48 protein-coding genes, 1 tRNA gene, 1 rRNA gene and 2 pseudogenes (1 of these 52 only partly in view) are annotated in these 55039 nt (G+C 70.3%); 20 read left to right on the plus strand and 32 right to left on the minus strand.

The genetic code is table 11. The annotated features are described in order from the left end of the window. The 4 genes from ACZ3TS_RS13020 to miaA all read right to left on the minus strand — a co-directional run. Nucleotides 1-139 carry the 5' end (the start) of a RelA/SpoT family protein gene (locus ACZ3TS_RS13020; protein WP_467616831.1) on the minus strand. 2060 nt of this gene lie to the left of the window's left edge, so 139 of the gene's 2199 nt are visible here — the first part of the coding sequence; its start codon is at nt 137-139; its stop codon lies off the left edge, out of view. Nucleotides 140-568: 429 nt separating this feature from the next. Beyond that, nucleotides 569-1462: a diaminopimelate epimerase gene (dapF, locus tag ACZ3TS_RS13025; protein WP_467616833.1), complete on the minus strand. Its 894-nt coding sequence runs from the start codon at nt 1460-1462 to the stop codon at nt 569-571. A gap of 175 nt (nt 1463-1637) precedes the next feature. Continuing rightward, entirely contained in the window at nt 1638-2126 is a 489-nt protein-coding gene (locus ACZ3TS_RS13030) for a hypothetical protein (RefSeq protein WP_467616943.1), read from the minus strand. A 107-nt stretch (nt 2127-2233) separates the two neighbouring features. Beyond that, entirely contained in the window at nt 2234-3172 is a 939-nt protein-coding gene (gene miaA / locus ACZ3TS_RS13035) for a tRNA (adenosine(37)-N6)-dimethylallyltransferase MiaA (protein WP_467616836.1), read from the minus strand. A gap of 181 nt (nt 3173-3353) precedes the next feature. Here miaA and ACZ3TS_RS13040 point away from each other — a divergent pair, with 181 nt between their 5' ends. After that, on the plus strand, nt 3354-3620 hold the full coding sequence (locus ACZ3TS_RS13040) for a hypothetical protein (protein ID WP_467616838.1): 267 nt from the start codon (nt 3354-3356) through the stop codon (nt 3618-3620). Between the two features lie 25 nt (nt 3621-3645). Further along, nucleotides 3646-3900, plus strand: a complete 255-nt coding sequence (locus ACZ3TS_RS13045; protein WP_467616841.1) for an antitoxin — start codon at nt 3646-3648, stop codon at nt 3898-3900. Between the two features lie 126 nt (nt 3901-4026). On the opposite strand, the gene ACZ3TS_RS13050 is transcribed toward ACZ3TS_RS13045, so the two are convergent. The 4 genes and pseudogenes from ACZ3TS_RS13050 to ACZ3TS_RS13065 all read right to left on the minus strand — a co-directional run. Next, complete coding sequence (locus ACZ3TS_RS13050) at nt 4027-4746, minus strand: class III extradiol dioxygenase subunit B-like domain-containing protein (protein WP_467616843.1); 720 nt, start codon at nt 4744-4746, stop codon at nt 4027-4029. A 129-nt stretch (nt 4747-4875) separates the two neighbouring features. Then, nucleotides 4876-6405 (minus strand): tRNA (N6-isopentenyl adenosine(37)-C2)-methylthiotransferase MiaB, encoded by a 1530-nt coding sequence (gene miaB, locus ACZ3TS_RS13055; protein WP_467616845.1) that lies wholly within the window; start codon nt 6403-6405, stop codon nt 4876-4878. Between the two features lie 129 nt (nt 6406-6534). Next, a pseudogene (locus tag ACZ3TS_RS13060) lies at nt 6535-6858 on the minus strand (4-hydroxy-2-oxovalerate aldolase); the annotation flags it as partial. Between the two features lie 2 nt (nt 6859-6860). Further along, nucleotides 6861-7301 (minus strand): annotated as a pseudogene (locus ACZ3TS_RS13065) (acetaldehyde dehydrogenase (acetylating)); the annotation flags it as partial. Here ACZ3TS_RS13065 and ACZ3TS_RS13070 point away from each other — a divergent pair. Together ACZ3TS_RS13070 and ACZ3TS_RS13075 are read left to right on the plus strand one after the other, a co-directional pair. Next, nucleotides 7186-7956, plus strand: coding sequence for a LysR substrate-binding domain-containing protein (locus ACZ3TS_RS13070; protein WP_467616847.1), 771 nt, complete (start codon nt 7186-7188; stop codon nt 7954-7956). The pseudogene ACZ3TS_RS13065 and the gene ACZ3TS_RS13070 overlap by 116 nt on opposite strands. 78 nt (nt 7957-8034) lie before the next feature. After that, nucleotides 8035-8265 carry a hypothetical protein gene (locus tag ACZ3TS_RS13075; protein ID WP_467616850.1) on the plus strand — a complete coding sequence of 77 codons (231 nt, stop codon included), beginning with the start codon at nt 8035-8037 and terminating at the stop codon, nt 8263-8265. Nucleotides 8266-8289: 24 nt separating this feature from the next. Here the strand turns inward: ACZ3TS_RS13075 and tatA are convergent, their stop codons facing one another. The 3 genes from tatA to ACZ3TS_RS13090 all read right to left on the minus strand — a co-directional run bounded on the left by tatA (nt 8290) and on the right by ACZ3TS_RS13090 (nt 9582). After that, entirely contained in the window at nt 8290-8532 is a 243-nt protein-coding gene (gene tatA, locus ACZ3TS_RS13080; RefSeq protein WP_467616851.1) for a Sec-independent protein translocase subunit TatA, read from the minus strand. A gap of 135 nt (nt 8533-8667) precedes the next feature. After that, nucleotides 8668-9024, minus strand: coding sequence for an ArsR/SmtB family transcription factor (locus tag ACZ3TS_RS13085; RefSeq protein ID WP_467616854.1), 357 nt, complete (start codon nt 9022-9024; stop codon nt 8668-8670). Nucleotides 9025-9177: 153 nt separating this feature from the next. Beyond that, nucleotides 9178-9582 carry a pyrophosphohydrolase domain-containing protein gene (locus ACZ3TS_RS13090; protein WP_467616855.1) on the minus strand — a complete coding sequence of 135 codons (405 nt, stop codon included), beginning with the start codon at nt 9580-9582 and terminating at the stop codon, nt 9178-9180. A gap of 90 nt (nt 9583-9672) precedes the next feature. Between ACZ3TS_RS13090 and ACZ3TS_RS13095 the strand changes: the two genes are divergently transcribed. After that, complete coding sequence (locus tag ACZ3TS_RS13095; protein WP_467616857.1) at nt 9673-10671, plus strand: TAXI family TRAP transporter solute-binding subunit; 999 nt, start codon at nt 9673-9675, stop codon at nt 10669-10671. 34 nt (nt 10672-10705) lie between these two features. Here ACZ3TS_RS13095 and ACZ3TS_RS13100 read toward each other — a convergent pair whose 3' ends face one another. Both ACZ3TS_RS13100 and ACZ3TS_RS13105 read right to left on the minus strand, forming a co-directional pair. Beyond that, entirely contained in the window at nt 10706-12136 is a 1431-nt protein-coding gene (locus ACZ3TS_RS13100; RefSeq protein ID WP_467616860.1) for a sensor histidine kinase, read from the minus strand. A gap of 9 nt (nt 12137-12145) precedes the next feature. Then, nucleotides 12146-12832, minus strand: coding sequence for a response regulator transcription factor (locus ACZ3TS_RS13105; RefSeq protein WP_467616863.1), 687 nt, complete (start codon nt 12830-12832; stop codon nt 12146-12148). Nucleotides 12833-13172: 340 nt separating this feature from the next. Between ACZ3TS_RS13105 and ACZ3TS_RS13110 the strand changes: the two genes are divergently transcribed. The 9 genes from ACZ3TS_RS13110 to ACZ3TS_RS13150 all read left to right on the plus strand — a co-directional run bounded on the left by ACZ3TS_RS13110 (nt 13173) and on the right by ACZ3TS_RS13150 (nt 20077). Next, nucleotides 13173-13949 (plus strand): amino acid ABC transporter ATP-binding protein, encoded by a 777-nt coding sequence (locus ACZ3TS_RS13110; protein WP_467616864.1) that lies wholly within the window; start codon nt 13173-13175, stop codon nt 13947-13949. Between the two features lie 107 nt (nt 13950-14056). Then, nucleotides 14057-14902 carry a glutamate ABC transporter substrate-binding protein gene (locus tag ACZ3TS_RS13115; RefSeq protein WP_467616867.1) on the plus strand — a complete coding sequence of 282 codons (846 nt, stop codon included), beginning with the start codon at nt 14057-14059 and terminating at the stop codon, nt 14900-14902. A gap of 111 nt (nt 14903-15013) precedes the next feature. Next, nucleotides 15014-15682 carry an amino acid ABC transporter permease gene (locus ACZ3TS_RS13120; protein WP_467616870.1) on the plus strand — a complete coding sequence of 223 codons (669 nt, stop codon included), beginning with the start codon at nt 15014-15016 and terminating at the stop codon, nt 15680-15682. Continuing rightward, the gene (locus tag ACZ3TS_RS13125; RefSeq protein ID WP_467616872.1) at nt 15679-16581 is read left to right on the plus strand and encodes an amino acid ABC transporter permease; all 903 of its coding nucleotides are present in this window, start codon (nt 15679-15681) and stop codon (nt 16579-16581) included. The genes ACZ3TS_RS13120 and ACZ3TS_RS13125 overlap by 4 nt, the downstream gene beginning before the upstream one ends. A gap of 215 nt (nt 16582-16796) precedes the next feature. Next, entirely contained in the window at nt 16797-17006 is a 210-nt protein-coding gene (locus ACZ3TS_RS13130) for a hypothetical protein (RefSeq protein WP_467616875.1), read from the plus strand. Between the two features lie 176 nt (nt 17007-17182). Beyond that, entirely contained in the window at nt 17183-18859 is a 1677-nt protein-coding gene (locus ACZ3TS_RS13135; protein ID WP_467616877.1) for an FAD-dependent monooxygenase, read from the plus strand. A gap of 141 nt (nt 18860-19000) precedes the next feature. Further along, entirely contained in the window at nt 19001-19072 is a 72-nt protein-coding gene (locus tag ACZ3TS_RS13140; protein WP_309544753.1) for a putative leader peptide, read from the plus strand. Between the two features lie 73 nt (nt 19073-19145). After that, nucleotides 19146-19679, plus strand: coding sequence for a cupin domain-containing protein (locus tag ACZ3TS_RS13145; protein ID WP_467616880.1), 534 nt, complete (start codon nt 19146-19148; stop codon nt 19677-19679). Continuing rightward, complete coding sequence (locus ACZ3TS_RS13150) at nt 19676-20077, plus strand: rhodanese-like domain-containing protein (RefSeq protein ID WP_467616882.1); 402 nt, start codon at nt 19676-19678, stop codon at nt 20075-20077. Before ACZ3TS_RS13145 ends, ACZ3TS_RS13150 begins: the two co-directional genes overlap by 4 nt. A 102-nt stretch (nt 20078-20179) precedes the next feature. On the opposite strand, the gene recX is transcribed toward ACZ3TS_RS13150, so the two are convergent. Next, complete coding sequence (recX, locus tag ACZ3TS_RS13155; protein WP_467616885.1) at nt 20180-20959, minus strand: recombination regulator RecX; 780 nt, start codon at nt 20957-20959, stop codon at nt 20180-20182. 3 nt (nt 20960-20962) lie between these two features. Then, on the minus strand, nt 20963-22090 hold the full coding sequence (gene recA / locus ACZ3TS_RS13160; RefSeq protein WP_467616887.1) for a recombinase RecA: 1128 nt from the start codon (nt 22088-22090) through the stop codon (nt 20963-20965). 465 nt (nt 22091-22555) lie between these two features. Between recA and ACZ3TS_RS13165 the strand changes: the two genes are divergently transcribed. Next, nucleotides 22556-23272 (plus strand): hypothetical protein, encoded by a 717-nt coding sequence (locus ACZ3TS_RS13165; protein ID WP_467616944.1) that lies wholly within the window; start codon nt 22556-22558, stop codon nt 23270-23272. Nucleotides 23273-23293: 21 nt separating this feature from the next. Here the strand turns inward: ACZ3TS_RS13165 and ACZ3TS_RS13170 are convergent, their stop codons facing one another. Together ACZ3TS_RS13170 and ACZ3TS_RS13175 are read right to left on the minus strand one after the other, a co-directional pair. Then, a complete protein-coding gene (locus tag ACZ3TS_RS13170) occupies nt 23294-24517 on the minus strand; it encodes an AI-2E family transporter (protein ID WP_467616890.1) in 1224 nt (407 codons plus the stop codon). A 60-nt stretch (nt 24518-24577) separates the two neighbouring features. Then, the gene (locus tag ACZ3TS_RS13175; protein WP_467616892.1) at nt 24578-24772 is read right to left on the minus strand and encodes a DUF3046 domain-containing protein; all 195 of its coding nucleotides are present in this window, start codon (nt 24770-24772) and stop codon (nt 24578-24580) included. Between the two features lie 80 nt (nt 24773-24852). Here ACZ3TS_RS13175 and ACZ3TS_RS13180 point away from each other — a divergent pair, with 80 nt between their 5' ends. Then, entirely contained in the window at nt 24853-25839 is a 987-nt protein-coding gene (locus tag ACZ3TS_RS13180) for a hypothetical protein (RefSeq protein ID WP_467616895.1), read from the plus strand. Here ACZ3TS_RS13180 and ACZ3TS_RS13185 read toward each other — a convergent pair. Then, a complete protein-coding gene (locus ACZ3TS_RS13185) occupies nt 25812-27704 on the minus strand; it encodes a TIR domain-containing protein (RefSeq protein WP_467616897.1) in 1893 nt (630 codons plus the stop codon). The two genes, ACZ3TS_RS13180 and ACZ3TS_RS13185, sit on opposite strands and share 28 nt — an antisense overlap. Before the next feature lie 93 nt (nt 27705-27797). After that, nucleotides 27798-28709: a DUF4231 domain-containing protein gene (locus ACZ3TS_RS13190; RefSeq protein ID WP_467616899.1), complete on the minus strand. Its 912-nt coding sequence runs from the start codon at nt 28707-28709 to the stop codon at nt 27798-27800. 161 nt (nt 28710-28870) lie between these two features. Between ACZ3TS_RS13190 and ACZ3TS_RS13195 the strand changes: the two genes are divergently transcribed. The 3 genes from ACZ3TS_RS13195 to ACZ3TS_RS13205 all read left to right on the plus strand — a co-directional run bounded on the left by ACZ3TS_RS13195 (nt 28871) and on the right by ACZ3TS_RS13205 (nt 35617). Then, complete coding sequence (locus ACZ3TS_RS13195) at nt 28871-33859, plus strand: ATP-dependent helicase (protein ID WP_467616902.1); 4989 nt, start codon at nt 28871-28873, stop codon at nt 33857-33859. A gap of 123 nt (nt 33860-33982) precedes the next feature. Beyond that, nucleotides 33983-34822 (plus strand): Fpg/Nei family DNA glycosylase, encoded by an 840-nt coding sequence (locus tag ACZ3TS_RS13200; RefSeq protein WP_467616904.1) that lies wholly within the window; start codon nt 33983-33985, stop codon nt 34820-34822. Nucleotides 34823-34855: 33 nt separating this feature from the next. Then, nucleotides 34856-35617, plus strand: a complete 762-nt coding sequence (locus tag ACZ3TS_RS13205) for an SDR family NAD(P)-dependent oxidoreductase (protein WP_467616906.1) — start codon at nt 34856-34858, stop codon at nt 35615-35617. Between the two features lie 115 nt (nt 35618-35732). Here the strand turns inward: ACZ3TS_RS13205 and ACZ3TS_RS13210 are convergent, their stop codons facing one another. The 10 genes from ACZ3TS_RS13210 to ACZ3TS_RS13255 form a co-directional block, all read right to left on the minus strand. Next, on the minus strand, nt 35733-35996 hold the full coding sequence (locus ACZ3TS_RS13210; protein ID WP_467616908.1) for a hypothetical protein: 264 nt from the start codon (nt 35994-35996) through the stop codon (nt 35733-35735). 189 nt (nt 35997-36185) lie between these two features. Further along, on the minus strand, nt 36186-36656 hold the full coding sequence (locus ACZ3TS_RS13215) for a Dps family protein (RefSeq protein ID WP_467616945.1): 471 nt from the start codon (nt 36654-36656) through the stop codon (nt 36186-36188). Nucleotides 36657-36899: 243 nt separating this feature from the next. After that, nucleotides 36900-37277 (minus strand): helix-turn-helix domain-containing protein, encoded by a 378-nt coding sequence (locus tag ACZ3TS_RS13220; RefSeq protein WP_467616911.1) that lies wholly within the window; start codon nt 37275-37277, stop codon nt 36900-36902. A gap of 109 nt (nt 37278-37386) precedes the next feature. Continuing rightward, on the minus strand, nt 37387-37932 hold the full coding sequence (locus tag ACZ3TS_RS13225; RefSeq protein WP_467616913.1) for a CinA family protein: 546 nt from the start codon (nt 37930-37932) through the stop codon (nt 37387-37389). Then, nucleotides 37929-38741: a CDP-diacylglycerol--glycerol-3-phosphate 3-phosphatidyltransferase gene (gene pgsA / locus ACZ3TS_RS13230; protein WP_467616915.1), complete on the minus strand. Its 813-nt coding sequence runs from the start codon at nt 38739-38741 to the stop codon at nt 37929-37931. Before pgsA ends, ACZ3TS_RS13225 begins: the two co-directional genes overlap by 4 nt. Then, nucleotides 38738-40210 (minus strand): 30S ribosomal protein S12 methylthiotransferase RimO, encoded by a 1473-nt coding sequence (gene rimO / locus ACZ3TS_RS13235; RefSeq protein WP_467616917.1) that lies wholly within the window; start codon nt 40208-40210, stop codon nt 38738-38740. The genes pgsA and rimO overlap by 4 nt, the downstream gene beginning before the upstream one ends. A 120-nt stretch (nt 40211-40330) precedes the next feature. Further along, entirely contained in the window at nt 40331-41200 is an 870-nt protein-coding gene (locus ACZ3TS_RS13240; protein ID WP_467616919.1) for a helix-turn-helix domain-containing protein, read from the minus strand. 291 nt (nt 41201-41491) lie between these two features. Further along, nucleotides 41492-44224: a DNA translocase FtsK gene (locus tag ACZ3TS_RS13245; protein ID WP_467616922.1), complete on the minus strand. Its 2733-nt coding sequence runs from the start codon at nt 44222-44224 to the stop codon at nt 41492-41494. Nucleotides 44225-44380: 156 nt separating this feature from the next. Next, the gene (locus ACZ3TS_RS13250) at nt 44381-45064 is read right to left on the minus strand and encodes a response regulator (protein ID WP_467616924.1); all 684 of its coding nucleotides are present in this window, start codon (nt 45062-45064) and stop codon (nt 44381-44383) included. 277 nt (nt 45065-45341) lie between these two features. Beyond that, nucleotides 45342-50807, minus strand: coding sequence for a HAMP domain-containing protein (locus tag ACZ3TS_RS13255; RefSeq protein WP_467616926.1), 5466 nt, complete (start codon nt 50805-50807; stop codon nt 45342-45344). A 375-nt stretch (nt 50808-51182) separates the two neighbouring features. Between ACZ3TS_RS13255 and ACZ3TS_RS13260 the strand changes: the two genes are divergently transcribed. Further along, nucleotides 51183-53930 carry a SpoIIE family protein phosphatase gene (locus tag ACZ3TS_RS13260; protein WP_467616928.1) on the plus strand — a complete coding sequence of 916 codons (2748 nt, stop codon included), beginning with the start codon at nt 51183-51185 and terminating at the stop codon, nt 53928-53930. Between the two features lie 84 nt (nt 53931-54014). Here ACZ3TS_RS13260 and ACZ3TS_RS13265 read toward each other — a convergent pair. From ACZ3TS_RS13265 to rrf, 3 genes are all read right to left on the minus strand, one after another. Beyond that, nucleotides 54015-54087, minus strand: a tRNA-Thr gene (locus ACZ3TS_RS13265). 84 nt (nt 54088-54171) lie between these two features. After that, nucleotides 54172-54834 carry a DegT/DnrJ/EryC1/StrS family aminotransferase gene (locus ACZ3TS_RS13270; protein ID WP_467616947.1) on the minus strand — a complete coding sequence of 221 codons (663 nt, stop codon included), beginning with the start codon at nt 54832-54834 and terminating at the stop codon, nt 54172-54174. Between the two features lie 112 nt (nt 54835-54946). Continuing rightward, nucleotides 54947-55039: ribosomal RNA gene (rrf, locus tag ACZ3TS_RS13275) — 5S ribosomal RNA — on the minus strand; the annotation flags it as partial.

Consider the following 55039-nt stretch of genomic DNA (forward strand, 5'->3'; position numbering starts at 1 on the left):
GCAGCCGGTCGCGGATGGCGGGGCCGAGCAGCGCGGCCCGACCCAGGCGGCGCAGATCGATCCGGGGGCGGCTCTTCCTGCGGGGCGCCCCGGGCGTGGTGGGGGCGGGGGTGGCAGGGTTCGTTGCCTCCGCACTCATTGGGCACCTCCGGCTGCGTGGACCGGCGGACGGGGTGCCCCATGGCGTACGCGGCACAGGGGATGGCGACGATCCCCCGTCCGGGCCGGTGCTTGATGCTACCGAGCCCATCACGCCCGCCCGACCGGCTCTCGCCGAGCGTGAAACGGATCACCCATTCGAGCGATAGCTCGTGGGTTTACGCAAATGAGCCGCGGGCACCGGCAGCGACCATGGATTCGAACACCCTCACGCCCGTCGGACCATGATCCGGATGCTGGAGGGCGCCCCGAGCTGCGATGTCGAGCCGCACGGCAGCGGGAGCAGCCGCTGTTTTTGGCCACTTCGCGGTGCGGAGCGTCACCGTCCGCGTGCCACGCCGTGCTTCAGCGCGCCGCCCGTTCACCCCGAGAGGCAGCTGAGCGAAGCCCACTGACGGGCCGTCGGAGGTCAGTGGGCCGCGCTCTCCAGCCAGTCCGCGTCGATCTCGCCCTCGGCGACGATCACCGCCGGTCCGGTCATCTCGATCTCGCCGTCCGGGTGCTCGGTGATCACCAGGGTGCCACCGGGGACGTCCACGGTGTACGTCGCCGGGAGGCCCGTCACGGCCGGGTCCGCACCGTCGCGGCGGGCCGTGGCGACGGCCACCGCACACGCGCCCGTGCCGCACGAGCGGGTCTCGCCGGAGCCGCGCTCATGGACGCGCATCGCGACGTGCCGGGGTGCTCGGTCGGCCACGAACTCGACGTTCACCCCGTCCGGGTAGGCCGATGCCGGGCTGAAGGGGGGCGGGGTGTACAGGTTGCCCGCGTGGGCGAGGTCGTCGACGAAGGCGACCGCGTGCGGGTTGCCCATGTTCACGTTGCGTGCGGGCCAGCTGCGCTCGCCGACGCTCACCGTGACGACTCCTTCGGGCAGGAGCGCCCTGCCCATACCGACGGTGATGTCACCCTCGCCGGAGCCACTGCCGGCCCCCGTCTTGGCGATGTGCACGGTCTTCACGCCCCCGCGCGTGGCGATGGAAAGGTCCCCCTCGGCCGCGTACCCGGCGCGCTGGAGGTACCGCGCGAAGACCCGCACGCCGTTGCCGCACATCTCCGCGATCGAGCCGTCCGCGTTGCGGTAGTCCATGAACCACTCCGCCTCGCCGGCCATTTCGCGGGCCTCGGGGTGCCCGGCGGATCGCACGACGTGCAGCAGACCGTCGCCGCCGATGCCCGCGCGGCGGTCGCAGAGGGCGGCGACGGCGGCCGGAGGCAGGTCGATGACGTTCTCGGGGTCCGGGACGATCACGAAGTCGTTCTCGGTGCCGTGACCCTTGAGGAAGGCGATCCGCGTGCTCATTCCTCGATCGTACGGGTTCGGTACGACACTCCGGCTCGTACGGGGCCGGAAGGGCACTCCGGACGACCGGTCCGAACAGCGGCACCGCGACCCCAGGACCCCGGACGACCGGTCCGAACAGCGGCACCGCGACCCAGGACCCCGGACGACCGGTCCGAACAGCGGATCGCGGGCCTCAGCGCAGCCGGGCCACGCGCCACACGGCCAGCACCACGACCACGGCGACCACCACGGCGTACGTGAGGACCACACGCCAGTCCGAGCGCCGCCCGGAGCCGCGCTGCGGCAGGCCGGGCCATGTGTGACCGACCCGGCGCGCCGCCATCATGCCCCAGCCTGCCGCGCACGAGCAGATCAGCAGACCGAGCATGGCCACCACGGCGCCTCCGTCGCCGAACTCGAAGGCCAGCGGGAAGGCGAACATCAGGGAGCCGATCGCCGCCAGCGCCACGATGGGGGCGAGCTGCCAGATCCGCAGCCGGCGCTGCGGGCGCAGCTCGACCTCGACCTCGGGCCCCGCGGTCAGCTCGTCGGCCTCCGGCCCGTCGGCGGTCACACCGCCGGGGGGCTGATCGTCGGGACCGTCGGAGCTGAGCCCCTGGTCCCCGCCCTCGTCGGTGTCGTACTCCGCGCCTTGTGCGGTGTCGCGAGGGCCGGCCTCCATCGCCACGCGCCCTCCCAACTCGGACTCACTTGGTCGATCGAAGCTCGATGATGGCATGCCGCCGGAGGCCCGGATGACGGCCGGAGCGTCCCGATGCCATCACGTGATCAGGCTGTAACCGGTCGTTCGACCAACGCCAGCGCGAGGTCCGGAAGTTCCCTTCGATCCGCGGCGGCACCACTGAGCCAGTGCACACGCGGGTCACGACGGAACCAGGAATCCTGACGGCGGGCGAAGCGCTTGGTGGCGCGCACGGTCTCGGCGCGCGCCTCTTCCAGGGTGCACTCCTCCGCGAGCGCCGCGAGCACCTGCTGATACCCGAGCGCCCGAGACGCCGTGCGCCCCTCCCGCAGGCCCTGCGCCTCCAGCGCGCGCACCTCGTCCACCAGTCCTGCCTCCCACATCCGGTCCACCCGGCGCGCGATGCGCTCGTCCAGCTCGGGGCGCGCGACGTCGACGCCGATCTGGACGGTGTCGTAGACCGAGTCATGGCCCGGGAGGTTCGCCGTAAAGGGTCGGCCGGTGAGCTCGATGACCTCAAGGGCCCGCACGATACGGCGCCCGTTGCTCGGCAGGATCGCCTGTGCCGCCTCCGGGTCGGCGGCGGCCAGGCGCGCGTGCAGCGCTCCCGATCCGCGCAGCGCGAGCTCCTCCTCGAGCCGGGCGCGCACCTCCGGGTCGGTGCCGGGGAACTCCAGGTGGTCGACCGCGCCGCGCACATACAGACCGGAACCGCCCACCAGGACGGGCCAGCGGCCCTCGGCGAGCAGCGCGTCGATCCGGGCTCGGGCGAGGCGCTGGTACTCGGCGACGGACGCCGTCACCGTCACGTCCCAGATGTCCAGCAGGTGGTGCGGGACGCCGCCGCGCTCCTCGGGCGTCAGCTTGGCGGTGCCGATGTCCATCCCGCGGTAGAGCTGCATGGAATCGGCGTTGACGACCTCGCCACCGAGGCGCTGGGCCAGGAACACACCCAGATCGGACTTTCCGGCCGCGGTCGGTCCGACGACGGCGATGACCCGCGGCGCGGGAGCTGCACTACTCACCGCAACAGTCTCGCAAACCGCCGGACACCTTCTCGAACGAGCTACGTGACGCCCTCGATGCGGGTTCGTTGCCTGTTGCGAGGTTCCGGTCGCCGGTTCGAGAACGGGTGAGCCGGGCGACGCAAACGGACGCACCGGGCTACGCGGTATTTCGCCCGCACGAGTAACGTATGGAGTTGATATGGGCGTTTTTGCACGGCTTCTCCGGAGGTCGAGGACGACGGAGGAGGCACAGCCCGCCGAGGCGGAGGCCACGCAGCCGACGGCTCCGGCCGAGGCGGAGGCGACGGACGAGCCGAAGGACGCGACCGCGTCCGGGACCGAGGCCGGGCCGCAGGCCAGGGCGGAGTCCGCACGGGTCGGCGCCGACGAGGGCGTCGGTATCCCCAGGCAGCAGTCCGCCGAGAAGGCCGCCGACAGCGAGGCCGACGAGGGCGCCCGCACGTAACTGCCCCCGCAAGGGAAGGTGGATCATGGGTCTCGTGGACAATCTGAAAGCCAAGGTCTCGGAGTTCGCGCAGCATCACGAGGGAAAGGTCGATCGTGGCCTCGAGAAGGCCGCGAAGGTGATCGACGAGAAGACCAAGGGCAAGTACAGCGACAAGATCCACACCGGTACGGACAAGGCGAAGGGCGCGATGGAGCGCATCGCACACCGGGACACCGGACCGGCGGGCGGAGCAGGGACGCCGCCACCGGAGGCACCACAGCCACCGTCGGCCTCCTGAGCACGCCCCTGGACAAGAGAAGACATCTCGGCGGACGGCCGTGGGGCGCACAGCCTCCCGGCCGTCCGCCGTGTCGGGGATCGGCGGGCGAAGTGATCGGCAAGGCCATCGCCGACTTCTCCCCCACTACGACCAGGACGCCACGAGGTAACCCACCCCGTACGGCGCGTCGTCGTACAGGAGCGCGCCCGACAGGTCCGCGCCCTCGGCCGCGCCCGCGAGGATCTGCCAGGGGGACCGGCCGCAGGCCTTCAGCTCCTGGGCCAGGTCCGCGTCCAGCGCCTGCAGGGCCGCCACATCGGCCGCACCCAGCGCACGGGCGACCTCCGCGTCGAAGCCGGCCGCGCGCTCGTCCAGATACCCCGGTGCCTTGAGCGTGCGACACGTGCTGGCGTCGCCCATGACGAGCAGGGCGACCCGCTGGTCCGTCCCCGCGAGCTCCGCTCCGAGCTCGTTGCACCGCTCGGGAGCGAGAGATTCCGCCACGCCGAGCCCTTCGACGGGCGCGACCGCCCAGTCCGTGCGCTCCAGGAGCCACGCGGCGACGGCGAGCGAGGGCGGAAGCTCGCGTCCGGACGGCGCCGGGCACGTGGCGCCGGCGCCCAGCCGGACGTCGACGTCCACACCGAACCCGCGGAACGACCCTCGTGTGCCCTCCGGGTGCGGGCCGCGCCCGCTCTCCTCGGCGGGGCCGACGATCACCAGACGGTCGGGGCGCGCCGCGGCGAGCACACCCAGCGCGTCCCCGCACGCGGCACGGGCACCGTCCAGTTCGGGAGCGGCGCCCGCGGCGACCTCGGGAACGAGCAGCGGCGGACAGGGACAGACGGCGGCGGCGACAAGCATGATCCGCAGCGTAACGCCGGCGGACGGCGGCACGGCACCCGTTGCCTGCCGAGGAGGTGGCGTGCAGGCGCCTGCGACGGGGGCGGCGACGAGCATCGCAGGACCGCACGTGGTGCCGTGACGGAGGCGTCAGTCGCAGCCGCACGCGCCGGCGGTGGCTACGGGCAGGGGCTCGGGCAGGCCGATCTTCGGCAGCCCCAGCATCACCCCGGCCGGTTTGGCGGCCTCCGCGGCGTTCCGCTTGGCCCACGCGTCGCCCGCGTGCGTGCGGCGCACGCTCAGGACGGGACCCTCGGCGAGGAGGTGGTGCGGCGCGGCGTAGGTGACCTCGACGGTCACCACGTCGCCGGGGCGGACCTCCTCGTCCGGCCTGGTGAAGTGGACCAGGCGGTTGTCGGGGGCGCGGCCGGAGAGGCGGTGGGTCGCGCCGTCCTTGCGGCCCTCGCCCTCGGCGACCATCAGCTCCAGGGTGCGGCCGACCTGCTTCTTGTTCTCCTCCCAGGAGATCTCCTCCTGGAGGGCGACGAGACGCTCGTAGCGCGCCTGGACGACCTCCTTCGGAATCTGGTTCTCCATGGTGGCGGCGGGGGTGCCGGGCCGCTTGGAGTACTGGAAGGTGAAGGCCTGCGCGAAACGTGCCTCCCGCACCACGTGAAGCGTCTGCTCGAAGTCCTCCTCGGTCTCGCCGGGGAAGCCGACGATGATGTCGGTGGTGATCGCGGCGTGCGGGATCGCGGCCCGCACCTTCTCGATGATCCCCAGGTAGCGCTCCTGACGGTACGAGCGGCGCATCGCCTTCAGGACCGTGTCCGAGCCGGACTGCAGCGGCATGTGCAGCTGAGGCATCACGTTCGGCGTCTCGGCCATGGCCGAGATGACGTCGTCGGTGAAGTCGCGCGGGTGCGGCGAGGTGAAGCGGACGCGCTCCAGCCCGTCGATCTTCCCGCAGGCGCGCAGCAGCTTGCTGAAGGCCTCGCGGTCGCCGATGTCGGAGCCGTACGCGTTCACGTTCTGCCCGAGCAGGGTGATCTCGGAGACACCCTCGGCGACGAGGGCCTCGACCTCGGCGAGGATGTCGCCGGGACGGCGGTCCTTCTCCTTGCCGCGCAGGGCCGGGACGATGCAGAAGGTGCAGGTGTTGTTGCAGCCGACGGAGATCGACACCCAGGCCGCGTACGCGCTCTCGCGCCGTGTCGGCAGCGTCGACGGGAACGCCTCCAGCGACTCGGCGATCTCGACCTGGGCCTCTTCCTGGACGCGGGCACGCTCGAGCAGGACGGGAAGCTTGCCGATGTTGTGCGTACCGAAGACGACGTCCACCCAGGGCGCCTTCTTCACGATGGTGTCGCGGTCCTTCTGCGCGAGACAGCCGCCTACCGCGATCTGCATGCCGGGGCGCTCGGCCTTCTTCGGCGCGAGGCGGCCGAGGTTGCCGTAGAGCCGGTTGTCGGCGTTCTCACGGACGGCGCAGGTGTTGAAGACGACGACGTCCGCATCGCCGTCCGACCCCTCGGGCGCGCGCACGTACCCCGCCTCTTCGAGCAGCCCGGACAATCGCTCGGAATCGTGGACGTTCATCTGGCACCCGTAAGTGCGAACCTCGTACGTCTTCGATGATCGAACGTCCACTGCCGGGCTCCGGTCGCTGCTCCTGGTCATGGCTCAAGGGTAGGCGGTCACAGGAACGCCCTGTATCGGTGCCTGGCAGCAGCCAAACAGGACGAGCTCCTGCACCTGATCTCCCGCGCCTGATCTCCGGCGCCGCAGACCGGACCCACGGCGTGTGTGTCAGGCCGCGGTGCGCCCCGCGGCGAGGTCGAGGGCGATGTCGGTGATCATGTCCTCCTGACCGCCGACCATCTTGCGCCGGCCGACCTCGACCAGGATCGCGCGAGTGTCGAGGCCGTAGCGGCGGGCGGCGGCCTCGGCATGGCGCAGGAAGCTGGAGTACACCCCGGCGTAGCCCAGGGTGAGCGTCTCGCGGTCCACCCGCACCTCGCGGTCCTGCAACGGACGTACGACGTCGTCCGCCGTGTCCATCAAGGGGAACAGGTCGCAGCCGTGCTCCCAGCCCATCAGGTCGGCGACCGCGACGAAGGCTTCAAGGGGACAGTACCGGCCGAGCGCGAGGAGATCGAGGCGACGATCTCGCCGTAGTGCACGGGAGTCACGGCGTTGACCGCGGCGACCATCGGGATGGTGGCCTGTCCGCCGCAGGTGACCATGTTGACGTTCGCGGCGCCCAGATGCGCGTCGCCGTTGACGGGCGGCACGACGTAGGGGCCGATCGCGGCGGGAGTGAGGTCGACGACCTTGCGGCCCAGCGGGCGCAGCACCCCGTCGTTGTAGCGGTGGGCGCCGGCCGAGGTGGCGTCGAAGACGATCTCCACGTCCGCGAACTGGTCCATCTTGACCAGGCCGTCCACGCCCTCGTGGGGGGTGTTCGAGCGCTCCCCGCAACGCGTCGCGCTCACCTCGGCGGGCGCCGCGCTGCTGCCCGAGGCCCGCAACACCCTCGACGCGGCACGAGCCGCACGCGAGGCGGCGCGGCTCAGCGTGGGCCGGTTGCAGGGCACGCTGCACATCGGGACCTTGAACTCGGTCGTCCGGCCCGATCTGCCGGGGCTCCTTGGACACTTCCACCGACTGCACCCGGCGGTGGCGCTCAGGCTCGCGGTCCCCCCCGGCGGATCGGCGGGACTGGTCGAGAGGCTGCTGGCCGGACGTCTGGACCTGGCCTTCGTCTCGCTGCCCGCCGGAGCGCCGGCCGGGCTGCGCGTGCGTGATCTGTGCACCACGCCGATGGCGCTCCTCGTCCCGGCCGACCACCCGCTGGCCCGCTCGGAGGGGCCACACGCGCTGACGGAACTCGTCGGCGAGCCGTTCGTCGACACACCGGCCGGCTTCGGCAACCGGGAGGTGACGGACCGCGCTTTCGCCCGTGCGGGACTGTCCCGGCAGGTGGTGCTGGAGGCGACCGACGTCGGCACGGTCGCCTCGTACGTGCGCGCCGGGCTGGGCATCGCCTTCCTGCACGACAGCACGGCCGACGTGGACAGTTCGGGGCTGGCCGTCCTGCCCCTGGCGGACCCGAGCCTGCGGTGGACACTGTCCGTGGCCATATCCGCGACCCGCCGCGCGAGCGCGCCGCTCCGGGCGATGCTGGACCTGCTCGACGACGCCGTACCGTCCGAGCCGTCCCAGCCGTAGGGCGGCGGCGCGCCAGGTCCACGGGCACGTGGCACAGCTCACAACACTTCAGCGATTGCGCAACTCTAAAGTACAGACATGGATCTTCACGTCGCGACGAAGTGGGAGACAGCGGTACTCGCGGGAGGGCCGGCCGACGGCCTGCGCATGCGGGTCGCCGGCCGGCCCTCGGTGCTGCAGGTGACCTACCCCTGCCTGGTCGACGCCACGGAGGACGGCGTACGGGTCGAGGCGCTGTACGTCTACCGGCGCCAACTCGGCGTGCACAGCGAACCGTTGACGTACGGCTACGACAGCGCCAGCCCGTGACGGACGCGCGTCAGCGGTGGCCGCCTACGGCTGCGTGACCCCGCCCTCCGCGGAGGTCCGGATGGCCGAAGGCGTCACGGGAGCGGACTCCGGGGCGGCGGGCGCGGGCGCGTTGCCCTCCTTCATCGCCTTCGCCTCGCTCTTGAGGATGCGGATCGACCTGCCCAGCGCGCGGGCGGTGTCGGGCAGCTTCTTCGAGCCGAACAGCACGATGACGACGATCGCCACGATCAGCAGGTGCCAGGGTTCCAGTCCGTTGCGGAGCATGAGAGCGCCCGCCTTTCCTCGCCTCGGCCGAGGACGCCGTCCGCCACTCGCCCGTCCAGTGATGGTTGCTGTATTGCGCAACTTACAACCCCCATGTCGCCGGCGACCGGCGGGGCCGCCGACGGCGCGGCGGCCTCAAAGGCCACGGAGCCGGGGCGCCGGGGCGCCGGTCTGCGCGGCGCGGTCGGTGAGCTGGCCCACCATGAGCCGCACCACGGTCACGATGTCCGCGTCGTCGACGAAGTACACCTGGCGGCGGCCCTCGCGGCGGGAGCGGACGAGACCGGCGAGCTTGAGCTTGGTCAAGTGCTGGCTCACGGCGGGCAATGCACCGCCGACGCGCTCGGCGAGCCCGGTGACATCACTCTCGCCCTGCGCGAGCGCCCACACGATGTGCAGTCGAGCGGGCGAGGCCAGCAGCCCGAAGGCGGCGGCCGCCTCCGCCAGCACGTCGGCGGACGGGTCCTCGAAACCACCGCCAGCTGCCGCCACCGTCTCCTCCTGTGCCGTCCGGTCATGTGGTACGAGTCGCCCAGTCTAGGCGGCGGTGGAGGACGGGCCGACGGGCCGACGGGCCGAACGGGCGCCCGCGCACACCGGTCCGCTTCGCCCTCGTCCGCGGGGATGCCGGGCGGGCGCCGACTCCTACGCCGGTGAGGGCGTCCAGCCCTGGCGGCACAGGATCGCCGAGACATCCGGAGCACGATAGTGATCGCCCTTGAGGACCTTGCCGTCGGACCGGCGGGAGACCGTTCCGTCCGGGCCGATCTTGGTCATGTTGGCGCGGTGGATCTCGGCGATCACGGCGTCGAGGTCGATGCCGTGCACGAGGGCGGTGCCGTACGCGACGTACACGACGTCGGCCAGTTCGTGCGCCAGCCGGTCGAGCGGGCCGGTGACGGACACCTCGGCGACCTCGGCGGCCTCCTCGGCGAGCAGTTCTCCGCGGTGCGCGGCCAGCTCCGGGGAGACCTCCGTCGGCACGGTACGGGCGTCGAGACCGAAGGCTCGGTGGAACTCACGGACGAGGGAGGCGGGCGAAGGGTGCATCCGTCGACCCTACCGGTGGTCGCCGTTCCTCCTGTGTGCCCTCGTCCCCGACCTGGTCAGGGGCGCCCCAAGCCTGGCAGGATCGCGCGCATGTTCCAGGCACTCCCCCGCATCGGAAGACGCCGTGCGCTGCTGGGCTCAGCGGCCTCCTTCGCCGTCTTCGGGCTGCTGCTGTGGTGGCTGTTGCCGATCGGCGAGGAGTCCCCGAGCGGAACGGTCACCTTCAGCACGGGCACTCCGACCGGTGTCTATCAGAAGTACGGCACCCTGCTGCAGCAGGCGATCGCCAAGGAGATGCCGGAGCTGGACGTCCGCCTGCTGAACAGCGACGGGTCGCAGGAGAATGTGCGGCGGGTGGCCACTGGGAAGGCGGACTTCACGATCGCGGCGGCCGACGCGGTGGAGACGTACAAGCTGGGGAGCAAGTCGGGTGCCGGCCGGCTGCGCGGCTGCGCGCGGCTGTACGACGACTATGTGCACCTGGTGGTGCCACGCTCGTCGGCCGTGCGGTCCGTGGCGGACCTCAAGGGCCGCAGGGTCGCCGTCGGACCGGGCGGGTCCGGGGTACGACTGATCGCGGAGCACGTGCTCGAGGCGGCCGGCCTGGACCCGAAGAAGGACATCCGGCCCCTGCCCGACGGCATAGGGACCATGCCCGACCTGCTGAAGCGGCACAGGATCGACGCGTTCTTCTGGTCGGGCGGGCTGCCCACCAGCGCGGTCACGGACCTGTCGAAGCACTTCGCGATCCGTCTGGTGCCGATCGACAGCGAGCTGGTGGCCAAGCTGCACGCGCAGGGCGGCGCGTCCAGCTACTACCGGGCCGCGGTGATGCCCGCCGACGCCTACCCGGAGGCCCAGCAGGGCTCCTCCGTGCAGACCGTGGCCGTCGCGAACCTCCTGATCACCCGGAAGGACATGAACGCGGACCTCACCGACAAGCTCACCCGTGCGGTGATCGACAGCAGGGACCGGATCGGTGCGCAGGTCCACGCGGCCCAGCTGGTCGACCTCCGCTCGGCGATCTACACGGATCCGCTGGAGCTGCACGAGGGCGCGCGCCGGTACTACCGGTCGGTGAAGCCGTAGCCGCGGGTGCCGCTCGCCTGGAGGTTTCTCGTCCTCACCCGGCGGACGGGGCGGCGGATCCCACCGTCCGCGGAACGGACACCGTCACCTTCAGACCGCGCGGCTCATGGTGCTCGTACGCGATGGAGCCGCCGCCCGCCGCCAGCAGCGCGCGCGATATCGACAGGCCGAGTCCCGAACCCTTGATGTTCTGGTGCGCCGCGCTGCGCCAGAAGCGGTCGCCGACGCGGGCGAGTTCCTCGTCGCTGAGTCCCGGGCCGCCGTCGGTGACCACGACCGTCGCGGTCTCGCCGCCCGCCGCGACCTCCACCGCGACGCACTCCCCCTCGGGCGTGAACTTCACCGCGTTGTCGATGACCGCGTCCAGCGCGCTGGACAGGGTGACGGGGTCCGCCCAGGCGGTGGTGGGCGGGCAGTTCCCGGTGAGCCGTACGCCCTTGGACTGCGCGGCCGGACCCCAGGCCGCTACGCGCTCCGCGGCCAGCGCGCCGATGTCGGTGAGCCTGAGGTCCGCCTCGGCGTGCTCGGCGAGCGCCAGGTCGAGCAGGTCGTCCAGGACCTGCGCGAGGCGTTTGCCCTCCGTGCGGACCGAGGCGATCTCCTCGTTGTCCTCGGGCAGTTCGAGGGCGAGCAGTTCGATGCGCAGCAGCAGCGCGGAGAGCGGATTGCGCAACTGGTGGGAGGCGTCGGCGACGAAGGCGCGCTGCTGCTCCAGGACTTCCTCGACGTTGTCCGCCATCTCGTTGAACGACCGGGCCAGGCGCCTGAGTTCCGGCGGCCCGCCCGCGGCCGCGACACGGGACTTGAGGCGTCCGGTCGCGATGTCGTGGGTGGTCGCGTCCAGGACCCGTACGGGCCTGAGCACCCAGCCGGTCAGCCGCAGCGCCGCGCCGACGGCGAGCAGCATCGCGGCGACCTCGCCGGCGCCGATGAGCAGCCAGCCGTGCAGGGTGTTCGAACGCATCAGCCCGGTGGGCGAGTCGGTGACGACGACCGCGACGACGTCACCGTCGCGGATGACCGGCGAGGCGACCACGAGCCGGGTGCGCTGCCAGGGCCAGACCTGCTCGGGGTCGTGACTGCGGCGCCCGAGGAGGGCCTCGTTGAAGGCGTCGCGGCCCTCGCCCGTATTGGGCAGGTACCAGTTGTCCGGCGCGTTGGCCATGGGCACGTCGTCGCGGTAGAAGACGCCTGCGCGAATGCCGTACACGCTGTAGTACATGGCGAGTTCCTTGCGCAGGGTCTCGCCGCGCTCGTCCTTGTCGGTGTCGTCCACGCGGGAGCCGCTGCCGGGCCGGTCGGTGACGAACTGCGCGAGGGCCGCGAAGCGCGCGGTGTCGTCGATGCGGTCGACGACGACCCGTTGCTGCTGCGCGGCCGCGAGGCTCGCCGCGAGCGGGACGCCGAGCGCGAGCAGTACAGCCGCCATCAGGATGATCAGCAGCGGAAGCAGGCGTGTGCGCACCCGTCCCCGCTACGCGGCCGGGGCGACGAGCCGGTACCCGACGCCGCGCACGGTCTCGATCAGCGCGGGCATGCGTAGTTTGGAGCGCAGGGAGGCGACGTGCACCTCCAGGGTGCGCCCGGTCCCCTCCCAGCTGGTCTGCCACACCTCGCTGATGATCTGCTCGCGGCGGAACACCACGCCGGGGCGCTGGGCCAGCAGGGCGAGCAGGTCGAACTCCTTGCGGGTCAGCTGGACCACGGAACCGTCCACGCTGACCTGGCGTGTGGGCAGTTCGATGTGCACGGGGCCGAGGCGCAGCGCCGTCTCGGTGGCGCCGGTGTCGTCCAGGTGCGGGGTGCGCCGACTGACCGCGTGGATACGCGCCAGCAGTTCCCCGGTGTCGTACGGCTTGACCACGTAGTCGTCGGCGCCGAGGTTGAGACCGTGGATCCGCGAGCGCACGTCGGAGCGCGCGGTGACCATGATCACCGGAGTGCTGGTGCGCTTGCGGATCTTGCCGCAGACCTCGTAGCCGTCCTGGTCGGGCAGGCCGAGGTCGAGCAGGACGACGCCGAAGCCGGCACCCTCGGGCACCAGCGCCTGAAGTGCCTCCTCGCCGCTGCGGGCGTGCGTGACATCGAAGCCGTGCCTGGCCAGCACCGCGGACAGCGCGGCGGCGACGTGGTTGTCGTCCTCGACGAGGAGCAGTCTCATGCCGGCCCCCTCCGGTTCCTCGGCTGTACGGTCCCTTCGCTCTCGTCCTGTACAAGAACGTTCTCTCGCCTTGTACTGGAAAGCGTCACCCACGCGAACGCGTGCACCCGCGCGCGTGCACCATGGCAGTCACGCCGATGAACAAGGACGGCGTCAAGAGGGTTCGAGTTGCGGGCGGCTTCCGTTACCCAGCCGGTACGCGCCCGGCGCACGGGTACTACAGATCGTGCCCGGCCGCTACCGGATTGTGATGCTCAGATCTCCCTCAGATGTAATGACGCTGGTCGTACGGCGTTACTACTGTCCTCCGAAACCGAGCGAGGACGGAGCGAGTCAGCAAATGACCGAAGTACCGGTGGCCAAGGACTCGGTGGCCGCGACCGACGAACTCGTCGTCCTGAGGAGCGTCAACAAGCACTTCGGCGCGTTGCACGTGCTCCAGGACATCGACCTGACCATCGCCCGTGGTGAGGTCGTCGTGGTCATCGGCCCCTCGGGGTCGGGGAAGTCCACTCTGTGCCGCACCATCAACCGCTTGGAAACCATCGACTCGGGCGACATCCTGATCGACGGCAAGCCGCTGCCCCAGGAGGGCAAGGAGCTCGCCCGGCTGCGCGCCGACGTCGGGATGGTCTTCCAGTCCTTCAACCTCTTCGCCCACAAGACGGTGCTCGAGAACGTGACGCTGGGCCAGGTCAAGGTCCGCAGAGCGGACAAGCGGAAGGCCGAGGAGAAGGCGCGCGGCCTGCTCGACCGGGTCGGTGTCGGCACCCAGGCGGACAAGTACCCCGCGCAGCTCTCCGGCGGCCAGCAGCAGCGCGTCGCGATCGCCCGTGCCCTCGCGATGGACCCCAAGGTCATGCTCTTCGACGAGCCGACCTCGGCCCTGGACCCCGAGATGATCAACGAGGTCCTGGAGGTCATGCAGCAGCTCGCCCGGGACGGCATGACCATGGTCGTCGTCACCCACGAGATGGGCTTCGCCCGCTCGGCCGCCAACCGGGTGGTCTTCATGGCCGACGGTCGCATCGTCGAAGAGGCTGTGCCGGATCAGTTCTTCAGCAACCCGCGCAGCGACCGGGCGAAGGACTTCCTGTCCAAGATCCTGCACCACTGACGTCCCCGGACGTCCCCAGCGCCCTCCACCTCAGGCCTCCGCCCCCGACGGTGCGTCTTCCCCGGGCCCTCGGCCCGCATCTCTTCACCACTCAAAGGATGTTCACCATGAAGCTCCGCAAGGTCACCGCAGCCTCGGCCACCGTCCTCGCCCTCGCTCTGACCGCCACCGCGTGCGGCGGCGACGACAACAAGAACGACTCCAGCGGCGGCTCGGGCGGCGGTAAGACGATCAAGATCGGCATCAAGTACGACCAGCCGGGCCTCGGCCTGAAGAAGCCGGACGGTTCGTTCTCGGGCTTCGACGTGGACGTCGCGACCTACGTCGCCAAGCAACTCGGCTACCAGCCGAACCAGATCGAGTGGGTCGAGACCAAGAGCGCCGACCGTGAGAACGCGCTCGCCCGCGGCGACGTCAAGTTCATCGCGGCCACCTACTCGATCACCGACGAGCGCAAGCAGAAGGTCGACTTCGCCGGCCCCTACCTGCTCGCCCACCAGGACCTGCTGGTCAAGAAGGACTCCGACATCTCCCAGGGCACGGACCTCAACGGCAAGAAGCTGTGCTCCGTGACCGGTTCCACCTCGGCACAGAACGTCCAGAAGACGATCGCCCCGAAGGCCCAGCTGAAGCAGTACAGCGGCTACTCGGAGTGCATCGCCGGCCTGCAGAGCGGTGCCGTGGACGCGGTGACCACGGACGACTCGATCCTCGCGGGCTTCGCCGCGCAGGACAAGTACAAGGATCAGTTCAAGCTCGCCGGCCTGAAGCTGAGCAACGAGAACTACGGCATCGGTGTGAAGAAGGGCGACACCGAGACCGTGAACAAGATCAACGACGCCGTGGAGAAGATGGTCGGCGACGGCTCCTGGCAGAAGGCGGTCGACGCGAACTTCGGTCCGGCCAGCTACAAGAACGAGCCCGCCCCGAAGATCGGCCAGATCGTCAAGTAACCCAGGGGATCCGCAGGTAACGCCGGGGCTCGCGGGCGCGCCGCGGCCGCTTCCCCGGCGGCGGCGCGCCGCGTCCCCTCGTACGCCACTCACCCGGAAGCGCGGGAGATCGTGTTCGACTTTCTTGAAGGTTACGACGTCCTAGGGGCGTTCTGGATGACGGTGAAGCTCACCGTCTTCTCAGCCGTCGGCTCCCTGATCTGGGGCACTCTGCTGGCCTCGATGCGGGTCAGCCCCGTCCCGCTGATGCGCGGGTTCGGCACCGCCTACGTCAACATCGTCCGGAACATCCCGCTGACGGTCATCATCGTCTTCACCTCGCTCGGACTCGCCGACATCTTCGGCGTGACGATGGGGGCGTCCGACGACTTCGACCTCCAGGGCTTCCGCCTCGCCGTGCTCGGCCTGGTCGCCTATACCGCGGCCTTCGTTTGCGAGGCGATCCGCTCCGGCATGAACACCGTGCCCCTCGGTCAGGCCGAGGCGGCCCGCGCGATCGGGCTGACCTTCACCCAGACCCTGCGGATCGTCGTGCTGCCGCAGGCCTTCCGCTCGGTCATCGGCCCGCTGGCCAACGTCCTGATCGCCCTGACCAAGAACACGACCGTGGCGGCCTCCATCGGTGTGGCCGAGGCCGCCCTCCTGATGAAGAAAATGATCGAGAACGAGGCCCAGACGCTGGCCATCGGTGCCGTCTTCGCCTTCGGGTTCGTGGTCCTGACCCTGCCCACCGGCCTCATCCTCGGCTGGCTGAGCAAGCGACTGGCGGTGAAGCGATGACCTCCGTCCTCTACGACGCCCCTGGCCCCCGCGCCAAGCGGCGCAACGTGCTGCTCTCCATCGTCTTCTTCGCCCTCCTCGCCCTCGTGCTGTGGTGGATCTGGCGGGCGATGGACGACAAGGGCCAGCTGAAGTGGGCCCTGTGGGAGCCGTTCACCACGTCCGAGGCCTGGACGACGTACCTGCTGCCGGGCCTGGGCGACACCCTGAAGGCCGCGGCGCTGTCCATGGTGATCGCCCTCCCGCTGGGCGCGGTCTTCGGCATCGCACGCATGTCCGACCACCGCTGGGTGCGCATCCCGGCCGGCGTGGTGGTCGAGTTCTTCCGCGCGATCCCGGTGCTGCTGCTGATGCTGTTCGCCAACGAACTGTACGTCCGCTCCACGGACATAAGCAGCGAGGACCGGCCCCTCTACGCGGTCGTCACCGGCCTGGTGCTCTACAACGCGTCAGTCCTCGCCGAGGTCGTACGGGCCGGCATTCTCGCCCTGCCCAAGGGGCAGACTGAGGCGGCCTTCGCGATAGGCCTGCGCAAGGGTCAGACGATGACCAGCATTCTGCTGCCGCAGGCTGTCACTGCCATGCTGCCGGCCATCGTCAGCCAACTGGTCGTCATCGTGAAGGACACCGCGCTGGGCGGCGTGATGCTCGGCTTCACCGAGCTCCTCAACGCGCGCAGCACACTCGCGGCCAACTACGCCAACGTCATCCCCAGCTTCATCGTGGTGGCGGTCGTGTTCATCGTGGTGAACTTCGCCCTCACCAGCTTCGCCTCCTGGTTGGAGGGAAGACTGCGCCGCAGCAAGCGCGGCACGGGCGCCGTCCTCGGCGCCGAAGAGGTCGACGAGTTCAACGCCGCCGAGGTCGGGGGCACCTTCGGGACCGGCGCCGCGGCTTGATCCGACGGGCAGCGTCGAGCCCGCGCTTCCATCGGCCGGACTGTCCGGCTGGTGATCACGTCCGTGGAAAAGTGCCTCCGACAGCGAAAACGAGGATCACTGAGACCTTGTTCCCGCACTCGCCGGAGGCGCATTCCAGGTGAAGAGGCGCATCGGACACCGCGCTCGGCGGCGCGGTCCTCACCTTCTTCGAACCGCCGGCCTCCGCCAACACGATGAGCTCGTACTACGGCGCGAACACCATCGCCGGCTTCACGATCGTGGCGCTGACCTTCATGGCCATCGACTTCAGCCTCACGCCGTTCGCGAGCCGGCTGGAGCGGCGGCCGCGGCAAGAAGTCGACGTGCGCGGTGGTTCCGCCGTCGGCGGTGGCGGAACCACCGCGGCCACGGCGTCGACCGGTGCCGGTGGTCCCGCCCTCTGATGAACCGTCACAGCGCATGAGCGGGCCCGGAGGCGGAGGTGTGATCACCACGGCCTCCGTCGCTTGACGCAAGCACCGGCAGTGGGTTGCATACGTTCTGTGATCGTGCACCCTGCTCCAACCTCCTGTTCACGTATGTCCCCCGGGACACCGCCACGGGCAGGGGGCGCCACGTCGTGGACCCGGTGATCATCGTCGGCGCGGGGCCGGTGGGGCTCTCGCTCGCGCTCGCGCTGGCGCGACAGGAGGTGCCGTCCGTGGTCCTCGACGAGGGCCCGGGCAAGGACGAACAGCGGCCCGCACGCACCGTCGTGCTGCGCGAGGACACCGCCGCGCTGATGGAACGGCTCACCGGAGTGCCGCTCGCCGAGGCCGGAGTGCGCTGGACCGGATGGCGCTCGATGCGGCGCAAACAGGTGATGCGCGAGGTCGTGTTCGAACCCGCCGGTGCGCAGCAGGAGCGCGGGGGCGGGTACGGCGCCGCCGAGAGCCGACGGGACCCGGCCGACGAGCCCGGCGTCGCCGAGGGTCCCGCCCCGCTCCACCTCGCCCAGCACGTGCTCACCGGCGCCCTGCGCGAGGCCGTCGCCGGCGAACGGCTCGTCAAGCTCGCCGTGGAGAGCAGGCTGGACGCCGTCGAGCAGGAGCCGTCCGGTGTCACCGCGCACACGCGCGGCCCCAGGAGCACCTGGTGGCACGGCAGTTACCTGGTCGGTTGCGACGGAGCGCGCTCGACCGTCCGCAAGCTCCTCGACATCCGCTTCCCGGGCCGCACGGCCGTGGAGCGCCACGCCGTGGCCGCGCTTCGCACCGAACTGCCTTGGCCCGGCGAGGCGTTGCTGCACCGGATGCCGCCGTGGCGGACGTCGGGCCCCTCGGGCGGCGAGGTCATCGCGCGCCCCCTGCCCGACGGTGTGTGGCGCCTCGACTGGCTGCTGCCGCCGGGCAAGGACCTGGTCACGCCCGAACTGCTGGTGACCCGTATCCGGGAGACCCTCGCGGGCTGGCACGGGGGCACCACACCCGCCTACGACCTGCTGGACACGGGCGTGCATATCGTCCACCACCGGCTCGCCCGCCGCTGGCGCTCCGGCCGGGTCTTCCTCGCCGGGGACGCCGCGCATCTGCTCGGCGCGCTCGGCACGCAGGGACTGGACGAGGGCCTCAGGGACGTCGACAACCTGGCCTGGAAGCTGGGGCTCGCCTGGCACCACGGCCCACACGAGGCACTGCTCGACAGTTACCAGGCGGAGCGCCGCGCGGTGGTCGCGGCCCGTTTGCGCGCCGCCGACCAGGCGCTGCCGTTACTGCGCGCCGGCGGGAGCCTGCGCTCGTACGTCCCCGGCTCCGCCCGCGGCCATGACGCGCTGCTCGCGGACGGCCATCTGGGGCGGGGTGCACTCGGCGCGCCGGGGATGTACGACACCTCGCCACTCGCAGCCGCGCGCACCGAGGCGGCGGCGCCGGTGGGCACCGAACCCGGGGCCCCGGTCATGGATGTGCGGGTGACCGCCGAGGACGGCTCGTTCGTACGGCTGCGGGACCGGCTGGGGCGCGGATCGCTGCTGGTGGTGCTCGTCGCCCCGGGCACGGGCGTGTGGGAGCGCAAGCACTGGGTGTCGGCCGGGATCATGCCCCGGCTGGCGGCGGCGGTGACGGCCCTGCCGCACTCCGCGGAACTGCTCGTCGCCGAGAGCTACCCGGGCGCCGCCCCCCACACGGTCCTTCTGGTCCGCCCGGACGGCCACCTGGTCACGGCGCTGTCTGGGGTACGCCCGGCGGACCTGTATCAGGCGGCAGAGGCGACGCTGGGCGGCCCGGCGAAGGCGAAGGCGGAGGCGAGCGCGGGCTGACCCTACGGGCTCCTGAGGCATGGGTCGCGGGGAGCGCGGGTCCGCCGCAACGGGCCAATAGTCACCCTGGGTCCACATAGTGACTGTCAGTTGACCGGTCGGCACCGCCATGGTCTACTCCGGATCGTGACCGACACCTGTGTGCGCCTGTGGCGGAGGGTCCATATGGACCTCGTCCGCTATGCGGGCTGCGTGTGTCGCCCGTCCTGCTGACCTCGCCTCCTTCACCCGCGCGCGCCGTGCCCGTACGGTCGCGCGCCCCGCGCGAACCTCAGGACGGTACCCGTTGTCTGTCTCCCCCTCTGTCTCCGTATCCGCCCCGCCCCAGGCCCCCACCCAGGCCGACCTGCTCGGCTTCGTACGCCGTACGGCCGACGACGCGGAGCTGATCGCCTCCCTCCCGCTGGACTCCGAAGGTCGTACCTGGGTACGCCTCGAAGGTCCCGGCGGCAGCGAGGCATGGCTCATCGGCTGGCCACCCGGAACGGGCACCGGTTGGCACGACCACGCCGACTCGGTCGGCGCCTTCGTCACCGCTTCGGGCGAACTCAAGGAGAACTCGCTCGCGGCCCGGCTGCCCTCAGACGGCTGGAAGACCCTCGAACTCACCGAGGGAGTGGACCGGGAGCGGCGGCTGCCCGCCGGGACCGGCCGCTCATTCGGGCAGCACCACGTGCACGAAGTGCTGAACGAGTCCACCGAGCGGCACGCGATCTCGGTCCATGCCTACTACCCGCCTCTGCCACGGATCCGCCGCTACAGTCGCACGGGGCAGGTGCTGCGCCTGGAGCAGGTCGAACGTCCGGAGGACTGGCAGTGAGTTCCGAACCCGAAGCCCCCACAGGCATCGACGAGTTGCTGGAGCGGGTCCGCGAGGGCCTCGACCGCGTGGAAGCGGTGGAGGCGTACAGGACCGCGCGGGCCGGTGAGGCCCTGCTCGTGGACATCCGGTACGCGGCCCTGCGCGACCGCGACGGGCTGATCCCCGGTGCCCTTGTCGTCGAGCGCAACGAACTGGAGTGGCGTCTCGACCCGCAGGGCAGTCACCGCGCTGCCGAGGCCACGAGCCACGACCTGCGCGTGGTCATCGTCTGCAACGAGGGCTACGCGTCGAGCCTGGCCGCCGCGTCCTTGCGCCAACTGGGCCTGCACCGCGCCACGGACCTGGTGGGCGGCTTCCAGGCCTGGAAGGCGGCGGGGTTGCCGGTCATGGGGTAGGCCGCGGCCCCCCGGAACGGCGCACCACCGGCGCTCCCGAGCGCGCCCGCCGACCCTGTCGCGGGCCCCGGACGGTCGTGGGCGCCGAGCAGCCCCGCCGGCTCAGAGTCCCCCGTCCTCCAGCCCTTCCGTGTCCTCCCCCTCGTCCTCCAGCGCCTGGCGGACCACCCGCAGGGCCAGGCCCTCGGAGTAGCCCTTGCGGGCGAGCATGCCCGCAAGACGGCGGAGGCGCTTGTCACGGTCCAGGCCCCGCGTCGCGCGCAGCTTGCGGGCGACGAGTTCACGGGCGGTGGCCTCCTCCTGCTCGGCGTCGAGCTGCCCCACCGCTTCGTCGATGAGCGCGGAGTCCACGCCCTTCGTCCGCAGCTCCTGCGCGAGCGCCCGGCGGGCCAGGCCCCGGCCGTGGTGCCGGGACTCCACCCAGGCGTCCGCGAAAGCGCTGTCGTCGATCAGGCCGACCTCCTCGAACCGTGACAGGACCTCGTCCGCCACGTCCTCGGGGATCTCCCGCTTGCGCATGGCGTCCGCGAGCTGCTTTCTCGTGCGCGGGGTCCCGGTGAGCAGGCGCAGACAGATCGCCCGCGCCCGCTCAACCGGGTCGCCCGGGGACTCCCCCTCCTCGGCCCTCGACGAGAAGGAGGAACCTCCGTCCTGTGGGCCGTCCGCCGGTTCCCCGAAACCGCGTCGCCGCCCTCGCCCGCGTCCCCCACCCCCACGGCCGTCACCGCGCCGAGCGCCACCCTCGCCGTACGCACCGGCGTCGCCGCGCATGTCGTCGTACGCCCCGTCACCGCCCCCGACGGACTCCCCGTCGCCCCGGCTTCGCGGCCCCTGCGGGGCGACGGTGTGGGCGTGCTCGGGCCAGTCGGTTCGTCGTGTCATGGGCTAGCTCTTGGCCGCCGGGGCCTTGGCCTTGGCCGCCTTCGCCGCCGGGGCAGGCACCGACTTGGCGGTGCCCTCGGCCGCGGGCGCGGCGCCCGCCGCGTCCAGGCCCGGCTCGGCGGTGGGCTCCTCCGGGCGCACGCCGACGCCCAGCTTCTCCTTGATCTTCTTCTCGATCTCGTTGGCCAGATCCGGGTTGTCCTTCAGGAAGTTGCGCGCGTTCTCCTTGCCCTGGCCGAGCTGGTCGCCCTCGTACGTGTACCAGGCGCCGGCCTTGCGGACGAAGCCGTGCTCGACACCCATGTCGATCAGGCCGCCCTCGCGGCTGATGCCCTGGCCGTAGAGGATGTCGAACTCGGCCTGCTTGAAGGGCGGGGCGACCTTGTTCTTCACGACCTTGCAGCGAGTGCGGTTGCCGACCGCCTCCGTGCCGTCCTTCAGGGTCTCGATGCGGCGGATGTCGATGCGCACCGAGGCGTAGAACTTCAGCGCGCGGCCACCCGTCGTGGTCTCCGGGGAGCCGAACATCACGCCGATCTTCTCGCGCAGCTGGTTGATGAAGATCGCCGTGGTCTTCGACTGGTTGAGCGCGCTGGTGATCTTCCGGAGAGCCTGGCTCATCAGGCGGGCCTGCAGACCCACATGGCTGTCGCCCATCTCGCCCTCGATCTCCGCGCGCGGGACGAGCGCGGCGACGGAGTCGATGACGATGAGGTCGAGCGCACCGGAGCGGACGAGCATGTCCACGATCTCCAGCGCCTGTTCGCCGTTGTCCGGCTGGGAGAGGATCAGGTTGTCGATGTCGACGCCCAACTTGCGTGCGTACTCGGGGTCGAGGGCATGCTCGGCGTCGACGAAGGCGACCTGGCCGCCGGCCTTCTGCGCGTTCGCCACCGCGTGCAGGGTCAGGGTGGTCTTACCGGAGGACTCCGGTCCGTAGATCTCCACCACTCGGCCGCGCGGCAGGCCGCCGACGCCGAGGGCCACGTCGAGCGCGGTCGACCCGGTCGGGATGACCTCGATGGGCTCCTTCGACCGCTCGCCCATGCGCATGACCGCGCCCTTGCCGAATTGCCGTTCAATCTGTGCGAGCGCGGCGTCGAGGGCCTTCTCGCGGTCGGTTCCTGCCATGGGTTCCACCCGGTTTGCTTGAGTCGATCGCTTCACGTCAAAGACGCTAACGCCTGCCACTGACAATGCGCCCCGACGCCCGTCCGGCCTGTGGATAACTCGGGCACTTCTCCATGAAAACCGTGTCGAAATCCCCGCCGTGAACCTCGCCGGAGCTCCATCTGAATGGATGTTCGATTTTTGTGTCAAGCGCACCACCTGGCGCCTCCGAGCCTACGTTCACAGACCGACAACGCCGGTTCCCCGCCGCACGGACCCCTACTTCACGGGGTGTACAAGAGGCACCTCCGGCCGTAGGACGACCGCGCGGCCCGTCACGTCGACGCTGATCACATGGACCGCCACGGAATCCGCACCGCCGCCGCCACCACCCCGGTCGGGCAGGCCGACGCCGCCACCACCGCCGCCATCGACCCGGGCAGCCGTACCCGCGACTTGTGGCACACCGCCCGCCCATCCGAACGAATGTGCTACACAATCGGCGCCGCCCTCGTGCTCTCCGGGCTGGCACACCTGCTGGTGTTCGCCGCCGACGGCGGCCCCTGGGACGGTCCGGTCTCCTGGCGCAAGCCCGTCACGTTCGGGCTCTCCTTCGGTCTGACCCTCGTCGCGGTGACCTGGGTGACCTCGTACCTGCGCATCGGTGCGCGGCGGCGTGCCGTCCTGCTCGTCGTGTTCGCCGCCGACTGCGTCGTGGAGGTCGCCGGGATCACCCTCCAGGCGTGGCGCCACGTGCCGTCTCACCTCAACACCGAGACGCCCTTCGACACCGTGGTCGCGATGACGCTCGCGGTGGGCGGAGGCGTCCTGGTCGTCGTGCTCTCGGCGTTCGCCGCCGCCGCGTTCCGGCACCGACCGGCCGGCCCCCTGGGCATGGCGCTCGCACTGCGCTCCGGGTTCGCGATCCTGGTCGTCGCGCTGCTCTCGGGAGCCGCGATGATCGCGCGCGGGGTCGTGCTCTCCCGCACCGGGCACCAGCAGGCGGCGTACCACTCCACGGCGCCACTCAAGCCACTGCACGGGGTGAGCCTGCACGCCGTGCTGGTGCTGCCCGCCCTGGCCTGGTCGCTGTCCCGGACGCCGTGGAGCGACGTCACGAAGCGACGGATCGTGTACGCGGCGGTCGGCGCCTACACGGCCGCCGTGCTCGACGCCGGGGTCTGGGCGGCGCTCACCTGGTGAGCCCCGGGCGGCCTAGGAGCCTCAGGAAGCCTCGCTGCCCCGCAACAGCCGCCGCAGGCGAGCGGTGGCGTTACCCGAGCCGCGTGTCCGGTGCCCCTGGACACGGGGGTCGTCCGTGACGTCGTACCGCTTCACGTACGCCCCCAGGAAGGCCTGCAGCGTGGCGACCGCGGGGATGGAGATCAGGGCTCCGACGGCACCGAGGAGAGCGGTGCCCGCGATGACCGAACCGAAGGCGACCGCTGGGTGGATGTCCACGGACCGCGCGGTCAGCTTGGGCTGGAGCATGTAGTTCTCGAACTGCTGGTAGACCACGACGAAGATCAGCACCCACACCGTGTACCAGGGATCCACGGTGAAGGCGATCAGCATCGGCAGGGCTCCCGCCAGGTAGGTGCCGATGGTGGGGATGAACTGCGAGACCAGACCGACCCAGACGGCGAGCACGGGCGCGTACGGGATACCCAGCGACTCGAGCAGGATGTAGTGCGCTATGCCCGAGATCAGCGCCATCAGGCCGCGCGAGTAGAGGTAGCCGCCCGTCTTGTCGACGGCGATCTCCCACGCGCGCAGCACCTCGGCCTGCCGGGCGGGCGGCAGCACTGAGCACAGTGCGCGCCGCAGCCTGGGCCCGTCGGCGGCGAAGTAGAACGAGAACAGCGCGATCGTCAGCAACTGGAAGAGACCGCCCAGGACCTGCGCGGAGACGTCCAGGACACCGGTGGCGCTGTTCTGGACGTACTTCCTGAGCCAGTCGGAGTGGACCAGGCTGTCCTGCACGTCCACGCGTCTGAGGTCGGTCTGGAACGAGGAGTTGATCCAGTTGATGACGGAGTCGAGGTAGCCCGGGAAGTCCTCGATCATCTTGATGATCTGGCCCGCGAGCATCGACCCGAGCAGCGTGACGAATCCGGCCACGGCGATCGCCAGGCCCAGGAACACCAGGAAGGTGGCCAGCCCCCGGCGCATGCCGTGCGCGGCCATCCAGCTCACCGCGGGTTCGATGGCGAGTGCCAGGAAGAACGCGATGAGAATGTTGATCAGCAGGCCGGTGAGCTGGTGGAACGCCCAGCTGCCGAGCTGGAACACGGCGACGAGGGCGAGGGCCAGCACCATGGCGCGCGGCAGCCAGCGCGGCATGCGCGCGGCCCGCACGGCGCCGACATCCGCCGGGCGTTCGGACGGTGTCGTGCCGAGCGGCGATTCCTGTGGGGGGACCTGCGCGGTCTCGTCTGTGGGGGCCACGAAGCCAGTCTCGCCCACTCCCCCGACAATCGGGGACTTCCTGCGGATCTTCGTGGTCCTTCAGCGCCTCTCGTGCGGTACGTCCACGGCCGTGCACACCGCGCGCCACACGTCCTTGGCCTCCCAGCCGGCGTTCAGCGCCTGGTGCACGGTGCGCCCGCCGAGCTCCGACATCACGTGGTCACGCGCGAAGGTGTCGGCGTACGCCTCACCGAAGTGATCCGCCATCCGCTGCCAGAAGACCGTCAACCGCATGACTTCAGTATCCCGCCCCTGAGAGTGGGCCAGGGCCGTGACCGCTTGTCGAGACCGCTTTCCGTCCTACGGTCTGAACCATGGCCGAATCCGGAGCATCCCCACTCCCCCCGACGCCCCCGGCGCGCTCCCCGCTGTCCCGCGCCGAGCACTTCGTCTGGCTGACCGCGCGCGTACTGGAGCAGCGCCGCTTCGCGTATCACTTCCTCGACGGTGGCGCCGACCCGGTGGAGACCGCCCTGGCCGCGTATCGCAACGAGGACGAGGGGTACGGTCACGCCCTGGAACCCGATCTGCGCGGCCCCGTCAGCCAGCCTCTGCACACCGCTCACGCGCTGCGCGTCCTGGACTCGATCGGGCGCTGCGGCGGGCAGCGGGTGGAGCGTGTATGCCGCTATCTGACCGCCGTGTCGACGCCGGACGGTGCCCTTCCGGCGGTCCGTCCCAGCCAGCGCGGCTATCCGGCGGCCCCCTTCGTACCGATCGTGGACGCCCCGCCGAGCGACCTCCTCGCCACGGGTCCTGTGGTGGGCCTGCTGCACCGCAACGAGGTGTGGCACGCATGGCTGTTCCGGGCCACCGACTTCTGCTGGCAGGCGGTCGAGTCCCTGGAGAAGTCGCATCCGTACGAGATCGAGGCGGCCGTGGCGTTCCTGGACTCGGCTCCCGACCGCTCGCGCGCGGAGGCGGTCGCCGACCGTCTGGGCCGCCTGGTGCGCGAACAGCGGCTCGCCCTTCTGGATCCGGATCATCCGGAGGCGTCCCCGGTCGCGCCCGGGTACGCGCCGGGCGAGCACCACTTCGCTTACGACTTCGCGCGTACTCCGGACTCCCTCGCGCGCGCGTGGTTCACCGACGAGGAGATGACACGCGCCCTGGACTACCTCGCCGCCGAGCAGCAGAAGGACGGCGGCTGGCCGGTCCGGTGGCGCCAGTGGACTCCGGGTGCGGCGCTCGAGGCGCGTCCCATCGTGACGATCGAGGCGTTGCGAACGCTGCGGGCATACGGGCGCCCGCTGGAACAGCAGGCGCCGACCACTCAGGAATCAAGGGGCGGCCGGGAGTAGGAATGGGGCTCCCGCAGCCACATTTCGTACACGTAGATCCCGCCCACCGAGTCGTCGTCGAGTGGACCGATCTTCTTCGATCGGAACTGGAAACCCTGCCCTCGCAGGATCTGCTCGTACTGTGAGCGGGACACCTTGAAATCGCCCTGCTTGGCCAGACCGGACTGCAGGGCAGCGGTCTCCAACTGAATCAACTCCCGGTGTGCATGGGCCTCTTCGACCTCACCCCGTTCCTCATGCCGGTCCGCGCAGGCAGCCGAATAATCGATGATGTGCCCGTGGTAGCTGTGCAGGGCCGCACGCCACGCGTCGGTGTCCTCGGGATCGTGTTCGGGCAGGAATTCATCACCGACGATGATCCGGCCACCGGGAGCAAGATTCTGCTTGATATTGTTGAAGTAGCGACTTTTATCGTCCGGCTTGATGTGGTGATCCGCAAACGATGAGAAAATGAACTGATAGCGCTCACCGGCATCATCAGCAATGTACGTGCGACTGTCCGCGTTCATGGCGACGGCGTTCGGATATCCGCGCAAATTCCGCTCCAGCTTGTTGCTGCAAGCGAAGTCGATCTCGACCGCGGTGCAGTCGACTTTCGGCTCGGAAGCCAGACGCCGCGTGAAGATGCCCGTACCGGCACCCAACTCAAGGACTTTGCAAGGCCGCTCGGATCCGGAATATCCGTCACGACGCCGACCGCGGAACACCTTCAGCATCTCCGCCATCATGTCGACGTAGTATGCGTGCCGCTCCTCGAATTCGTCATAGTCGTCGATTGCGATGTAGAGGGACATCTCTGCGGTCTTGAGCATGAGCGGAGAAAGTTTCCAGTCCTTGAAGATTCGCTGGCTCATCGCCGCGACTTGGCCACGATCCTCTGCGTCGATCGGACACGACGCCGCGACTATGTTGTCGAACACCCGTTCGTGGTCAACAATTTCATTGATGTCGGCAGAGAAGCGAATGACCTTGTCTCCGGCCGAACCGGAATAGCTGCCCAGAACCCGATCCCCATCCACTTCAATGATCGAGAAATCCTTGGTGAACCCACCGAATTTCGCCACCAGGTGCTCATAACTGATGACGTATACCCGGTACACCGTCGCATAGTAGAGCAGGGTCTCGAACATCCGGTGGAAATCACCGTCGGCAGTGAAGGCGAAGACGCGAACACTCTCCGGGTGGGCCGTCTCATTGATCTCCCGGCCCACCCCCTGCTGCCAAAACAGCTCCTCCTGGTCGACCAGAGCGAGCGCCTTGACTCGAGCGTGCATGGTGCTCTGCGCCGACAGCAGATAGAACGGATACTGGGCGGCGGGCACCATGTACTGCGATCCCTCGCTGAGCCGCTCGAGCTGGCTGCCCATCTCGCGGAGCGAGTGACTCACGATGTGACGGAAACACTGGTTGTTCTGAAAAGCCAGATTCTCTCGGATCTGATGAGCGGCGATCTGTACCACCTCGAGCCCCTCGGTGAATTCACGAGGGGCTGTCGGTAGAGAGTTGAGTGTGTTGATCAGGTCTCCCCAGGGGGCCGAATGCCGCTGGAAATCGAAGCTGTGCAGGTGATCGAGCCTCGACTGGCGCGACGTGACCTCGAAGCGAAGCGGGAAGACCGGGATGTCCAAGCCGAGAGCGTAGGCCCATTCCGAGGTGACTTCCTCAGACGTACGCGCAGCCTCGGTGAGAATCACCAGAATGGCCTGGGAAGACCTGATGAGGCGAAGCAGTTCGGCGCGCCATTCCTGACCGACGTGGAGCGCATCGCGGTCCACGATGACGTCGAAGCGGGCGGATTTCAACTGGCGCATTACACGTTCCGCATACGACCTGTTGACGTGACTGTACGAGATGAATACCCGCATCCTCACCCCTCTGCCCGCACACGAAGACACCGCGACTCTAGCAACGTCACAGAACGATCCGGTAGTACCCGATCCCAGGCCGGAAGGCGCTGCTCAGCTCGCACTTCTGCGCGCCAACCACATAGTGTGTTCCCGGGAGATGGCATCTTCGGCCTCACTGCACCGACGCGCCCATTCCGCTTCGTCCGCCGACAGCGTCTCCATGCCGGCCCTGACCACAAGGAGCTCGCGGGCGGTAAGCGTGTACGCCGCGGCGAGCGGCCGGAACTGCTTGAGCTGCATCCATGTGGTGGCCGCCGCAGCCACCGCGGACGCACTGCCGAGGCCGTCGTAGTCGATCACACCGACAGCCCGCAAGAAGCCGCCGACCAGGCCCACAGCGGTCGCAGTGACCGACAACGCGGTCCACAGATATCCGCTCCGGGTGTACGTCACCGCTTTCCGGGAGTACCAGCTGTGCTCTGCCACCAGCCGGCCCTGGACATACGCCTGCTGGCGTATGTCCAGCGGCTGCTGACGCAGCCGGCGCATCCTGTCCGTGATCTCGCCCGGACCACCGGCACCGGCCAGCCACCCCACGTCCCCCAGATCCCGCCGGATGGCCGCCATGTCCTGCAGCAGCCGGCTCTCCGCCGACTGGTCGGGCCCCGCGAAGGGCGCAGCCCGCACGGCGAACTTCCAGGCGAGGGTACGCACGGACTCGGCGGCCGCCCGCCCGCGGTACCAGGTGCGCTGCGGATTGCCGACGGCGAGCCAGAGTGCAGGTATCAACGACGCGGCGAGGGACACCGCTGCCGTCAGGGCCCCCAGGTCGAGCCCGCCGGCCCGGATGTCGAAACCACCCAGCACGGCGCCCACGATCAGGAGAGCGAGTTGCAGAGCGGACCATGCAATGGTGTTCCTCTGCCCGGCCATTGAAGCCGTGTCGGCCGAGCGGAACATCGGAGGAAGATCTTCGTCGGTCAGAACCAGGTCACTCGCCCTTTCCGGCATGAGCAGGATCATGACAACACGAGTTGCTCACCGCAAGGCTGCCCACGATGCCGGGATTCCACCTGCAGTCGGAAAGCCGGGATGCTCGGCCTGCCCCAGCCCCGGGGTCCGGCTACGCCGTCCCGTCGAAGGTTCGCATCCGCTTGTCAGTGGTCCGGTGCACGATGGAGACCATGACCGGGACACCTCTCGACGTTTTCTCCCCCGCGACCCGCGGCTGGTTCACGGGGGCGTTCTCCGCGCCCACCGCGGCCCAGGCCGGGGCATGGCGCGCCATCGCCGAGGGTTCGGACGTGCTGGTGGTCGCCCCGACCGGCTCCGGCAAGACGCTGGCCGCGTTCCTCGCCGCCCTCGACCACCTGGCGTCCACCCCGCCGCCCGCCGACCCCAAGAAGCGCTGCCGGGTGCTGTACGTGTCCCCGCTGAAGGCCCTCGCGGTCGACGTGGAGCGGAATCTGCGCAGTCCCCTCACGGGCATCCGCCAGGAATCGGTGCGGCTCGGACTGCCCGAGCCGGAGGTGAAGGTGGGCATCCGCTCCGGCGACACCCCGGCCGCCGAGCGGCGCGCCCTGGCCACGCGCCCGCCGGACATCCTGATCACCACCCCCGAGTCGCTGTTCCTGATGCTGACATCGGCCACGCGCGACGCGCTGACGGGCGTGGAGACGGTGATTCTGGACGAGGTGCACGCGGTGGCGGGCACCAAGCGGGGCGCGCATCTTGCGCTCTCCCTGGAGCGGCTCGACGAGCTGCTGCCCAAGCCCGCGCGGCGCATCGGCCTGTCCGCCACCGTGCGCCCGGTGGACGAGGTGGCCCGCTTCCTCTCCCCGCGCCGCAAGGTGGAGATCGTCCAGCCGAAGTCCGGCAAGGAGTTCGACCTCTCCGTCGTCGTCCCCGTCGAGGACCTGGGCGAGCTCGGCGGCTCCCCTGTCACCGAGGGCGGCACGGGCGCGGAGCGCCCGTCCATCTGGCCGCATGTCGAGGAGCGGATCGCCGACCTGGTCCAGGCGCATCGCTCCACGATCGTTTTCGCCAACTCCCGCCGTCTCGCGGAGCGGCTGTGCAACCGGCTCAATGAGATCGCCTACGAGAGGGCCACCGGCGAGACGCTGGAAGAGCACCACGCTCCCGCCCAGCTGATGGGCGGCTCGGGAGCGGCCCAGGGTGCGCCCCCAGTGCTCGCCCGCGCCCACCACGGCTCGGTCTCCAAGGAGCAGCGCGCCCTGGTCGAGGAGGACCTCAAGGCGGGCCGGCTGCCCGCCGTGGTCGCCACCTCCAGCCTCGAGCTGGGCATCGACATGGGCGCGGTGGACCTCGTCGTCCAGGTGGAGTCGCCGCCGTCGGTGGCCTCCGGGCTGCAGCGTGTGGGCCGCGCCGGCCACCAGGTCGGTGCCGTCTCCACGGGCGTGGTCTTCCCCAAGTACCGCGGCGATCTCGTCCAGTCCGCCGTGGTCACCGAGCGGATGCGCACCGGCTCCATCGAGGCACTGAGGGTTCCGGCGAACCCGCTGGACGTGCTCGCACAGCAGCTCGTCGCCATGACGGCGCTCGACACCTGGCAGTTCGACGACCTCCTCACCACGGTCCGCCGGGCGGCCCCCTTCGCCTCGCTGCCCGAGTCGGCGTTCACGGCGGTGCTGGACATGCTCGCGGGCCGCTATCCCTCCGACGCCTTCGCGGAGCTGCGTCCGCGCGTGGTGTGGGACCGGGTCGCGGGCACGATCACGGGCCGCCCGGGCGCGCAGCGCCTCGCCGTCACCTCCGGGGGCACGATCCCGGACCGCGGGCTCTTCGGTGTCTTCCTGGCCGGTGCCGACCCCAAGAAGGGCGGCGGCCGGGTCGGCGAGCTGGACGAGGAGATGGTCTACGAGTCCCGGGTCGGGGATGTGTTCACGCTGGGCACCAGCTCCTGGCGGATCGAGGACATCACGCGCGACCGGGTGCTGGTCTCCCCCGCACCCGGCGTCCCCGGTCGGCTGCCCTTCTGGAAGGGCGACCAGCTGGGCCGTCCGCTGGAGCTGGGGCGCGCGGTGGGCGCTTTCCTGCGCGAGGTCGGATCGCTTCCCAAGGAGGACGCGCGGCTGCGGCTGCTGGCCGCGGGGCTCGACGCATGGGCCGCGGACAACGTGCTGTCGTATCTGGACGAGCAGCGCGAGGCCTGCGGCCACGTCCCGGACGACCGCACGATCGTCGTCGAGCGGTTCCGCGACGAGCTGGGTGACTGGCGGGTCGTGGTGCACTCCCCCTTCGGCGCCCAGGTCCACGCCCCCTGGGCCCTCGCGCTTGGCGCCCGGCTGGCCGAGCGCTACGGCATGGACGCCCAGGTCATGCACGCCGACGACGGCATCGTGCTGCGCCTGCCGGACGCCGACCTGATGGGCCTCGATCTGCTCGACCAGGAGCCGGTCAAGGCGGGCACGGAGTACGACGCCGAGCAGGCACCCGTCGGCGCGGCGGACGTCGCCTTCGAAAAGGGCGAGGTCGACCAGATCGTCACCGACCAGGTCGGCGGCTCGGCGCTGTTCGCGTCGCGGTTCCGGGAGTGCGCGGCCCGCGCGCTGCTGTTGCCGCGCCGCAACCCCGGCAGGCGCACCCCGCTGTGGCAGCAGCGTCAGCGCGCGGCCCAGCTGCTGCAGGTGGCGAGCGAGTTCGGCTCCTTCCCGATCGTCCTGGAGGCGGTCCGCGAATGCCTTCAGGACGTCTTCGACGTCCCCGGTCTCGTCGAGCTGATGGGCGACATCGAGTCCCGCAAGGTACGGCTCGTCGAGGTCACCACCCCGGAGCCGTCCCCCTTCGCCCGCTCGCTCCTGTTCGGATATGTCGCGCAGTTCCTCTACGAGGGGGACTCGCCGCTCGCCGAGCGGCGTGCCGCCGCGCTGTCGCTGGACTCCCGGCTGCTGGCCGAGCTGCTGGGTCAGGCGGAGCTGCGCGAGCTGCTCGACGCCGAGGTGCTGACCGAGCTGGAGCGCGAGCTGCAGTGGCTCACCGAGGACCGGCGGGTCAAGGACGTCGAGGGGGTCGCGGACGTGCTGCGGCTGCTGGGCCCGCTCACCGAGGCCGAGCTGGTGGAGCGGGGGGCCGAGCCGCAGTGGGTCCAGGAGCTCGCCGCCGCCCGCCGCTCGATCAAGGTCCGCATCGCGGGCACCGACCACTGGGCGGCGGTGGAGGACGCGGGCCGACTGCGCGACGCGCTGGGCACAGCCCTCCCGGTGGGCGTGCCGGAGGCTTTCACCGAGCCGGTCAAGGACCCGCTCGGCGACCTCCTCGCGCGGTACGCGCGTACGCACGGCCCGTTCACCTCGGCGACGGCCGCCGCGCGGTTCGGTCTCGGGGTCGCGGTGACCGAGGGCGCTCTGCAACGGCTGGCGGCGTCCGGCCGGATCGTCCAGGGAGAGTTCCATCCGGCGGGGATCGGCCAGGAGTGGTGCGACGCGGCGGTGCTGCGCAGACTCAGGCGCCGCTCCCTGGCGGCGCTGCGGCACGAGCTGGAGCCGGTGTCTCCGGCCGCGCTGGCGCAGTTCCTGCCTCAGTGGCAGCACCTCGGCAGCGGGCACGGACTGCGGGGCGTCGACGGCCTGATGCGTGCGATCGAGCAGTTGCAGGGTGCGTCCGTGCCCGCGTCCGCGCTGGAGAAACTCGTCCTGCCGTCCCGCGTCGCGAACTACACGCCCGGGATGCTGGACGAACTCACGGCCGCCGGCGAGGTGGTGTGGGCGGGCGCGGGGGCGCTGCCCGGCAAGGACGGGTGGATCTCCCTGTACCTGGCGGACGCGGCGCCCCTGCTGCTGACCGCTCCGCACCCTCTGGAACTGACCGCGCTCCACCAGTCGGTCCTGGACGCCCTCTCGGGCGGTTACGGCCTGTTCTTCCGCCAGATCGCCGACCAGGTCCGCGCCACGACTCACCCGGACGTCACGGATCCCCAGTTGGCCGACGCGGTCTGGGACCTGGCCTGGTCGGGACGGCTGACGAACGACACGCTCGCACCGATGCGGTCACTGCTCGGCTCGGGCCGCACCGCGGGTGCCACGGCCCACCGCGCCAAGCGCGCGGTGCCGCGCGGACGGTACGGCTCGCTGACGGCTGCCGCCCGCCCCCAGTCCCGTACGGGCCCGCCGACCGTGGCAGGCCGCTGGTCGCTGCTGCCCGCCCGCGAGGCCGACACCACCGTCCGCGCCCACGCCCTGGCCCGGACGCTGCTGGACCGGCACGGCGTGGTGACCCGCGGCGCGGTGGGCGCGGAGGGCGTGGAGGGCGGCTTCTCGGCCGTGTACCGCGTCCTGTCCGCCTTCGAGGAGAGCGGACAGGCCCGGCGCGGCTATGTGGTCGAGGGACTCGGCGCGGCGCAGTTCGCGATGGACGGCGCGGTGGACCGGCTGCGCGCGGTGGCGAACGCACGCGAGCGGGGCGAGGCGCTGCCCGGTCCGAGGACGGGACCCGGTGCCGGGAACGGCTTCCCGAATGGCTTCTCGGGGAGCCCCGCACGTCCGTTCGACTCCACCGGGGCTGACAGCACCGAGCACGGCTCCTTCGACGGCTCGGGCGCCGCATCCGTCACCGACGTCCACGACGGCACGGAAGACCCGTTCGACGACGTTTTCCGCGACGCCTTCGATCAGGGCCCGGTAGCACCGGACGCGCTGTCGGCCCCAGGTTTCGGAGGCCCACGCGCCGGCTCCGGTTTCTCCCCCGGGGAACCAGGCTCCGGCTCACCTCACGGACAGCATCGTCCGGGTCTGCCGCCCCACCGCGCCCGCCACTCCACCGGCCCGGCCCGGACCGTGGTCCTGGCGGCCGCCGACCCCGCGAACGCCTACGGAGCGGCGCTTCCGTGGCCCGAGCCGCCGACGGGTGCGGGGCACAAGCCGGGGCGCAAGGCGGGTTCGCTGGTGGTGCTGGTCGACGGCGAGCTGACGCTGTACATGGAGCGGGGCGGCAAGACCTTGCTGGCCTGGCCCTCCGACCCGGAGGCCAAGGTCACGGAGGACACCCGGCTGCGCGCCGGCGTCGAGGCCCTCGGGACGGCCGCTCGCGCCGGCTCGCTCGGCACGGTCACGGTGGAGCGGGTCAACGGCGCCGCTTCCCTTTCGTCCCCGTTCGGCGTCCTCCTGGAAGGAGCAGGCTTCATAGCGACCCCGCGGGGGCTGCGGATCCGCGCATGAGCTTCCGGCACCAAGGCGGGTGGCGCTCGCCCTGGTGCGGCCGCCCACGGCGGCGCGGCACTCGCCCTGCATGCGGCCGTCCCGCCCAGCCGTGTGGCGGCAGCGACGTGTCACCCTTGACGCATGCCCGAAGGCGACACCGTCCACCAAGCCGCGAAGCGTCTGCACACGGCACTCGCGGGAAAGGTGCTGACCCGCTCCGACCTCCGGGTGCCCAAGTACGCCACGGCCGACCTCACCGGTCGTACCGTCCTGGACGTCACCCCGCGCGGCAAGCACCTCCTCACGCGTGTCGAGGGCGGCCTCACACTGCACTCGCACCTGAAGATGGACGGCGCCTGGAAGATCTACGCGCCGGGACAGCGCTGGAGCGGCGGTCCCGCCCACCAGATCCGGGCGATCCTCGGCACCGCCGAGGACACGGCCGTCGGCTACCGCCTGCCCGTCCTGGAACTGCTCCGCACCGCCGACGAGCACCGCGCCGTGGGCCACCTCGGCCCCGACCTGTTGGGCCCCGACTGGGACCCCGACAGGGCGCTGGAGAACCTGCTGAGCGATCCCGCCCGCCCCCTCGGCGAGGCCCTCCTCGACCAGCGCAACCTGGCCGGCGTCGGCAATGTCTACAAAAGCGAGCTGTGCTTTCTGCTCCGGGCGACCCCGTGGCTTCCCGTCGGCGACCTGCCGGCCGAGCAGGCCGCCCGCCTCCCCGTCCTCGCCAAAAGGCTGCTGGAGGCCAACCGCGACCGCCCCGCCCGCAACACCACGGGACGGCGCGAGCAGAACCTCTTCGTGTACGGGCGCGCGCCCCGCCCCTGTCTGCGCTGCGGCACCCCGGTCCGGGTGGCCGACCAGGGCGACGGCTCCCGCGAGCGCCCCACCTACTGGTGCCCGGCCTGCCAGTGGGGCCCGGCCCCGGGACGGGCCCACCACCACAGCAGCAGCCGCACCCGCACGACTGATTGACGACCCGTCAGATATCCTCGTACCGTCGTTGTCATGCCCGTCACGGCGTACGACCTCAGCGGACGCACCGTCTTCGTCACCGGCGCCGCCAGCGGTATCGGCCGCGCCTCGGCCGTCCTGTTCGCGGAGGCCGGCGCGACCGTGCACTGCGCGGACCGCGACGCGCACGGGCTGCATGAGACGGCGACCCTGATCAAGGACCGCGGCGGCACGGCCCACACCCACCATCTCGACGTGACCGACCGGGCCCAGCTCAAGCAGGCGGTCGCGTCCTGCGAACGCCTCGACGCCATGGCTGCCGTCGCCGGGATCATGCACAGCAGCCCGGTGCTGGAGACGCGGGACGAGGACCTCGACCGGGTGCTGGCCGTCAACTTCAAGGGTGTGCTGCACGCCTGCCAGGAGGCGGCCCTCCGCATGATCGCGGACGGCACCCGCGGCAGCATCGTCACGATGGCGTCGGGCGCGGTCGACACCGGCGGTCCGGAGCTGCTCTGCTACGGCGCGGCGAAGGCGGCCGTGGTGCAGCTGACGAAGACCCTGGCGACCGAGGTCGGGCGGCACGGCATCCGGGTCAACGCGGTGGCACCGGGGTGGATCCGAACACCGATGACCGACCGGCACGGGGAGACCCAGGCACAGACGGAGGCGCTCATGGCCCGGCTGTCACCGCTGGGCCGGGTCGGCGAACCGGAGGACATCGCGCACGCGGTGCTGTACCTGGCCTCCGATGCCGCGTCCTTCACCACGGGTCAGATCCTCCGCCCGAACGGCGGCGTGGCCATGCCCTGGTGATCCCCTTGAGGGGCGAGGCGTGGCAGGGCCGGCCGCCGACCGCTCCCAGGGGTCCCCTGAACACCCCTGGAAGCGATCCTCTCGGTCCCCACCGCTCCCCCCTGTGCCCCGCCCCTCACTCAGGGTGCGCGCCCCTCCCGCGCCCCCACGCGGTTCGCCACCGCTGCCAGGACCGGGCCCACTGATCCGACCCGACCGCCCCCTCGGCCCGGGCCTTCGGCACACAGTGCACCGGCAGCAGGCTCAGCCCCCACCCCCCGATCGCGACCGCCCCCTCCAGCACCCCGGCGTCGGGTGCCAGCACGAGTCGGAGCACCCCCCACCACCACAGCGCACCCAGCGCGAGCGCCACCCCCCAGCGCGCTGCGCGCCCCGCCATGGTCGTCACCTCCAACCCGAGGAACCAGACCCTAGACCGGCCCGTCACCGCCAGGGAGGGCGCACCAGCGGCACACAGGCGCACCGGACCCAGCGCATACCGCCGGCATCCGTCGCACGCGGCGCACCCCGCGCACACCCTCCCTACCACCGGTCCCAACCGGGCACGGAGCCTCGCGGTGCCCCGCGCTCACCCGTTCTCCGCCTGGAACATCCAGTGGTGCTTCTCGAGGTCCGCGGTGATGCCGATGAAGATGTCCTGGCTCACCGGATCCGCCTCTGCGGTCGCCTCCACCCGCTCCCGCATGCACGCGATCACCGCGCCCAGCGCCGAGACGAGCGTGCCGACCGCGTCCGTGTCCTTGACCCAGCCCTGCGGCACGGAACCGATGCCGCTGCCCTTGGCGACCGTCGGGGCGCGCCCGTCCGGCGGCACCCCGAGCGCCGAGGCCCGTTCCGCCACCGTGTCGGAGTGACGCCGTGCGCTGTCGACGACTTCATCGAGTTGCAGGTGAATGGAGCGGAAACGCGGTCCGATCACGTTCCAGTGGACCTGCTTCGCCACAAGGGAGAGGTCCACCAGATCGACCAGGGCTCCCTGCAGCGCCTCGGAGACCGTCTTGAGGTCCGTGTCGGACAGCGGGCTCTTCACGACGTACATCGGCTTCCTCCGCATGGGTTTGAATGGACCCGAGCCCCCCGCCCTTCCACCATGACCGCACCACCCGGGCCCGGCAAACGGGACCGGCAAACGGGACCGGCCCGGCCACCGGGCCGGTCACCGCGCGCCGGGTGGCGGCCCCGGACGCACTTGAGCCCCGACCGCGCCCCTCCGGTCTCCCGGAGCGGCCCCGGCCGGGGCTCTCGCACACGCCACCGCCTCACCCGCCCACGCGTGTGAGGATCAGGCGGCGACCACGTCCACTGCGTCGGCGGGCGCCTTGATCGTGACCCGTTCCGGTGGGACACCGGTGACGGACACGGAGTTCAACATCGGGCGACGCACCGGTGCGGGCACCGGCTCGGGTGCCGCCGCCGACTGTGCCAGCTCGGCGAGCGCGAGCTCGTCGCTCACTTCCCGCATGAGCTCGGACATCCGTACGTCCAGCGCGTCGCAGATCGCGGAGAGCAGTTCGGAGGACGCCTCCTTCTGCCCCCGCTCCACCTCGGAGAGATAGCCGAGCGAGACTCGGGCGGACGAGGAGACTTCGCGCAGAGTACGGCCCTGGCGCTGGCGCTGCCGACGCAGCACGTCACCCAGCAGGCGACGGAGCAGAATCATCGGTGGCTCCCTCCTCGGACCGCGAAACCGCATCCTTCACGCCCCACCGTACCGCCTTGCGCCGCGGCCGTGCGGGGAGCGCTGTTGTGTTCACTAAGGGCTGCAAACATCAAGTCCCCCCGTTCTGTTCCGTATCCTGTGCCCGCTCATTCCCAGTCTGTTCGCCCGCAAGCCCCTCAAGAAGCAGTGCGAGCACGCTCCGTACGCTCTCCATACGGATTTCCGCGCGGTCGCCGTTCAACCGCAGCGCGGCCACTTTCCCGCCATCAAGTTCGCCGGAAACACCTTCGAACGGCCGGTGCACGGCCACGAAAACCGTGCCGACCGGCTTCCCGTCCTGGGGTTCGGGCCCGGCCACACCGGTCGTCGCCAACCCCCAGTCGGCGCCGAGCACCTTGCGCACGCCGGCCGCCATCTGAGCTGCGACCTGCGGATCCACCGCCCCGCGCGCGTCCAGAAGGGTGCCGTCGACCCCGAGGACATCCCGCTTCACATCGGTGGCGTACGCGGTCACGGAGCCGCGGAAGACCTTGGAGGCCCCCGGCGCCGCCGTGATCTCCGCGGCCACCAGACCACCGGTCAGCGACTCCGCGACAGCGAGCGTCTCGCCCCTCACGGTGAGTAGCCGCACCACTTCGGTGGCCAGGGGATTCACCCTTCCGCCTCCTCCGCCGCGGCTCGGCGCTCGGCGATTCCGCGCCTGCGCAGCACGATGGCCTGTCTCACATAGTCGAGTCCGGTCACGACGGTCAGGACGATCGCCACGGCCATCACCCAGAACCTCAGGGTCGCGAGCCATCCCGTGAGCGCCAGGACGTACATGCCGACGGCCACGCCCTGGGTCAGCGTCTTCAGCTTGCCGCCGCGGCTCGCCGGGATCACGCCGTAGCGGATCACCAGGAAGCGCAGCAGGGTGATGCCGAGCTCGCGGCCGAGGATCACTCCCGTCACCCACCACGGCAGGTCGCCGAGCCAGGACAGGCAGATCAGCGCCGCACCCATGATCGCCTTGTCCGCGATGGGGTCGGCGATCTTCCCGAAGTCGGTGACGAGGTTGTAGGTGCGCGCCAGGTGGCCGTCGAACAGATCGGTGATCATGGCGACGGCGAAGGCCGCCCAGGCGAACGAGCGCCAAGCCGGGTCGTATCCGCCGCCCGCCAGCATCAGCGCGACGAAGCCGGGCACGAGGACCAGGCGGAGCATCGTGAGCAGGTTGGCGACGTTCCAGACGCTGGCCTGGTTGACCACGGCGGCCGTCAGCTTGCCGCCCCGAGCCGACCGCGAGCCGTCCTGGCCGTCCTGGCCGTCCTGGGTGTCCACGTCCCCCTTGCCGACCGCGACCCCGGACGGGCCCTTGCCCGCCTTGCCGCCGGAGATGCCCGCCGTTCCGGAGCCGCCCGGCGCGGACGCCGCCCCGCGCGCACCGGAGGAGCCGCCCGCCGCGGATGCCGGGATTCCGGTCATCTGCCCGCCTCCTCAGGACGCTCGAGCGAGCCCGCAAGCGGCTCGGCCACCAGATCGACGCCTTCCGTACCGACCACCTTCGCCTCGACCATACGGCCCACACGAAGGCCCTCGCCCCTCGTGAACAGCACCTGGCCGTCCGTCTCGGGAGCCTGGTGCGCGGCGCGGCCGTACGCGCCCTCCTCCTCGGCCACAGACTCCACGAGCACGTGTACGGTCTCGCCGACGCGCTCCTCGGCGCGCTGCGACACCAGCTCCTCGGCCAGGCGGGAGACATGGGCCAGCCGCTCGGCGACCACGTCCTCGTGGAGCTTGTCGTCGTAGGTAGCTGCTTCCGTGCCCTCCTCGTCGGAGTAGCCGAAGACGCCGATGGCGTCCAGCCGCGCACTGTTCAGGAAGCGTTCGAGCTCGGCCAGGTCGGCCTCGGTCTCGCCGGGGAAGCCCACGATGAAGTTGGAGCGCACGCCGGCCTCCGGCGCCTTGCTCCGGATGGTGTCCAGCAGCTCCAGGAAGCGGTCGGTGTCACCGAAGCGCCGCATCGCGCGCAGCACGTCGGGTGCCGAGTGCTGGAAAGACAGGTCGAAGTAGGAGGCGACCTTGGGGGTCGAGGTCAGCACGTCGATGAGCCCGGGCCGCATCTCGGCGGGCTGGAGGTAGCTGACGCGGACCCGCTCGATGCCGTCCACCTCGGCGAGCTCGGGCAGCAGGGACTCCAGGAGGCGGATGTCGCCGAGATCCTTGCCGTACGAGGTGTTGTTCTCGGAGACCAGCATGATCTCCTTCACACCCTGCTCGGCCAGCCAGCGCGTCTCGTTCAGCACGTCGCTCGGGCGACGCGAGATGAAGGAGCCACGGAAGGACGGGATGGCGCAGAAGGAGCAGCGCCGGTCGCATCCGGAGGCCAGCTTCACCGAGGCGACCGGGGAGCCGTCCAGGCGGCGGCGCAGCGGCGCACGGGGACCGGAGGCCGGAGCGAGCCCCTCCGGAAGATCCACAGGACCGTGTCCGGGCAACGCGACCGAAGCGGCCGACTCCTGCCGCTCCACCGGACTGATCGGTAGCAGGTTCCGCCGGTCGCGCGGGGTGTGCGAGGCGTGGATGCCGCCGTTCAGGATGGTCTGGAGGCGGTCCGAGATGTTCGCGTAGTCGTCGAAGCCAAGCACGCCGTCTGCCTCGGGTAGGGCCTCGGCGAGCTCCTTGCCGTACCGCTCGGCCATGCAGCCCACCGCCACGACGGCCTGCGTTCTACCGTGTCCCTTGAGGTCGTTGGCCTCCAGCAGGGCGTCGACGGAGTCCTTCTTCGCGGCCTCCACGAAGCCACAGGTGTTCACGACGGCGACGTCGGCGTCCTCGGCGTCCTCCACGAGCTGCCAGCCGTCCGCCTCCAAACGGCCTGCGAGCTCCTCCGAGTCCACCTCGTTACGGGCGCAGCCAAGGGTGACGAGTGCGACGGTACGGCGTTCAGGCATGGGCTCAAGACTACTTCGTCCCGCTGACAGCCCACGTCGACGGGGTTGGCCGATCTTGGCCAACCCCGTGTGTCCGTGTGCCTTCAGTGCTCGGGCACCTCATGGTCCGGCGGGCCCGCGTCAGCCCGTGACGGGGTCGCCCTTCGTGTAGGTCAGGCGCTCGACCTGACCGGGCTGGAAGGAGTCCTGGATCTTCTTGCCGTTCACGTACAGCTCGATCGCGCCCGCGTCACCGAGGACCAGGTCGATCTTCTCCTTGTCCTGGAAGGTCTGCGAGTCGCCCTTCTTGAGCAGTCCGTCGAAGAGGGTCTGGCCGTTGTGGTCCTTGGCGGAGATCCAGCTGCGGCCGTCGACGGCGCTCACCTGGACGGTCACCTTGTCCCGGGGCGCGGCCGCGATGGCGCTCTCGGTCGGCTCGGGCTTCTGGTCGGCCGACTTGCTGCTCTTGGGCGTCGGCGAGGCCGGCTTGCTGGTGTGCGGCGTGGAGCCCTCGGCGACCTGAGTCTTGGTGCCGTCACCGCTGTCGGTGCCCTTGATCACCGTGAACCCGACGAAGCCGATCACCGCGACGATCGCAGCGACCATGGCCGCCGTCCAGTTGGGCCCGCGCCGCTCGGGGCGGATACGTTCCGCATCGAAGAGCGGGGACGCCGGGGTCGGTGCGGGCCGCCCGCCGTGCTCGGCGGCGTACTGTTCGAGCAGCGGGGCCGGGTCGAGATGCACCGCGCGCGCGAGCGTGCGAATGTGGCCCCGGGCGTAGACATCACCGCCACAGGGGGCGAAGTCGTCCTGTTCGATCGCCTGCACGATGGGGGCACGGACCCGGGTGGCGCTGCTGACGTCGTCGACGGTCAGCCCGGCCGCGATGCGCGCCTGCTGCAGGGCTCGGCCGATCGAAGGGCGTTCCGACGCACTGGCGTCTTCGCGATCTTCTTCGAACGGGCGTGCGTCCTCAGGGGAGTTGCCGTCAGGGGAGTTGCCGATGGACACGGGGGCGCCTTTCGAGCGTTCAGCCACCTGTGCTGGAAGTTCAGTCTAGGGGGGGTACGAAAGGGTGGGGCAACCGGGCGGTATGACTTTGTAGGCCATCAGAATGGCCGGTCATCCTGATGGTGGGACATATACCTGCCCCCTCCCTCAACTTGACGTATGCCGGAGGGAAACGGTTGCTCACGGATCACTTACGAGTGGGTCACGGTCGAGAGGCCGAGGCCTGCCTCGGACGCGGTCGGACACGCTCGGGCGACCCACTCGTACGGCGAACCGGGACCATCCGAATCTCTAGGGAGACTCCCCACGGATCAGGGCGAGCACGCCGTCCAGCTCGTCAGGTTTCACAAGAACATCACGTGCCTTGGAACCCTCGCTGGGACCGACGATGTTCCTCGACTCCATGAGGTCCATCAGCCGTCCCGCCTTGGCGAAGCCGACGCGCAGCTTGCGCTGGAGCATCGAGGTGGATCCGAACTGCGTGGAGACGACCAGTTCGGCCGCCTGGCACAACAGGTCGAGGTCGTCGCCGATGTCCTCGTCGATCTCCTTCTTCTGCTTGGTGCCGACCGTGACGTCCTCCCGGAAGACGGGCGCCATCTGGTCCTTGCAGTGCTGCACGACCGCCGCGACCTCTTCCTCGGTCACGAACGCGCCCTGCATACGGGTCGGCTTGTTCGCGCCCATCGGGAGGAAGAGCCCGTCGCCCTTGCCGATCAGCTTCTCGGCGCCGGGCTGGTCGAGGATGACGCGCGAGTCGGCGAGGGACGAGGTGGCGAAGGCGAGCCGGGAAGGCACGTTCGCCTTGATCAGACCGGTCACGACGTCCACGGACGGCCGCTGCGTGGCGAGCACCAGGTGGATGCCGGCCGCGCGCGCGAGCTGCGTGATGCGCACGATCGCGTCCTCGACGTCGCGCGGCGCGACCATCATCAGATCGGCCAGCTCGTCGACGATCACCAGCAGGTAGGGGTACGGCTGCAGTTCGCGTTCGCTGCCTTCGGGCGCCTTGACCTTGCCGTTCCTGATGGCCTGGTTGAAGTCGTCGATGTGCCTGAAGCCGTACGCCGCCAGATCGTCGTACCGCAGATCCATCTCCCGTACGACCCACTGGAGCGCCTCGGCGGCCCGCTTCGGGTTGGTGATGATCGGCGTGATCAGGTGCGGGATGCCCTCGTACGCGGTCAGCTCGACGCGCTTGGGGTCGACCAGGACCATGCGCACGTCCTCCGGGGTCGCGCGCATCATGACCGAGGTGATCAGGCAGTTGATGCAGGACGACTTGCCGGATCCGGTGGCGCCGGCGACGAGCACGTGCGGCATCTTCGCGATGTTCGCCATCACGTAGCCGCCCTCGACGTCCTTGCCGAGCGCGACCAGCATCGGATGGTCGTCCTCGGCGGCCTCCGCCAGCCGGAGCACGTCCCCGAGGTTGACCATCTCGCGGTCGGTGTTCGGGATCTCGATGCCGACCGCGGACTTCCCTGGGATCGGGCTGATGATCCGAACGTCGGGGCTGGCGACGGCGTACGCGATGTTCTTGGTCAGCGCGGTGATCCGCTCGACCTTCACGGCGGGGCCGAGCTCGACCTCGTACCGGGTGACCGTCGGGCCGCGGGTGAAGCCGGTGACGGCCGCGTCCACCTTGAACTCGGTGAAGACGTTCGTGAGCGAGGCGACCACGGCATCGTTGGCGGCGCTGCGCGCCTTGCCGGGGCCGCCGCGCTCGAGGAGGTCCAGGGAAGGCAGGGAGTAGGTGATGTCCCCGGAGAGCTGGAGCTGCTCGGCGCGCGGCGGGAGATCGCGGGGCTCCTGAGGTGCCGACTTGGTCAGGTCGGGCACCACGGACTCGACCGGGAGCTTCTCCTGCTGGGGGCGCGCGGCCGGCACGGGCGTCGGTGTCGCCTCCACGCGGTCGCCCACGCTCACCCCCTGGGTGAGGTCCGCGACGACGGAGGACGGCGGCATACCGTGCAGCACGGCGCCGTCCAGGGCGGCCGCCGCGGCCGCCGCGACGTCCACGGCGTCCATCTCCCGGCCCATGGCGGGCTGCACGGAGGGGCGGCGGGGACGGCCGCGGCGCCGGGAGAGCGCCTCCTGCTCGGCTCCGTCCGTGTCGTACGCCTCCGCGGCGGACCCACGCCGCCGGGAGCGGGGCAGCGCCTCACGCCACTGGTCGTCGTAGCGCTCGTCGTCCTCGGTGCGGACGTCGTCCTCGGGTTCGTGCACGATCCCGAGCTTCACGCCGAGCAGCCGCAGTCGCTGCGGGATGGCGGTGACGGGCGTGGCGGTGACGACGAGCAGACCGAAGAAGGTGAGCAGGACCAGCAGCGGTACGGCGAGGGCGTCCCCCATGGTGTACGTCAGCGGGGTGGCCGCAGCCCAGCCGATGAGCCCGCCGGCGTCCCTTATCGCCTGCATGCCGTCGCTGCGCGCGGGCTCGCCACAGGCGATGTGCACCTGGCCCAGCACGCCGACGACGAGGGCGGACAGACCGATGACGATGCGGCCGTTGGCCTCCGGCCGCTCCGGGTGGAGGATCAGGCGCACGGCGATCGCGCCGAGCAGTATCGGCACGAGCAGGTCGAGACGGCCGAAGGCGCCGGTCACCAGCATCTCGACGAGGTCGCCGACGGGACCGCGCAGATTGGCCCAGGTGCCCGCGGCGACGATCAGCGAGAGACCGAGCAGCAGGAGCGCGAGGCCGTCCTTGCGGTGCGCCGGGTCGAGCCCCTTCGCGCCCCGCCCTATGCCGCGGAACATCGCTCCGACGGCGTGCGCGAGCCCGAGCCACAGGGCGCGTACGAGTCTGTACACGCCCGCGGTCGGGTTGGGCGCCGGCGTCGGGGCGGGCTTCTTCGCCGCAGCCTTCCTCGCGGGCGCCTTCTTCGCGGCGGCTTTCTTCGCGGGGGCCTGCTTCGCCGGAGCCTTCCTCGGAGCGGCCGCCTTCTTCGCGGGCGACTTCTTGGCTGCGGGACGTGGGGCCATGGGTGTGAGGTTACCGGTGGAGACGACAGGGGACACGCGTGCCCACGGGTTCACCCGTTCGTGTCGGCCCAGGAGAGGCGCGAAGCTGACGCCGGCTCAAGGGGTGCCGAAACAAGCTCACTCGGGCCACCCCGCGGAAGGAGGCGGCACGCCGAAGCTCCACTCCGCCGAGCGAACCCGTGGAGCAGCCCGTCAGTTCTGGGACGGCAGAGTGGGCGCGCCGCTGCCCGTGCCCGGTTCCAGGGCGTCCAGCGCCCTGCGCAACCCCGTGAGTTTGCGTTCGAGATGGGCCGCGGTCGCCACCGCCGCCGCGTCGGCCGCGTCGTCGTCGAGCTGCTTGGACAGTGCCTCCGCCTGCTCCTCGACCGCCGCGAGCCGCGCGGAGAGCTCGGCGAGGAGTCCGGCAGGCTCCTTGTTCTCGCCGGCCGCGGACTTGCCGCCGCCTTCCAACTGGAGCCGGAGCAGGGCCGCCTGCTCCCGGAGTTGGCAGTTCTTCATGTAGAGCTCGACGAACACCGAGACCTTCGCGCGCAGCACCCACGGGTCGAAGGGCTTGGAGATGTAGTCCACCGCACCCGCCGCGTACCCGCGGAAGGTGTGATGCGGGCCGTGGTTGATGGCGGTCAGGAAGATGATCGGGATGTCCCTGGTCCGCTCCCGTCGCTTGATGTGCGCGGCGGTCTCGAAACCGTCCATGCCCGGCATTTGGACGTCCAGCAGAATGACCGCGAAGTCGTCCGTCAGCAGTGCCTTGAGCGCTTCCTCCCCGGACGATGCCCTGACCAGCGTCTGATCGAGCGCGGAGAGGATGGCCTCCAGCGCCAGCAGATTCTCCGGCCGGTCATCGACCAGGAGGATCTTGGCCTTCTGCACCATGGCCCGCCCTCCTCGCCCCGGCTTGGGGCCTCCCCTGTCCTCAGGACTCGGGGTGACGCCGCCCGGCGTCACCCCAGGGGACGACTCCCTTGCGCCGCCCGTCCTTGTGCCGGTCATCGTAGCCGCACCCCGCCTGTCGCCACACCCTGTCACCGCGATGTCACTGTGCACGTAGCAGAAACGCAACAGGAGACCAGAAGGTTCCCCGTACACCGCACTTCTACACGGCTGCGGCCACACTCGGTCAGCAACTCCGCGTGAACATTCAGGGGCCCCCTCACTCCTCACGCATCCACTGTTCCATCACCGACAGCAGATGATCGGGATCGACCGGCTTGGTCACGTAGTCGGAAGCGCCCGAGTCGATCGCCTTCTCCCGGTCGCCCTTCATCGCCTTCGCCGTCAGCGCGATGATCGGCAGCCCCGCGAACTGCGGCATCCGCCGGATCGCCGTCGTCGTGGCATACCCGTCCATCTCGGGCATCATGATGTCCATCAGGACGACCGCCACGTCGTCGTGCTGTTCCAGGACCTCGATGCCCTCCCGGCCGTTCTCGGCGTACAGCACCGACAGGCCGTGCTGCTCCAGGACGCTGGTGAGCGCGAAGACATTGCGGATGTCGTCGTCGACGATCAGTACCTTCTCACTCTCGAACCGCACGCCCTGCCGGGGCAGCATCCCTTCCTGCTGCTCCCCGGACCACTGCTCCTGCCCCGCGCCCGAGCGCTGCGCGCCCGTGAAGACCGCCCTGCGCCGGCGGCGGAACAGCGCCGCGGGCCCGTTCTGGGTCTCCCGGTACGACTTCACCTCGGCCGGTGTCTCGATGTCCGGCGCGGACAGCTCCGCCTCGGACGCCAGCAGTTCCTCGGCCTCCAAGGCGGCCGCGAGCTGCGAGTAACCGTGCGGCGGCAGTTCGCTCGGGTGCAGCGGCAAATACAGCGTGAACGTCGAGCCGCGTCCGGGCTCGCTCTGCGCGTGGATCTCGCCGCCGAGCAGCCGCGCGATCTCGCGCGAGATGGACAGCCCCAGACCCGTACCGCCGTACTTGCGGCTCGTGGTCCCGTCAGCCTGCTTGAACGCCTCGAAGATCACCCGCATCTTGCTGGCCGCGATGCCGATGCCCGTGTCGGCCACGGAGAACGCGATCATTGCCGCGTCCGGGTCCCGCAGCGAACCCGCCTCCAGCAACTGCTCCCGGATGGCCACGGGCACATCGCTGCCCGCGGGCCGGATGACCAGTTCGACGGCCCCGGTGTCGGTGAACTTCACCGCGTTGGACAGCAGGTTGCGCAGCACCTGCAGGAGGCGCTGCTCGTCGGTGTGCAGGGTGGCGGGCAGCTCGGGAGAGACCCGTACGGAGAAGTCGAGGCCCTTCTCGGCGGTCAGCGGCCGGAAGGTGGCCTCCACGTAGTCGACGAGCTGGACGAGCGCGATACGCGTCGGCGACACGTCCATCTTGCCCGCCTCGACCTTCGACAGGTCGAGGATATCGTTGATCAGCTGGAGCAGGTCGGAGCCTGCGCCGTGGATGGTCTCGGCGAACTCGACCTGCTTCGGCGAGAGGTTCCCCTCGGCGTTGTCGGCGAGCAACTTGGCGAGGATCAACAGGGAGTTGAGCGGCGTGCGCAGCTCGTGCGACATGTTGGCCAGGAACTCGCTCTTGTAGCGCATGGAGACCGCGAGCTGCTCGGCACGCTCCTCCAGGACCTGCCGCGCCTCCTCGATCTCGGTGTTCTTGACCTCGATGTCACGGTTCTGCTGGGCCAGCAGTTCGGCCTTCTCCTCCAGTTCGGCGTTGGACGCCTGGAGGGCCTTCTGCCGCTGCTCCAACTCCTCGGACCGGAGCCGGAGCTGCTCGGTCAGCTCCTGCGACTGCTTCAGCAGCACCTCGGTCTTGGTATTGACGGAGATGGTGTTGACGCTCGTCGCGATCATCTCGGCGATCTGGTTGAGGAAGTCCTTCTGGATCTGTGTGAACGGCGTGAAGGAGGCGAGCTCGATCACGCCGAGCACCTTCCCCTCGAAGAGCACCGGAAGGACGATCACCTGCGCGGGCGGTGCCTCCCCGAGCCCGGAGGAGATCCTCAGATAGCCGCTCGGCGCGTTCTCCACCAGGATCGTGCGCTTCTCCAGGGCGGCCGTCCCGATGAGCGCCTCACCCGGCCGGAACGACGTCGGCATGGAGCCCATCGAGTAGCCGTACGACCCCAGCATCCGCAGCTCGTACGCGTCGTCCGTCTCGGCACCCAGGTCCTTGCCGTCGACCAGCGGCATCGCGAGGAAGAACGCGCCGTGCTGCGCGGAGACCACCGGCGTCAGCTCGCTCATGATCAGCGAGGCCACGTCCTCCAGGTCGCGGCGGCCCTGCATCAGCGCCGAGATGCGCGCCAGGTTGCCCTTGAGCCAGTCCTGCTCCTTGTTGGCGATCGTGGTGTCGCGCAGGTTGGCGATCATCTTGTTGATGTAGTCCTGAAGCTCCTGGATCTCGCCGGAGGCGTCCACGTCGATCTTCAGGTTGAGGTCGCCACGGGTCACGGCGGTCGCCACGCGCGCGATCGCGCGCACCTGACGGGTCAGGTTCCCGGCCATCTCGTTCACCGACTCGGTCAGGTCGCGCCAGGTTCCGTCGACGTCCCGGACGCGCGCCTGGCCGCCGAGCTGCCCTTCCGTGCCCACCTCGCGGGCGACCCGGGTGACCTCCTCGGCGAAGGACGAGAGCTGGTCGACCATGGTGTTGATGGTGGTCTTCAGCTCGAGGATCTCACCGCGGGCGTCGATGTCGATCTTCTTGGTCAGGTCGCCCTTGGCGATGGCCGTGGTGACCATGGCGATGTTGCGGACCTGACCGGTGAGGTTGGACGCCATCTGATTCACGGACTCGGTGAGGTCCTTCCACGTACCGGCCACACCCGGTACGTGTGCCTGGCCCCCGAGGATGCCGTCCGTGCCCACCTCGCGGGCCACCTTGGTGACCTGGTCGGCGAACGAACTCAGCGTCTTCACCATGGTGTTGAAGGTGTCGGCGAGCTGCGCGACCTCGCCGCGCGCCTCGATCGTCACCGTCCGCGTCAGATCACCGTTGGCGACGGCCGCCGCGACCTGTGAGATGTTGCGCACCTGTGTGGTCAGGTTGTTGGCCATCAGGTTGACGTTGTCGTTGAGGTCCTTCCAGATGCCGGTGACGCCTGGCACGTGCGCCTGGCCGCCGAGGATGCCCTCGGTGCCCACCTCGCGGGCCACCCGCGTCACCTGCTCGGCGAAGGACGACAGCTGGTCCACCATCGTGTTGACGGTGGTGACCAGTTCCAGGATCTCGCCCTTGGCGTCGACGGTGATCTTCTTGGACAGGTCGCCCTTGGCGACCGCGGTCGTGACCTCGGCGATGTTGCGCACCTGAATGGTCAGGTTGTTCGCCATGAAGTTCACGGACTGCGTGAGGTCCTTCCAGGTTCCGGAGACACCCTGAACCTCCGCCTGGCCGCCGAGGATGCCCTCGGTGCCCACCTCGCGGGCCACCCGCGTCACCTGCTCGGCGAAGTTGGAGAGCTGGTCGACCATCGTATTGAGGGTGTTCTTCAGCTCCAGGATCTCGCCGCGCGCGTCCACGTCGATCTTCTGCGACAGGTCACCGCGGGCCACCGCCGTCGCGACCTGCGCGATGTTGCGCACCTGCGTGGTGAGGTTGCCGGCCATGCCGTTCACGGAGTCGGTCAGATCGCGCCACACGCCGGCCACGCCGGGCACCTGCGCCTGACCGCCGAGCCGGCCCTCGGTGCCCACCTCGCGGGCCACCCGGGTCACCTGCTCGGCGAAGGCGGAAAGCTGGTCCACCAGGTTGTTGATGGTGTTCTTCAGCTCCAGGATCTCGCCGCGCGCGTCCACGTCGATCTTCTGCGACAGGTCACCGCGGGCCACCGCCGTCGTCACCTGGGCGATCTGCCGCACCTGTGAGGTGAGGTTGCCCGCCATGAAGTTGACGGAGTCGGTGAGTTCCTTCCAGGTGCCGCTGACGCCCGGCACCACGGCCTGGCCGCCCAGGCGGCCCTCCGTGCCGACGTCCCGGGCCATGCGCGTGACCTGCTCGGCGAAGTTCGAGAGCTGATCCACCATCGTGTTCACGGTGTTCTTCAGCTGGAGCATCTCACCGGAGACGTCCACCGTGACCTTCTGCGACAGGTCGCCATTGGCCACCGCGGTCGTGACCTGGGCAATGTTGCGGACCTGGCCGGTGAGGTTGCGGAACGCGGTGTTGACCGAGTCCGTGAGGTCCTTCCAGGTGCCGGCGGCGCCCGTCACCTGCGCCTGACCGCCCAGCTCACCCTCGACACCGATCTCCCGAGCGACTCGCGTGACCTCGGAGCCGAAGGCGGACAGCTGGTCCACCATCCCGTTGACGGTGTTCTTCAGCTCCAGCATCTCGCCGGCGACGTCGACGGTGACCTTCTGCGACAGGTCACCGTTGGCCACCGCCGTCGTCACCGCGGCGATGTCGCGCACCTGAGTGGTCAGATTCCGGAAGACCGTGTTCACCGAATCGGTGAGATCCTTCCACGTTCCCGCCGCACCCGGAACGTTCGCCTGACCGCCGAGCTGGCCCTCGGCACCGACCTCGTTGGCCACTCGGGTGACCTCGTCCGCGAAGGTGCGCAACGTCTCGGTCATCTGGTTGATCGTCTCGGCGAGCTGCGCGACCTCGCCCCGCGCCGACACGGTCACCTTCTGCGACAGGTCACCGTTGGCCACCGCGGTCGTCACCTGCGCGATCCCGCGCACCTGGGCAGTCAGATTGCCGGCCATCAGGTTCACCGAGTCGGTGAGGTCCTTCCACACGCCGGCCACCCCGGGCACCTGCGCCTGGCCCCCCAGCTCACCCTCGGTGCCCACCTCGCGGGCCACCCGGGTCACCTCGGAGGAGAAGGAGGACAGCTGGTCCACCATCGTGTTGACGGTTTCCTTCAGCTCGAGCATCTCGCCGGCCACATGAACCGTGACCTTCCGGGACAAGTCACCCTTCGCGACGGCCGTCGTCACCAGTGCGATGTCCCGCACCTGTGCGGTCAGGCGGTACGCCATCGTGTTGACGGAGTCCGTGAGGTCCTTCCACGAACCGGACATACCGCGCACCCGGGCCTGCCCGCCCAGCTTGCCCTCGGTGCCCACCTCGCTGGCCACGCGTGTGACCTCGTCCGTGAACGTCGACAGCTGGTCGACCAGATTGTTGACCGTACGGCCGACCTTCAGGAACTCGCCGCGAAGCGGCTGCCCCGTCCCGTCCGTCCCCGGCGTCCGCAACTCCATGCGCGGCGACAGATCGCCCTCGGCCACCGCGGACAGCACCCGGCTGACCTCGGAGACGGGGCGCGCCAGATCGTCGACGAGCGCGTTGGAGGCGTCGATCGCGGCCGCCCAGGAGCCCTCGCACGCTCCCACCTCCAGCCGCTCGGTGAGTTTTCCCTCACGCCCGACCATGCGCCGCACGCGTGCCAGCTCTCCGGTCAGGTGGAGATTCCGGTCGGCCACCTCATTGAAGACAGCCGCGATTTCGGCCATCACCCCGTCGCCGGAGACCGTCAGACGCTTCCGGAAGTTGCCGTCCCTCATGGACACCAGGGCCGCCAGCAGCCGGTTCAGGGCCGCCGTGTCCACCGCGGTGGTTCCATTGCGCGTTTTGCGCTGGTTGCTCAGGGACTGTCCGCCTTTTGCGCGCGTCTTCGTGCTCCGCGTCGCTGCGCCAGACTCCACTGTGTCCCTCCCGCAGGGGTCGACCATCACTGCTGTGCTCAGGGTTACTGCTCGCCGTACCGGTTACTGATGCTCGTGCTGCCCGATGTACCAGGCACACGCGCGTGCTCCTGCCCTGCGTGGCAAAAGACACTCGGCCTGCCCGGACCTTCTCAGGAAGCTTGCCCAGTGTTTCACCATGCCTCAACCAGGCCATAACAGTTCGGCAGCTTCGCACACGCTCCGCACACCCTCCGGACGTAAACACCGGCGACCGGCATCCGCATGGACGCGGAAGGTAAGTACCCTTGCATCCGGCTGTCCAGCCGTACCGGTCCGACCGGTCTGGGCGGTGGCACGAGCACGAGCGGGCAGGCATCGGAGGGGCGCCTCACCATGACCACCGGACTGCATCCCGGGGGACCACCCCAGGATCCCCGGCACGGGGGGAACCAGCAACTGCCCAGGCAGGAGCGGGTCGGCCCGGGAGCCCCGCACGTCGAGAACCGGACAAGGAGTTCTGTGATCACCGCGCGCGCGGCCGCCAGCTTCGAGCCCGTCGGACGATCGGTCGCGACCGCCCGGTCCTTCGTCCGTGACACGCTCCAGGGCTGGGGCTTCGCCGACATCGTCGACGACGCCGTGGTCCTCACCAGCGAACTGGTCACCAACGCCGTCGTCCATGCCGGCACCGCCGCGGACGTCCTGTGTCTGCGCAGCGACGACGGCGTGCGCATCGAGGTGGCCGACCGCTATCCGGAACGCGAGATCCCGCTGCAGACGACCGCGATCAACATGGGCGGCCCCGACCGCGAGGGCGGCCGCGGCCTCCAGCTCTGCGCTGCTCTGGCCGGCCGCTGGGGCGTCGAGTACACGCCCACGCACAAGCAGGTCTGGTTCCAACTGGACCTCCCCGAGCGCCCGGTGGGCACCCGCGCTGCGGGCCCCTCCCTCCCCGCCGACCTCCTCCCGCTCGCCGACGGCCGGGTCCGCGTGGCGGTCGTCCAGATCGACCGCACAGGCTCCATCACCGCCTGGAACGAGGACGCGGAGGAACTCTTCGGGTACGCGGCCGAGCAGGTCATCGGCAAGCCGCTCACCGACTTCGCGGCCTGGCCGCACACCCCCGGCACCGGTACCGGCATCGCCGAGGCCCTCCAGCTCTCCCGCTGGGAGGGCAGCTACGGCATCCGCGGCGCCGACGGCCGTGTGACCCCGGTCTACGCCTCTCATCTGCGCGTACGCGACACGGCAGGCGAACCGTCCACGGTCTGTCTGCTCGTACGCGACCACGAACGCGCCGTCCTGCAGACCCCGTTGCGCGGACCGGCTCCCGACACGACGACCACCTCGGACGGGCAGGCCGCGGACCCCTTCGAGGTCTTCATCGGCTCCCCCGCACCCGACGACCTCGACGGCCTGCTGCAGCGCACGGTGGAGCGCGCCCGCGACATGCTCGACGGCGACGCGGCCTTCCTCCTCCTGGCCACCGACGACGAAACGGAGCTGGAGGTGCGCGCCTCGACCGGCCTGCCCTCCGCCCGCCAGCGCTTCGCCCGCGTCCCGGTCGAGGCGGGACCCGGCCGCTACGGCTCGGCCCGCATGCCGGCCGTCCACGACGACCTCACGGCCGTACCGGGCGCGGTCCCCCTGCTGTCCGGAACGGGCATGCGCTCGGTGGTGACGGTCCCGCTGAAGGTGGAGGGCCGGCTCACCGGCTCCCTAGGCGTGGCCGCCGAGGCGCCCTCCCGCTACTCCAACGAGGAGGCGCTGCGCCTCCAGTTCGCGGCCGACCGCATCGCCCTCGCCGTGGAATCGGCCCGCCTGGGCGAGCTGGAGCGGCTGCGCCGCGGCTCGCTGAGCTTCCTCGTCGAGGCCTCCGACCTCCTCGCCGGCACCCTGGACCGCGACCAGACGCTGGCGCTCATGGCCCAGATGACCATCCCGACCCTGGCCACCTGGTGCGCGGTGTACACGATCGCCGACCAGGCCTCGGAGCCGTACCTCTCGTACGTGCTGCACGAGGACGAGGAGCGCATCGACGGCCTGAAGGCACTCCTGTCGAAGATCCCCCCGCCGGAACCGATTCCCGCGCCGGGCGCCCGGGTCTGGACGGCCCCCGCGGAGGCGGCCCACCGGGCGGCGCTCCGCACTTCCATGCGGAGCCTGGGCCTGGGCGAGCCCGCGACGGTGAGCTCCGGCATCGGCACGACGCTGGCGACGGCCTCGGCGGTCGGCGGCGAAACGGTCGTACTCCCGCTCGTGGCACGCAACCGCGTCATCGGCATGCTGACGCTGGGCAAGCCGACGGACGAACATTTCCGCCAGGAGATCCTGGAACTGGCCGAGGACTTGAGCCGCCGGGCCGCCCTCGCACTGGACAACGCCCGGCTGTACTCGGAGCGCACGGCCATCAGCCAGTCCCTCCAGCGCAGCCTGCTGCCGCCGGAGCTCCCCCAGGTCGACGGCGTCGAGGTCGAGGTCATCTACCGGGCGGCCGGCGAGGGCAACGAGGTCGGCGGCGACTTCTATGACCTGTTCCCGATCCGCGACGGCGCGTACGGCTTCGCCATCGGCGACGTCTGCGGTACGGGTCCGGAGGCGGCGGCGGTCACGGGTCTGGCCCGCCACGCCCTCCGTCTGCTGGCCCGCGAGGGCTTCGGCGGTCCTGCGGTCCTGGAGCGCCTCAACTCCGCGATCCTCGACGAGGGAGCCCGCAGCCGCTTCCTGACGCTCCTCTACGGCGAGTTGTGGCCGCAGGAGGACGGCAGCGCGGTCCTGAAGGTGGTCTGCGCCGGCCACCCGCTTCCGCTCCGGCTGCGCCAGGACGGGACGGTGGAACCGGCCGCGGAGCCGCAGCCGCTCCTCGGCGTCATGGAGGACCTGGAGCTGTACGCGCAGACGGTGACGCTCGATCCGGGCGACGTCCTGCTGTGCGTCACGGACGGCGTCACCGAACGCCGCGAGGGCACGCGTATGTTGGGCGACGACGGCCTCGCGGACGTCCTGACGACCTGTACGGGACTCACGGCGGGCGCGGTGGCGGCGCGCATCATGCGTGCGGTCGAACGCTTCGCGTCCGACGCCCCCTCCGACGACATGGCGATTCTCGCGATGCGGGTGCCGGACCTTCCGAAGGACTGAGGGAGCGCCCGGCCAAGCCTGTACCACCGTCCCGAGTTCGAAAACGAAAAAGGCCTCGCCCTGCTGGGCGAGGCCTTTTGCTCGAGCCCCCAAACGGAATCGAACCGTTGACCTTCTCCTTACCATGGAGACGCTCTGCCGACTGAGCTATAGGGGCCTGTCACCTTTTCGAGGTTTCCCTCGCGGCAACGGAATAGATCCTACCCCGAACGGACGTGTGCCCCCAACCACGAGCACCCGGTCAGAAGGCGGGCTGCAGCAACCCGCCCAGCGCGTTGCACGCAGAGACGATCCGGTTCATCTCACGCTTCGTCAGCGACGCCTCCACCGGCAGCGAGAGGGTCTCATCGGCGGCCCGCTCGGTCTCCGGCAGCCACACGTCGCGCCGGAACCCCGGCATACGGTGAACCGGCGTCTGCACCGGCACCCGGCACTCAACTCCCCTGGCCCGCACGGCCCGTGCGAAGGCGTCCCGGTCCGGCCGGCCATTGCCCGGCACCCGCACCACGTACTGCTGATAGGTGTGTCCACCGCTGCCCTCGGGCGTCCGCACGCCGCGCAGCCGCCGGTCGAGGTACGCGGCCCGCTCACGGCGCTGCGCCACCTCGGCGTACGGCGTCTCGGACTCGCCCTGCTCCAGCACCAGGAGCCCGTGCCGCTGCCCGATCTCGTGCAGACCCACGACGTCGGCCGGCCGCCCGAAGCGGTGGACGACTACGACCGCAACGGTCTCCGAGCTGATCACTGCCTCGACGGCGGAGGGGTCGAGGCAGTACGTCGCCGGGTCTATGTCGGCGAAGACCGGCATCGCACCGGCCAGGGTCACGGCCTCGGCAACCTCGATGTTTCCGAAGGCCGGCACGATGACCTCGTCACCGGCGCCGATGCCTGCGGCTGTGAGCATTCCAGCGGTACCCATGGCTCGGATGCTGGTAGGGCAAAGTGAACGCAAAGTGACACGCAACACAAAAGAGCTGGTCCCCGAACCGAAGTTCGGGAACCAGCTCCGAAGAATTGTTCGGCGGTGTCCTACTCTCCCACAGGGTCCCCCCTGCAGTACCATCGGCGCTGTAAGGCTTAGCTTCCGGGTTCGGAATGTAACCGGGCGT

Source organism: Streptomyces sp. NPDC022910 (genome assembly GCF_055561075.1).

Coding starts and splice junctions, on each gene's coding strand:
- dapF (WP_467616833.1), bottom strand. CDS start 1,462: ATGAGCACGCGGATCGCCTTCCTCAAGGGTCACGGCACCGAGAACGAC.
- ACZ3TS_RS13030 (WP_467616943.1), bottom strand. CDS start 2,126: ATGGAGGCCGGCCCTCGCGACACCGCACAAGGCGCGGAGTACGACACC.
- ACZ3TS_RS13040 (WP_467616838.1), top strand. CDS start 3,354: ATGGGCGTTTTTGCACGGCTTCTCCGGAGGTCGAGGACGACGGAGGAG.
- ACZ3TS_RS13045 (WP_467616841.1), top strand. CDS start 3,646: ATGGGTCTCGTGGACAATCTGAAAGCCAAGGTCTCGGAGTTCGCGCAG.
- ACZ3TS_RS13050 (WP_467616843.1), bottom strand. CDS start 4,746: ATGCTTGTCGCCGCCGCCGTCTGTCCCTGTCCGCCGCTGCTCGTTCCC.
- miaB (WP_467616845.1), bottom strand. CDS start 6,405: ATGACCAGGAGCAGCGACCGGAGCCCGGCAGTGGACGTTCGATCATCG.
- ACZ3TS_RS13075 (WP_467616850.1), top strand. CDS start 8,035: ATGGATCTTCACGTCGCGACGAAGTGGGAGACAGCGGTACTCGCGGGA.
- tatA (WP_467616851.1), bottom strand. CDS start 8,532: ATGCTCCGCAACGGACTGGAACCCTGGCACCTGCTGATCGTGGCGATC.
- ACZ3TS_RS13090 (WP_467616855.1), bottom strand. CDS start 9,582: ATGCACCCTTCGCCCGCCTCCCTCGTCCGTGAGTTCCACCGAGCCTTC.
- ACZ3TS_RS13095 (WP_467616857.1), top strand. CDS start 9,673: ATGTTCCAGGCACTCCCCCGCATCGGAAGACGCCGTGCGCTGCTGGGC.
- ACZ3TS_RS13105 (WP_467616863.1), bottom strand. CDS start 12,832: ATGAGACTGCTCCTCGTCGAGGACGACAACCACGTCGCCGCCGCGCTG.
- ACZ3TS_RS13110 (WP_467616864.1), top strand. CDS start 13,173: ATGACCGAAGTACCGGTGGCCAAGGACTCGGTGGCCGCGACCGACGAA.
- ACZ3TS_RS13115 (WP_467616867.1), top strand. CDS start 14,057: ATGAAGCTCCGCAAGGTCACCGCAGCCTCGGCCACCGTCCTCGCCCTC.
- ACZ3TS_RS13125 (WP_467616872.1), top strand. CDS start 15,679: ATGACCTCCGTCCTCTACGACGCCCCTGGCCCCCGCGCCAAGCGGCGC.
- ACZ3TS_RS13130 (WP_467616875.1), top strand. CDS start 16,797: ATGAGCTCGTACTACGGCGCGAACACCATCGCCGGCTTCACGATCGTG.
- recX (WP_467616885.1), bottom strand. CDS start 20,959: ATGACACGACGAACCGACTGGCCCGAGCACGCCCACACCGTCGCCCCG.
- recA (WP_467616887.1), bottom strand. CDS start 22,090: ATGGCAGGAACCGACCGCGAGAAGGCCCTCGACGCCGCGCTCGCACAG.
- ACZ3TS_RS13165 (WP_467616944.1), top strand. CDS start 22,556: ATGTGCTACACAATCGGCGCCGCCCTCGTGCTCTCCGGGCTGGCACAC.
- ACZ3TS_RS13175 (WP_467616892.1), bottom strand. CDS start 24,772: ATGCGGTTGACGGTCTTCTGGCAGCGGATGGCGGATCACTTCGGTGAG.
- ACZ3TS_RS13180 (WP_467616895.1), top strand. CDS start 24,853: ATGGCCGAATCCGGAGCATCCCCACTCCCCCCGACGCCCCCGGCGCGC.
- ACZ3TS_RS13185 (WP_467616897.1), bottom strand. CDS start 27,704: ATGCGGGTATTCATCTCGTACAGTCACGTCAACAGGTCGTATGCGGAA.
- ACZ3TS_RS13190 (WP_467616899.1), bottom strand. CDS start 28,709: ATGATCCTGCTCATGCCGGAAAGGGCGAGTGACCTGGTTCTGACCGAC.
- ACZ3TS_RS13195 (WP_467616902.1), top strand. CDS start 28,871: ATGACCGGGACACCTCTCGACGTTTTCTCCCCCGCGACCCGCGGCTGG.
- ACZ3TS_RS13200 (WP_467616904.1), top strand. CDS start 33,983: ATGCCCGAAGGCGACACCGTCCACCAAGCCGCGAAGCGTCTGCACACG.
- ACZ3TS_RS13205 (WP_467616906.1), top strand. CDS start 34,856: ATGCCCGTCACGGCGTACGACCTCAGCGGACGCACCGTCTTCGTCACC.
- ACZ3TS_RS13210 (WP_467616908.1), bottom strand. CDS start 35,996: ATGGCGGGGCGCGCAGCGCGCTGGGGGGTGGCGCTCGCGCTGGGTGCG.
- ACZ3TS_RS13215 (WP_467616945.1), bottom strand. CDS start 36,656: ATGTACGTCGTGAAGAGCCCGCTGTCCGACACGGACCTCAAGACGGTC.
- ACZ3TS_RS13220 (WP_467616911.1), bottom strand. CDS start 37,277: ATGATTCTGCTCCGTCGCCTGCTGGGTGACGTGCTGCGTCGGCAGCGC.
- pgsA (WP_467616915.1), bottom strand. CDS start 38,741: ATGACCGGAATCCCGGCATCCGCGGCGGGCGGCTCCTCCGGTGCGCGC.
- rimO (WP_467616917.1), bottom strand. CDS start 40,210: ATGCCTGAACGCCGTACCGTCGCACTCGTCACCCTTGGCTGCGCCCGT.
- ACZ3TS_RS13250 (WP_467616924.1), bottom strand. CDS start 45,064: ATGGTGCAGAAGGCCAAGATCCTCCTGGTCGATGACCGGCCGGAGAAT.
- ACZ3TS_RS13260 (WP_467616928.1), top strand. CDS start 51,183: ATGACCACCGGACTGCATCCCGGGGGACCACCCCAGGATCCCCGGCAC.
- ACZ3TS_RS13270 (WP_467616947.1), bottom strand. CDS start 54,834: ATGCTCACAGCCGCAGGCATCGGCGCCGGTGACGAGGTCATCGTGCCG.